The 57,671-nt window shown below is 58.2% G+C and carries 43 protein-coding genes and 3 tRNA genes (1 of these 46 running past the window's edge); 23 read left to right on the forward strand and 23 right to left on the reverse strand.

Annotated elements, in window-relative coordinates; genetic code table 11:
- Positions 1-296 precede the first annotated feature (296 nt).
- From dnaA to G7Y41_RS00045, 10 genes are all read left to right on the forward strand, one after another.
- Positions 297-1,847 (forward strand): chromosomal replication initiator protein DnaA, encoded by a 1,551-nt coding sequence (dnaA, locus tag G7Y41_RS00005; RefSeq protein ID WP_442984272.1) that lies wholly within the window; start codon positions 297-299, stop codon positions 1,845-1,847.
- Positions 1,848-2,367: 520 nt separating this feature from the next.
- Positions 2,368-3,504 (forward strand): DNA polymerase III subunit beta, encoded by a 1,137-nt coding sequence (dnaN, locus tag G7Y41_RS00010; protein ID WP_165315508.1) that lies wholly within the window; start codon positions 2,368-2,370, stop codon positions 3,502-3,504.
- A 6-nt stretch (positions 3,505-3,510) separates the two neighbouring features.
- Positions 3,511-4,719, forward strand: a complete 1,209-nt coding sequence (gene recF, locus G7Y41_RS00015) for a DNA replication/repair protein RecF (protein ID WP_165315507.1) — start codon at positions 3,511-3,513, stop codon at positions 4,717-4,719.
- A 2-nt stretch (positions 4,720-4,721) separates the two neighbouring features.
- Positions 4,722-5,492: a DciA family protein gene (locus G7Y41_RS00020; RefSeq protein WP_231367301.1), complete on the forward strand. Its 771-nt coding sequence runs from the start codon at positions 4,722-4,724 to the stop codon at positions 5,490-5,492.
- Between the two features lie 164 nt (positions 5,493-5,656).
- The gene (gene gyrB / locus G7Y41_RS00025) at positions 5,657-7,696 is read left to right on the forward strand and encodes a DNA topoisomerase (ATP-hydrolyzing) subunit B (protein WP_196819518.1); all 2,040 of its coding nucleotides are present in this window, start codon (positions 5,657-5,659) and stop codon (positions 7,694-7,696) included.
- A gap of 59 nt (positions 7,697-7,755) precedes the next feature.
- Entirely contained in the window at positions 7,756-10,323 is a 2,568-nt protein-coding gene (gene gyrA / locus G7Y41_RS00030; protein ID WP_165216937.1) for a DNA gyrase subunit A, read from the forward strand.
- Positions 10,320-10,709: a DUF3566 domain-containing protein gene (locus G7Y41_RS00035; RefSeq protein WP_165216939.1), complete on the forward strand. Its 390-nt coding sequence runs from the start codon at positions 10,320-10,322 to the stop codon at positions 10,707-10,709. The genes gyrA and G7Y41_RS00035 overlap by 4 nt, the downstream gene beginning before the upstream one ends.
- A 129-nt stretch (positions 10,710-10,838) precedes the next feature.
- Positions 10,839-10,915, forward strand: a tRNA-Ile gene (locus G7Y41_RS00040).
- A 31-nt stretch (positions 10,916-10,946) separates the two neighbouring features.
- The gene (locus G7Y41_RS09985; protein WP_231367302.1) at positions 10,947-11,078 is read left to right on the forward strand and encodes a DLW-39 family protein; all 132 of its coding nucleotides are present in this window, start codon (positions 10,947-10,949) and stop codon (positions 11,076-11,078) included.
- 19 nt (positions 11,079-11,097) lie between these two features.
- A tRNA-Ala gene (locus G7Y41_RS00045) sits at positions 11,098-11,170 on the forward strand.
- A gap of 105 nt (positions 11,171-11,275) precedes the next feature.
- Here G7Y41_RS00045 and G7Y41_RS00050 read toward each other — a convergent pair.
- Entirely contained in the window at positions 11,276-11,848 is a 573-nt protein-coding gene (locus G7Y41_RS00050) for a hypothetical protein (protein ID WP_165315506.1), read from the reverse strand.
- Positions 11,849-11,994: 146 nt separating this feature from the next.
- Here G7Y41_RS00050 and G7Y41_RS00055 point away from each other — a divergent pair, with 146 nt between their 5' ends.
- The 3 genes from G7Y41_RS00055 to G7Y41_RS00065 all read left to right on the forward strand — a co-directional run bounded on the left by G7Y41_RS00055 (position 11,995) and on the right by G7Y41_RS00065 (position 15,467).
- Complete coding sequence (locus tag G7Y41_RS00055; protein ID WP_165315505.1) at positions 11,995-12,132, forward strand: hypothetical protein; 138 nt, start codon at positions 11,995-11,997, stop codon at positions 12,130-12,132.
- Positions 12,133-12,364: 232 nt separating this feature from the next.
- Positions 12,365-13,909: a Re/Si-specific NAD(P)(+) transhydrogenase subunit alpha gene (locus tag G7Y41_RS00060; RefSeq protein ID WP_165315504.1), complete on the forward strand. Its 1,545-nt coding sequence runs from the start codon at positions 12,365-12,367 to the stop codon at positions 13,907-13,909.
- 13 nt (positions 13,910-13,922) lie between these two features.
- A complete protein-coding gene (locus G7Y41_RS00065; RefSeq protein WP_165315503.1) occupies positions 13,923-15,467 on the forward strand; it encodes an NAD(P)(+) transhydrogenase (Re/Si-specific) subunit beta in 1,545 nt (514 codons plus the stop codon).
- A 56-nt stretch (positions 15,468-15,523) separates the two neighbouring features.
- On the opposite strand, the gene G7Y41_RS00070 is transcribed toward G7Y41_RS00065, so the two are convergent.
- The 5 genes from G7Y41_RS00070 to G7Y41_RS00090 form a co-directional block, all read right to left on the reverse strand.
- Complete coding sequence (locus tag G7Y41_RS00070) at positions 15,524-16,747, reverse strand: ADP-dependent glucokinase/phosphofructokinase (protein ID WP_165315502.1); 1,224 nt, start codon at positions 16,745-16,747, stop codon at positions 15,524-15,526.
- Positions 16,748-16,759: 12 nt separating this feature from the next.
- Positions 16,760-17,620 carry a ketose-bisphosphate aldolase gene (locus tag G7Y41_RS00075; protein WP_165315501.1) on the reverse strand — a complete coding sequence of 287 codons (861 nt, stop codon included), beginning with the start codon at positions 17,618-17,620 and terminating at the stop codon, positions 16,760-16,762.
- 33 nt (positions 17,621-17,653) lie between these two features.
- Positions 17,654-18,496 carry a carbohydrate ABC transporter permease gene (locus G7Y41_RS00080; protein ID WP_165315500.1) on the reverse strand — a complete coding sequence of 281 codons (843 nt, stop codon included), beginning with the start codon at positions 18,494-18,496 and terminating at the stop codon, positions 17,654-17,656.
- 1 nt (position 18,497) lies between these two features.
- Entirely contained in the window at positions 18,498-19,439 is a 942-nt protein-coding gene (locus G7Y41_RS00085; protein ID WP_165315499.1) for a carbohydrate ABC transporter permease, read from the reverse strand.
- Between the two features lie 66 nt (positions 19,440-19,505).
- Entirely contained in the window at positions 19,506-20,798 is a 1,293-nt protein-coding gene (locus G7Y41_RS00090) for an ABC transporter substrate-binding protein (protein ID WP_231367303.1), read from the reverse strand.
- A gap of 165 nt (positions 20,799-20,963) precedes the next feature.
- On the opposite strand from G7Y41_RS00090, the gene G7Y41_RS00095 reads away from it, so the two are divergent.
- Positions 20,964-21,797: a DeoR/GlpR family DNA-binding transcription regulator gene (locus tag G7Y41_RS00095; RefSeq protein ID WP_165315498.1), complete on the forward strand. Its 834-nt coding sequence runs from the start codon at positions 20,964-20,966 to the stop codon at positions 21,795-21,797.
- Positions 21,798-21,894: 97 nt separating this feature from the next.
- Here G7Y41_RS00095 and trxB read toward each other — a convergent pair whose 3' ends face one another.
- From trxB to G7Y41_RS00115, 4 genes are read right to left on the reverse strand one after another with little or no spacing between them, the layout of a single operon-like run.
- The gene (gene trxB, locus G7Y41_RS00100; RefSeq protein WP_165315497.1) at positions 21,895-22,968 is read right to left on the reverse strand and encodes a thioredoxin-disulfide reductase; all 1,074 of its coding nucleotides are present in this window, start codon (positions 22,966-22,968) and stop codon (positions 21,895-21,897) included.
- 49 nt (positions 22,969-23,017) lie between these two features.
- On the reverse strand, positions 23,018-26,212 hold the full coding sequence (locus tag G7Y41_RS00105; RefSeq protein ID WP_165315496.1) for a lipid II flippase MurJ: 3,195 nt from the start codon (positions 26,210-26,212) through the stop codon (positions 23,018-23,020).
- Positions 26,209-28,590 carry a DUF6049 family protein gene (locus G7Y41_RS00110; RefSeq protein ID WP_165315495.1) on the reverse strand — a complete coding sequence of 794 codons (2,382 nt, stop codon included), beginning with the start codon at positions 28,588-28,590 and terminating at the stop codon, positions 26,209-26,211. Before G7Y41_RS00110 ends, G7Y41_RS00105 begins: the two co-directional genes overlap by 4 nt.
- Complete coding sequence (locus G7Y41_RS00115) at positions 28,590-29,126, reverse strand: NUDIX hydrolase (protein WP_165216955.1); 537 nt, start codon at positions 29,124-29,126, stop codon at positions 28,590-28,592. The genes G7Y41_RS00110 and G7Y41_RS00115 overlap by 1 nt, the downstream gene beginning before the upstream one ends.
- 144 nt (positions 29,127-29,270) lie before the next feature.
- Between G7Y41_RS00115 and G7Y41_RS00120 the strand changes: the two genes are divergently transcribed.
- Both G7Y41_RS00120 and G7Y41_RS00125 read left to right on the forward strand, forming a co-directional pair.
- On the forward strand, positions 29,271-30,851 hold the full coding sequence (locus G7Y41_RS00120; protein ID WP_165315494.1) for a CCA tRNA nucleotidyltransferase: 1,581 nt from the start codon (positions 29,271-29,273) through the stop codon (positions 30,849-30,851).
- 176 nt (positions 30,852-31,027) lie between these two features.
- Entirely contained in the window at positions 31,028-33,367 is a 2,340-nt protein-coding gene (locus G7Y41_RS00125; RefSeq protein ID WP_231367304.1) for a transglycosylase domain-containing protein, read from the forward strand.
- Between the two features lie 55 nt (positions 33,368-33,422).
- On the opposite strand, the gene G7Y41_RS00130 is transcribed toward G7Y41_RS00125, so the two are convergent.
- Positions 33,423-34,505, reverse strand: coding sequence for a DUF5692 family protein (locus G7Y41_RS00130; RefSeq protein ID WP_165315493.1), 1,083 nt, complete (start codon positions 34,503-34,505; stop codon positions 33,423-33,425).
- Complete coding sequence (locus G7Y41_RS00135) at positions 34,505-35,560, reverse strand: hypothetical protein (RefSeq protein WP_165216962.1); 1,056 nt, start codon at positions 35,558-35,560, stop codon at positions 34,505-34,507. The genes G7Y41_RS00130 and G7Y41_RS00135 overlap by 1 nt, the downstream gene beginning before the upstream one ends.
- Before the next feature lie 165 nt (positions 35,561-35,725).
- Between G7Y41_RS00135 and G7Y41_RS00140 the strand changes: the two genes are divergently transcribed.
- Complete coding sequence (locus G7Y41_RS00140) at positions 35,726-37,027, forward strand: DUF5692 family protein (protein ID WP_165315492.1); 1,302 nt, start codon at positions 35,726-35,728, stop codon at positions 37,025-37,027.
- A 280-nt stretch (positions 37,028-37,307) separates the two neighbouring features.
- Here G7Y41_RS00140 and rplI read toward each other — a convergent pair whose 3' ends face one another.
- From rplI to G7Y41_RS00165, 5 genes are all read right to left on the reverse strand, one after another.
- A complete protein-coding gene (gene rplI, locus G7Y41_RS00145) occupies positions 37,308-37,769 on the reverse strand; it encodes a 50S ribosomal protein L9 (RefSeq protein ID WP_165216967.1) in 462 nt (153 codons plus the stop codon).
- A 20-nt stretch (positions 37,770-37,789) separates the two neighbouring features.
- The gene (gene rpsR, locus G7Y41_RS00150) at positions 37,790-38,032 is read right to left on the reverse strand and encodes a 30S ribosomal protein S18 (RefSeq protein WP_165216969.1); all 243 of its coding nucleotides are present in this window, start codon (positions 38,030-38,032) and stop codon (positions 37,790-37,792) included.
- A 71-nt stretch (positions 38,033-38,103) separates the two neighbouring features.
- Positions 38,104-38,667 (reverse strand): single-stranded DNA-binding protein, encoded by a 564-nt coding sequence (locus G7Y41_RS00155; RefSeq protein ID WP_165315491.1) that lies wholly within the window; start codon positions 38,665-38,667, stop codon positions 38,104-38,106.
- A gap of 44 nt (positions 38,668-38,711) precedes the next feature.
- Positions 38,712-39,002, reverse strand: coding sequence for a 30S ribosomal protein S6 (rpsF, locus tag G7Y41_RS00160; RefSeq protein ID WP_165216974.1), 291 nt, complete (start codon positions 39,000-39,002; stop codon positions 38,712-38,714).
- A 217-nt stretch (positions 39,003-39,219) separates the two neighbouring features.
- The gene (locus G7Y41_RS00165; protein ID WP_165315490.1) at positions 39,220-40,635 is read right to left on the reverse strand and encodes an MATE family efflux transporter; all 1,416 of its coding nucleotides are present in this window, start codon (positions 40,633-40,635) and stop codon (positions 39,220-39,222) included.
- Between the two features lie 441 nt (positions 40,636-41,076).
- On the opposite strand from G7Y41_RS00165, the gene dnaB reads away from it, so the two are divergent.
- A complete protein-coding gene (gene dnaB / locus G7Y41_RS00170; RefSeq protein WP_165216979.1) occupies positions 41,077-42,423 on the forward strand; it encodes a replicative DNA helicase in 1,347 nt (448 codons plus the stop codon).
- A gap of 35 nt (positions 42,424-42,458) precedes the next feature.
- Here the strand turns inward: dnaB and rarD are convergent, their stop codons facing one another.
- On the reverse strand, positions 42,459-43,505 hold the full coding sequence (gene rarD / locus G7Y41_RS00175) for an EamA family transporter RarD (RefSeq protein WP_442984249.1): 1,047 nt from the start codon (positions 43,503-43,505) through the stop codon (positions 42,459-42,461).
- Positions 43,506-43,888: 383 nt separating this feature from the next.
- On the opposite strand from rarD, the gene G7Y41_RS00180 reads away from it, so the two are divergent.
- The 3 genes from G7Y41_RS00180 (at position 43,889) to G7Y41_RS00190 (ending at position 49,781) form a co-directional block, all read left to right on the forward strand.
- Entirely contained in the window at positions 43,889-45,622 is a 1,734-nt protein-coding gene (locus G7Y41_RS00180; protein WP_196819554.1) for an ABC transporter ATP-binding protein, read from the forward strand.
- Positions 45,619-47,607, forward strand: coding sequence for an ABC transporter ATP-binding protein (locus G7Y41_RS00185; protein WP_165315489.1), 1,989 nt, complete (start codon positions 45,619-45,621; stop codon positions 47,605-47,607). The genes G7Y41_RS00180 and G7Y41_RS00185 overlap by 4 nt, the downstream gene beginning before the upstream one ends.
- Before the next feature lie 305 nt (positions 47,608-47,912).
- Positions 47,913-49,781 (forward strand): hypothetical protein, encoded by a 1,869-nt coding sequence (locus G7Y41_RS00190; RefSeq protein WP_165315488.1) that lies wholly within the window; start codon positions 47,913-47,915, stop codon positions 49,779-49,781.
- A 310-nt stretch (positions 49,782-50,091) separates the two neighbouring features.
- Here G7Y41_RS00190 and G7Y41_RS00195 read toward each other — a convergent pair whose 3' ends face one another.
- From G7Y41_RS00195 to G7Y41_RS00215, 5 genes are all read right to left on the reverse strand, one after another.
- Entirely contained in the window at positions 50,092-50,313 is a 222-nt protein-coding gene (locus G7Y41_RS00195; protein ID WP_165216985.1) for a hypothetical protein, read from the reverse strand.
- Positions 50,314-50,616: 303 nt separating this feature from the next.
- The gene (locus G7Y41_RS00200) at positions 50,617-50,826 is read right to left on the reverse strand and encodes a cold-shock protein (RefSeq protein ID WP_165216987.1); all 210 of its coding nucleotides are present in this window, start codon (positions 50,824-50,826) and stop codon (positions 50,617-50,619) included.
- Positions 50,827-51,101: 275 nt separating this feature from the next.
- A tRNA-Leu gene (locus tag G7Y41_RS00205) sits at positions 51,102-51,188 on the reverse strand.
- A gap of 119 nt (positions 51,189-51,307) precedes the next feature.
- Positions 51,308-52,183 carry an energy-coupling factor transporter transmembrane component T gene (locus tag G7Y41_RS00210; RefSeq protein WP_231367305.1) on the reverse strand — a complete coding sequence of 292 codons (876 nt, stop codon included), beginning with the start codon at positions 52,181-52,183 and terminating at the stop codon, positions 51,308-51,310.
- Positions 52,180-54,555: an ABC transporter ATP-binding protein gene (locus G7Y41_RS00215; RefSeq protein WP_231367306.1), complete on the reverse strand. Its 2,376-nt coding sequence runs from the start codon at positions 54,553-54,555 to the stop codon at positions 52,180-52,182. The genes G7Y41_RS00210 and G7Y41_RS00215 overlap by 4 nt, the downstream gene beginning before the upstream one ends.
- A gap of 137 nt (positions 54,556-54,692) precedes the next feature.
- Between G7Y41_RS00215 and G7Y41_RS00220 the strand changes: the two genes are divergently transcribed.
- Together G7Y41_RS00220 and G7Y41_RS00225 are read left to right on the forward strand one after the other, a co-directional pair.
- The gene (locus G7Y41_RS00220; RefSeq protein WP_165217807.1) at positions 54,693-56,144 is read left to right on the forward strand and encodes an SLC13 family permease; all 1,452 of its coding nucleotides are present in this window, start codon (positions 54,693-54,695) and stop codon (positions 56,142-56,144) included.
- Positions 56,145-56,160: 16 nt separating this feature from the next.
- A protein-coding gene (locus G7Y41_RS00225) for a sensor histidine kinase (RefSeq protein WP_165315487.1) crosses the window boundary here: on the forward strand, positions 56,161-57,671 show its 5' portion. 682 nt of this gene lie beyond the right edge of the window; the window shows 1,511 of its 2,193 coding nt (coding positions 1-1,511); the start codon lies at positions 56,161-56,163; its stop codon lies off the right edge, out of view.

Consider the following 57,671-nt stretch of genomic DNA (forward strand, 5'->3'; position numbering starts at 1 on the left):
ACCCCGTGAATGAACAAAGTTGTCCACAACTATGAACGATTGACTCTTTCCGCGCAACGGCGGATCTCCACAGATGTAACTACACAGATGTAGTTTCGTGGGTTTTATCCACATCCCTTTCCCCAGCCTGTGGATTCGCTTGTTGATGGATAGAATCGGTACTTGTTAGTCGAAGCCGGACCGACGTCGGGAACCGCACATCGACTCCACAGCCACTTCGACAAAACGACATCCGGAGGACATCGGTGGAAACCGACTTCTTATCTCTCGCATGGAACAACGCCCTTGAATCTCCGCTGACTCAGAACCTCGGACGAGCCGCTCAAAGCTACCTGCGCGCCACCGTGCCACTGGGCGATATCGAAGGGACGATTCTCCTATCTGTTCCGAGCGAGTTCATTAAGTCGTGGATCGAAACGCGTGCTTTCACTGAAATCACCGCAGCACTGTCTCAAACCCTTGGACGCACCATCCGCATCGCGATTACCGTCGATCCTGATCAAGAGATCAACTCAACTTTCCCCAACGATCAATACATCGACGCTGACCCTGACTCTCACATGTCCTCGCTCCCCGATGACCCCACATCGGATCCCCTGGCGAATCTCACAGCAGATCAGATATCCGACAGTGAAAGCGACGTTTTTACGAACACACCTCGGAGCATCGTCGGCGCAGCAGGCGATATTGCCGAAACACCGATAAGCCCAGCGGCAAGCGCTGGTGACGACACAGGGGAAGGTGCGGCCTCGTCCTCGTCCCTTTATCTTCCCAGCGGAAAAACCCTGGATCTGCGCGGAACCCATCTCAACGCGAAGTACACCTTCGACACCTACGTCATGGGACCGAGCAACCGATTCGCGCACGCCGCCGCATTCAACGTGTCAGAGTCTCCGGGAACCCAGTGGAACCCTCTCTTTATCTACGGAGGCTCCGGGCTGGGTAAAACCCACCTCCTTCACGCGATCGGGCACTACGCGCTCTCGCTCTATCCTCACCTGAAGGTTCGCTACGTCAACTCCGAAGAGTTCACCAACGAATTCATTAACGCAATCCGCCTGAACAAGACGGATAACTCGCAGGTCGAAGCGTTTCACAGGCGCTACCGCGAACTCGACATCCTCCTCATTGATGACATCCAGTTCATCGGTGACAAAGAGCAGACAGTCGAAGGCTTTTTTCACACGTTCAACGCGCTATACGAGGCCGACAAGCAGATCGTCCTGACATCCGACGTCGCCCCGAAGAACCTCAACGGCTTCGAAGAGAGGATGAGAACCCGATTTTCCTCCGGTCTCCTTGTTGACGTTCAGCCACCAGACCTGGAGACGCGCATCGCGATTCTCCAGAAGAAAGCAACAGCCGATTCTCTTCAAGTACCACCCGAAGTTCTTGAGTACATCGCGTCGCGGATCTCGGCAAATATCCGCGAACTCGAGGGTGCTCTCCTGCGCGTGATCGCGTTTGCGAATCTGTCGAAAGAACCCATTGATCTGCAGTTAGCTGAGATGATGCTCAAGGACTTCATCTCAGATCCCGACGACAACGAGATCACGGTTCCGCTGATCATGGGACAGTGCGCGCACTACTTCGGAGTGACGATTGAGCAGATGAGTTCAGCGGATCGTTCTCACGACGTTGTTCAGGCTCGCCAGATCGCGATGTATCTGTGCCGTGAACTCACTGATCTCTCTTTGCCAAAGATCGGCGATGCGTTCAACCGTGACCACACCACCGTCATGCATGCGAACCGGAAAATTGTCGCCGTGATGAAAGAGAAGAGAGAAACCTTCAACGATGTCACCGAGCTGACGAACCGGATTAAGCAGAAATCGCGCAATTCCTAAGACACATCTGCCGGCGTCTTCCTGATCGCAGCACCGCCGTCAGCTGAGGAACACTCGTCTTCACAGTCACCTGTGAATAGGCCGTGGACAACCAACACGAATCTGTGAGTTGGACACGTGGATCTGTGGATACCTGTTCGTACGCTGTGGGCTGTCCACAGGTCCATAGCGCGTATCCACCGTCGTGTGCCCAGCAGTATCCACGGCCGTATCCCGCAGGAAATGACAGAAAACCTCGAGAATCCACAGAATCCACAACCCTGATGATGACGATGATGTGTCATCATGAGAAATGAAAAGATGTTATTCACCCACAGACGTGTCCGCTGAGTTGTTCGTGCCGAGCGTTCTGCACGCATCCGAAGCTCGCACGCACAACATCAGCGTCCACTGTGCTTGCTTGGGAAAAACCTAAGAAAAGCACAAATGCCATACATCCCTCAGTCCGACTATGCGACAGCGGTCGCTTGGAGTAGGTAGAGTGGACCAGAAGAATTTTTGTGATCTAACGGAGGCCGGCATGAAGTTCACCGTCGCTCGCGACGTCCTCGCAGAGGCTGTGTCTTGGACGGCTAGGGCTCTACCTCATCGCCCTGCAAGCCCCATTCTTGCTGGTGTTCGCATCAGTGCACGCGATGAGGAACTCACGCTGTCCTCCTTTGACTACGAGGTTTCAGCTAATTCCCGGATTCCCGCGAGCGTCGAGGAGCCCGGTGATGTTTTGGTTTCTGGCCGAATGCTTGCCGACATCGCCAAGTCCTTGCCGAATAAACCGGTGACCATCGAGCTCGACGGCCAGAAAGTCAACCTGCTGTGCGGCTCTTTCCATTTCACGCTCACCGTGATGCCCTTGGATGAGTATCCCTTGCTTCCCGCCCAGCCCGAGGTCGCAGGAACAGTTGACTCCACCGTTTTGTCTCAGGCTATTGCCCAGGTGTCGATCGCTGCCTCGCGCGACGACACGCTTCCGCTGCTCACAGGTGTACGCCTTGAGATTGACGGTGGTCGCATCACGCTGCTGGCAACTGATCGTTATCGCCTCGCCATGCGTGAACTTCAATGGGAGCCAACAAATCCCTCAATCGACAGTATCGCTTTGGTCAAAGCCCGCATTCTTCAGGATGTTGCAAAGTCAATGACCTCGGGGGCGAAGGTTGAGCTTGGCCTATCAGCCGATTCACAGCCGGGAATGTCCTCTCTCATTGGTTTCACCGCTCAGGGACGCCGCACAACATCGACGCTGATGGACGGGGATTACCCGCCGGTGCGTCGTCTTTTCCCCGAGCAGACATCAATTCATGCCGTCTGTGATCGTCATGAACTTCTCGAGGCCGTCAAACGTATGTCGCTAGTTGCCGAACGTAAGACCTCGGTTCGTCTGGCGTTCTCTCAGGGACAGGTTGTCCTTGAAGCCGGCCAGGGTGACAACGCGCAGGCCTCCGAGGCTTTGGCTGCCACCGTTAACGGCGAAGATATTTCCACAGCCTTCAACCCGCAGTTCCTCATTGATGGTCTTTCGGTCATTGACGCCGATTTCGTCCGCTTCAGCTTCACGCACGGGACAAAGCCGGCAGTTCTGACGGGACAGAAGAAAATTGACGAGGGCGAGCTGACGGACTTCCGTTACCTCCTCATGCCGATTCGCTTCGGGATCTGAGGTTTCGTGTGGGTTTCGCACGTCGCTGTTGACGATTTCCGGTCGTGGAAACACGGCGTCGTCACTTTCGATCGGGGATCCACGGTTCTCCTGGGTCCAAACGGTCAGGGGAAAACGAATCTCGTTGAAGCAATCGCTTACCTGTCGACGTTCTCTTCGCATCGGGTCTCTGCCGACGGCGCCCTCGTTAGGGTACCGATGTCAGGGGACGAGGCCGTACCCGGCGGGGCGGTTATTCGCGTCAAACTTGTTGCCGGTAACGGACGCGAACAGGTCATTGAACTTGAGATCGTTCGCGGCCAAGCGAATCGGGCGAAAATCAATCGAACTCAGGTGCGTCCGCGAGATGTCCTTGGTCTCGTCAAGACCGTGGTGTTTGCACCTGAGGATCTGTCGATTGTTCGAGGTGATCCCGCGGTGCGCCGCAAGTTCCTCGACGACTTGGCAACGCAGCTTCATCCTCTTTTCGCCTCGACGCGTTCGGACTTTGATCGAGTGGCGCGTCAGCGAGCAGCATTGATGAAGGCCGCTCAGGTTCAGGTGCGTCGGGGAGGGACTCCTGACCTTTCAACGATTGATGTTTTCGACGAGTCTTTTGCTCGACTTTCAGCTCAGGTAACGGCGGCCCGCTGCGCTGCGGTGCGTGCCTTAGCTGAGCCGGCGCGACGAGCGTATGAGATGATCGCGCAGTCTGAGCGTTCGTTGTCGATTGCATTAGATGCGTCGGTTGATCGCATGATCGGTGTGGATCCCGATCGCCTCGACAGCGGTGATCTTGAGTCGGTTGATGGTCAGATTGATCGCCTGATGGCGGCGTTGGTGTCGGTGCGGGACAAGGAAATTGACAGGGGAATTAACCTCGTCGGTGCCCATCGTGACGATCTTGCGGTGTTTTTAGGTCAGATGCCGGTTAAAGGGTTTGCCAGTCACGGAGAGTCGTGGTCGGCAGTTCTTTCCCTCCGACTTGGTTCTTTCGAGGTGTTATCTACCGACGAGGACACGCCGATTCTTATTCTCGACGATGTGTTTGCTGAGCTTGATGCGGCTCGTCGTCAGGGTTTAGCGGACATGGCAATGGGTGCTGACCAGGTGATCGTCACCGCTGCCGTTGACGAGGACGTCCCAGCTAATGTGGAATCCCGCGTCAAGCACGTGCGCTATGACGGCATTCGGGGAACGTTTATTGACGAATTAACAGATCCGGATGGTCAGTGACAATGGGGGAGTGGCCAGAAGCAGACGACGGTGATGTTCGTGAGCCCTACGGTTTCGGTATGAACGAGGACGAGGAGCGTACCCAGCAGGAAGAGTACGTTCTTCGGGCTCTTGAGCGTGCCCAGAATGTTGCGAGGGGGCGCGGCCTCATGCGTCGGTCACTACCCACGTGGGGGCTTGAGGAGGGCAATCGGCGCTCGGCGGGTAGGTCATCGAGGTCCGACGAGGTCCGCGTCGTTGACGGACACTCCGGAGGGGATGAATCAACCGATGCTCAGTTGGACGGCGGCCTCGTTGATATTTCAGCGCTGAGAGATGTTGATCCCGAGGGCGACTTGACGTCTGTGCGTTCGGCAGCTCAATCGGCTCGCAGTCACTGGACGCGATCAACGGGGATGGCACCGATGCGGACGCGTTACCGTTCCGTTGGCAAGCTGGGGTCAATTCTGGGAAGAATTGTCCGGGCACAGCAGTGGGATACCCCAACGAAGATGGGGTCGATCATGGTCAAGTGGCCCGACATCGTTGGACAGACCGTTGCTCAACACTGCCGGATCGAAACCTTTGACAACCACAAGCTCATTGTCCGCTGTTCGTCGACGGCGTGGGCGAAGCAACTTCAGCTTCTCCTGCCGACGATTGAGCGCCGAATTGCTGAGGAAGTGGGCCCCGGTGTGGTTCATCAGGTTGTCGTTCGCGGGCCCGTTGCTCCCGACTGGAAGAAGGGCCCGTGGTCAGTTCGTGGTCGGGGTCCACGTGATACCTACGGGTAGGTGAAGACGTGCTGGGAAGCGTTGCTAGGTGGTAATCGTCACACCGATAATTCCGCAGGTCACAGCGTGTTTCTATAGCACAGTTCACGGGGGAGATCGCCGGTATTTTTCACTTACTTGGTAGAATTGATCAGGTTAAGTATCGGGCGAAAATCGTCCGATTCATGCGAGGGGATCTAGTGGCTGATAACGAGAAGACCACCGACGGCGAACACAGCTACGGAGCGTCGGATATTACCGTGCTCGAAGGCCTGGAAGCCGTTCGTAAACGCCCGGGTATGTACATCGGTTCAACGGGAGAACGAGGCCTGCACCACCTGGTCTACGAGGTTGTTGACAACTCCGTTGACGAGGCCCTGGCCGGATACGCCGACCACATCGAGGTGACAATCCTCGCCGATGGCGGCCTGCGGGTCGTCGACAATGGTCGAGGAATCCCCGTTGATGAACACCCCACGGAACACAAGCCGACAGTTGAAGTCGTCATGACAATCCTCCACGCCGGAGGAAAGTTCGGCGGCGGCGGATACGCCGTTTCCGGCGGTCTCCACGGCGTGGGTATTTCCGTTGTCAACGCGCTCTCAACCCGCGTCGATACCGAAGTGCGTCGACAGGGATATGTCTGGCGGATGTCCTTTGCCAATGGCGGGCACCCGATCACGCAGCTCGAACGCGGGGAAGAAACCGAGCTCACGGGAACAACGCAAACCTTCTACCCCGATCCGGCGATCTTCGAGACCGTCGACTTTGACTTCGAGACGCTACGGAAACGCTTCCAGCAGATGGCGTTCCTCAACAAGGGACTGCGCATCTCCTTGACGGATGAGCGGCCCAACCACAGCGACGACGGCGACGAAATCACCGGGGAACAGGCAGCAGAAACTGATGAAGCAGATTCCCAGTTTCGTCGCGTGACATACATGTACGCCCGCGGGCTGCGCGACTATGTCGAATACCTTGACTCCGCGAAGAAGATGGAAGCGATCTCCGACATCATCGACTTTGAGGCGGAGAACGCCGAGGGAACGATGTCCCTTGAAATCGCGATGCAGTGGACAACGTCGTACTCGTCATCGGTGCACACATTCGCCAACACAATCAACACAACTGAAGGCGGGATGCACGACGAAGGCTTCCGCGCGGCGTTGACATCAATTGTTAACCGCTACGGACGCGACCGCGGGATCATTAAGGAAAAGGATGACAACCTTTCCGGTGATGACATCCGCGAAGGCCTCACCGCGGTGATCTCGATTAAGCTCACGGAGCCGCAGTTCGAGGGCCAGACAAAGACGAAGCTGGGGAACACCGAGGCGCGAACCTTTGTGCAGCAGCAGGTGTATTCGCAGCTCAACGACTGGTTTGATGCGCATCCGCAAGACGCAAAGGCGATTATCAACAAGGGTCAGCAGGCCCAGGTCGCGCGAATTGCCGCGCGTAAGGCACGAGAGGCCACGCGGCGCAAGGGCGTCCTCGAATCCGCTTCCATGCCCGGAAAACTCCGCGACTGCTCCTCGCGTAAAGCTGAAGAATGTGAAATTTTCATCGTCGAGGGCGACTCCGCGGGCGGCTCTGCCGTTGGTGGCCGTAATCCTGAGACTCAGGCGATTATGCCGATCCGAGGGAAGATCCTCAATGTTGAAAAAGCACGTCTTGACCGGGCTCTGTCATCCGACACGATCCGTTCGCTCATCACGGCGTTTGGAACCGGCATCGGTGAAGAATTCGACATTACGAAACTTCGCTACGGCAAGATCGTCATTATGGCCGACGCCGACGTTGACGGCCAGCACATCGCCACTTTGCTGCTCACCCTGCTCTTTAGGTACATGCGGCCACTCATCGAAGATGGACACACCTACATCGCGATGCCGCCGCTCTACCGCATCAAGTGGACGAATGCCGACCACGAATTTGCTTACTCCGATGCGGAACGCGACAAACTCCTTGAATCGGGGAAAGCTGCGAACCGTCGTCTCCCGAAGGAAGGCGGGATCCAGCGATACAAGGGTCTGGGTGAGATGAATGACCACGAACTGTGGGACACCACAATGGACCCGGCACACCGGATCCTCAAGCAGGTGACCCTCGACGAGGCAGCCGACGCTGACGAAACATTTTCCATTCTCATGGGTGACGACGTCGAACGACGCCGCACATTCATTCAGCGCAACGCCTCTGACGTGCGTTTCCTCGACATCTGAACCACTGGGGGACCCCGGGCCGCGAAGCGGCCCCGTCCTCGTCAATACAAAGGACAAATGTGAGCGACGAGCAAAACACCGGTACCGAGCAGGTCGTTGACTACGACCGCATCCACCAGGTTGACCTGCAAAAAGAGATGCAGCGGTCCTACCTGGACTACGCGATGAGCGTGATTGTTGGGCGCGCACTCCCCGACGTCCGCGACGGACTTAAGCCCGTTCACCGGCGCGTACTCTACGGAATGTACGACGGCGGTTACCGGCCGACCTCGTCATTCTCCAAGTCCTCCCGCATCGTCGGTGAAGTCATGGGTAACTACCACCCGCACGGCGACTCCGCCATCTACGATGCTCTTGCGCGGCTCGTCCAGTGGTGGTCGCTGCGGTACCCCCTCGTTGCAGGTCAGGGGAACTTTGGAACCCCAGGTAACCTCGGGCCCGCCGCACCGCGATACACCGAATGTAAGATGGCGCCGCTCGCTCTCGAAATGGTTCGCGATATCGACGAAGAATCCGTTGATTTCCAAGACAACTACGACGGGCGCAACCAGGAGCCAACGATCCTGCCCGCGCGTTTCCCCAATCTGCTTGTCAACGGGTCCGAAGGCATCGCCGTGGGCATGGCAACGCGCATCCCGCCGCACAATCTCCGCGAGGTCGCGCGCGGTGTCCAATGGTCGCTTGATCACCCCGAGGCCTCTCGTGAGGAACTGCTCGAAGCACTGCTCAAGCTGATCCCCGGACCCGACTTCCCCACGGGTGCAACAATCCTTGGCCGCAAGGGAATCGAGGACGCGTACCGCACAGGACGCGGTTCCATCACCCAGCGCGCCGTTGTGTCTGTTGAAGAAATTCACGGGCGCCAATGCCTCGTTGTCACTGAGCTGCCCTACCAGGTCAACCCCGATAACCTCGCCGACAAGATCGCCCAGCTGGTGCGTGACGGCCAGATCCAAGGTATCGCTGACATTCGCGACGAAACCTCCGGTCGAACCGGACAACGCCTCGTTATCGTCCTCAAGCGTGACGCTGTGGCCAAGGTCGTTCTCAACAACCTGTACAAGCGCACCTCGTTGCAGGAAAACTTCTCGGCAAACATGCTTGCGCTGGTTGACGGAGTGCCTCGTACCCTGAGCATTGACGGATTTATCCGTCACTGGATCAACCACCAGATTGACGTTATCGTTCGGCGCACCCAGTTCCGCCTGCGTAAAGCACGCGAACGCCTCCACATCCTCGACGGGTACCTTAAAGCACTCGACATGCTTGACGAGGTTATCGCTCTGATCCGGCGTTCACCCACCGTGGATGAGGCACGCAGCGGATTGATGAACCTGCTGAGCGTTGACGAGATCCAAGCCGACGCGATCCTCGCTCTCCAGCTGCGTCGCCTGGCCGCTCTGGAACGCCAGAAGATCGTTGACGAACACAATGAACTCATGCGGAAGGTTGAGGACTTCGAAGACATCCTTGCTCGGCCTGAACGCCAGCGAGCGATTGTTTCCGAGGAACTCGGTGAAATCGTTGAAAAATACGGTGACGAACGTCGGACAACGATCGTTCCTTTCGACGGTGAAATGTCGATGGAGGACCTGATTCCCGAGGAAGACGTCGTTGTCACTATCACACGCGATGGTTTCACCAAGCGGACTCGGACCGATAACTATCGTTCCCAAAAGCGCGGCGGTAAAGGCGTGCGCGGAACGCAGTTGCGTGGGGATGACATTGTTGAACATTTCTTTGTGACGACAACGCACCACTGGCTGCTGTTCTTCACGAACCTCGGTCGGGTCTACCGCGCGAAGGCATATGAGATTCCCGAGGGCGGACGTGACGCCAAGGGGCAGCATGTGGCCAACCTCCTGGCGTTCCAGCCCGGCGAACACATTGCTCAAGTGCTCGCTTTGCGTAACTACGAGGATGCGGACTACCTCGTCCTCGCCACGAAGTCCGGTCTGGTGAAGAAAACACCGCTGGCTCTGTATCAGTCGGCGCGAACCGGTGGAATCATCGCGATTAACCTGCGTGAAGACGAGGACGGTCGGCCGGATGAACTCGTTGCTGCCCAGGTGATTTGTGCAGATCAGGACCTGCTGCTGGTGTCCCGTGATGGCCAGGCCGTGCGATTTAGGGCCACCGATGATCAGTTGCGCCCGATGGGACGTTCGACATCGGGTGTCAGAGGCATGAAGTTCCGCGGCGATGATGAGCTGCTGAACATGGTTGTGCCGCGAGAAGGAGCCGACCTCCTGATCGTCACCGAATCCGGATACGCCAAACGTACCCCCGTTGAGGAATATCCCACGAAGGGGCGCGGAACTATGGGAGTGCGCGTGGGCAAACTTGTTGACGAACGCGGCGGCCTCGTTGGGGCCCTCGTCGTCAACCCTGACGAGGACGTCATGGTGATTACCGAGTCCGGTAAGCTCGTGCAGGTTAATGCCTCTGACGTACGTCCGACATCGCGCAACACGATGGGCGTGATCTTTGCGCGGCCAGACGATGACGATCGAATTATCGCGATCACCCCCAATCCCGAACGCGACATCGACGAAAATGGTGATGAAGCGGCCGAAGAACCGGTAGCGTCTAACCAGGACAACGCAACGAAGGGTGAAGACGAATGACCATCACGACGACTCCGAATAACGACGCGCCCCGAAAAATTGAGCTGGCGATCGCACGGGTTGACGCGTGGACCGTCATGAAAGTCAGTTTCTTGCTGTCCGTTGCCCTCGGCATCGCAATGGTCATTGCAACAGCGATTCTCTGGTTCATGGTGGATGGCATGCACCTGTTCGCAACGATCGAGGACTTCCTCAAGCTCATCGGAGCTGAAAAGTTCACGAAACTCCTTGACTACGTCCGACTGCCCCGAGTGATGTCCTATGCGACGATCGTTGCCGTGATTAACGTTGTCTTGATAACGGCGCTGTCCACCCTGGGTTCCCTCCTCTACAACGTCATTGCGTCGCTGGTTGGCGGTATCAAAGTATCGCTGATGGATGAGTGAGTGACCGGTCGCGTTGGCCCGGTTGTTGACCGTGGCTGACGTCACTTGGCTGCATTTTGCTTGTCTGGCGCCGACTTGTGTACCATTGTGCGTGCCCTGAAAAGGGTATTTCTTCCACAATAGAAGAGCGGGCCTATAGCTCAGTAGGTTAGAGCGCAGTCCTGATAAGACTGAGGTCGGTGGTTCGAGCCCACCTAGGCCCACCATCCGCGACGGATCCGAAGGCGGAGGTTGACAATGAAGAAGTTTCTTACGACAACAGTTGCTTTGTCATTCAGCGTCGTCCTCGGCCTCGTTATCCGGCAGGTCGTCCTCGATCTTTCAGATCGTGCCGATCTGTGGAACTCCGTTACGGATGCGGTGGACTAGTTCCACCCGCTCACCCCTAGGGGCTATGGCGCAATTGGTAGCGCACCTGCTTTGCAAGCAGGGGGTTACGGGTTCGAGTCCCGTTAGCTCCACCGGCACCTGCTGGCGTTGATAGAGTTTCACGCCCAGCAGGTTTTTGTTCGCTTGCGGCCGCCAAATCGAGTGACGCGAAATCGTTGTGCTGAGCAGAGGTTTTATCAGCATTTATGCTCTGGAGGCCAGGGTGCGAAATCGGGTTCTAGCTGTAGGAACTCATCCACTCGATCCGGGTAGACCCACGCAATAGTTGGGCCTTGACCGTCAACTTCAGCTAGACACACTCGGTCAGGCAGGGTGGCGAGGTCTTTGATGATGGCTAGGGCTACGTCAGCTGGTATCCAGTCGGTGCCTTGCGCAAAAGTCAGTTCTCGCGGCATACCACGAAAGGTGTATCTCACGGTGATATTGACCCCCGTGGCATCGAAGCGTGAGGATACATCCGAAAGCTGATCTGCCACCTCGACGGCTTCAGCGATTTCATAAATAAAGTCGGGATAATCCTGTTCGGTGTAGATGCACTCGTAATCGAGGGCAACGAAGTGGCTAAAGGCTGGTTTCATATCCGCATTTTTCGCCCAGAGGACAGATTCAGGGTCGTGGATGTCGAGAGCTTTGAGTGCTTCAGGGAAGCGTAGCTTGAGTCCGCAAGACTCCAATCGTGTTGCTGTTTCGAGTGTAATGGCGTAATCGAGGGTGCGGACATCATCCTCATCATCATCGTTGCCACTCATGCGGCCATTGTCGCACGAACACTGTTCAGAAACGCTCAATCTCATTCCGGTAGTCAATCCCCGTCGTGGTGGTGTTGTCTTTCTAGACCACGGTTGCTTGCCCGTCTGGGCTGATGTGGATGTGCTCGTACAGGGCGTGGAACGTAGTGGGCGAGACATTAGAAATCATCCTCGACCTGAGCATCTGCTTCGTCGCCGAAGAAGTTCCTGCTTTAACGGTAACCAACGGGGTCTTCTCCGGCAAGGGAATTATTCTGCCCATTTTTCTGGGCCGTAAGACTTAACCGGCACCTTCGTCACCAGAATTTGTTCGTTTGTGTCTCACCATATGGGGCCACAAGTCCCGAATGTCGGCACGATCAGGCAAATAAGGTCTTTCCGGACCCTTGAAAGGTTCAACAAATTCTTCAGTTCTGAATGTTGTTCGGCCAGAGCTCACTGCGTTTGGATGAACGCCCCAACAGCTCGGCCACACACAGTCAGCTCAAACCGTGCGAGCAACCCGAAGGAGCCACCATGCGCATCGGAGTCCCAGCCGAGGGCCCCGACCAACCACTGGTCGCAGCGACTCCCCACACCGTCGGCCTCCTGACCACACTCGGATACGAGGTCGCCGTCCAACACGGGGCAGGACACGCAGCCCAGTTCCCCGACTCCGCCTACGCAGATGCCGGAGCGACCCTCGTTGACGCCACACAAGTCTGGCAATCAGACATCGTCACGACACTGGATACGCCCGCTGACGAACTCATCGCCACCATGCACCCAGGTGCCACCCTCATCGCTCGACTCGCTCCTCGCAAGGACACCGACCTCGCCTCACGCCTGGCATCCACCGGCATCACCGCCCTCGCGATGGACGCCGTTCCACGTATCTCACGTGCCCAAGCAATGGACGTCCTCTCCTCCCAGGCCAACGTTGCCGGGTACCGCGCCGTCATCGAATCCGCCAGCCACTTCGGCCGCGTCTTCACCGGCCAAGTCACTGCCGCCGGCAAGATGCCTCCCGCAAAGGTGTACGTCATTGGAGCCGGTGTGGCTGGCCTCGCCGCCATCGGCACCGCCAACTCTATGGGTGCACAGGTATTCGCCACCGACGTGCGCCCCGAAGTTGCCGAACAAGTTGAATCGATGGGCGCCTCCTTCGTGGCCCTGCCCACCTCCCAAGAAGAATCCACCGACGGATACGCCAAAGCGATGGACGAGGACGAGGCCGCCGCAGCTATGCGCCTCTACGCCGCTCAGGCCGCCAAGTCCGACATTGTTATCACCACCGCAAATATCCCCGGACGTACCGCGCCGATCCTGCTTGACGACGCAGCCATCGCAGCTATGACACCCGGATCAGTTATCGTCGACATGGCCGCAGCTCATGGTGGAAACACCACAATGACGGTGCCCGGAGATGTCACCATCACCCCCAACGGCGTGACGATCATCGGCTATAAAGACCTCGCTGGTCGCCTGCCCGCGCAAGCCTCTCAGCTGTATGGACGCAACATCGTCAACCTGCTGACCCTCATGACACCGGGCAAAGATGGCCAGCTCGTCATTGACTTCGAAGACGAGGTCGTGCGTGGCATCGCCGTGACCGTTGATGGAAGTATTACGTGGCCACCGCCGCCCATCACAGTCTCGGCTGCCCCGGCCACACCCGCTGGCCCCACTGCTGAAGAAATTGCCCAACACGAGGCTGAAGAAGCCGCTCAGAAGAAGCGCTCACGGCGAAACCTCATGATCTTTTCGGCGGTGGCGGCGCTCGCCCTCGTTGCGTTGATTCTGGTGACTCCGGCGGCGGCAACGAGCCACTACATCGTGTTATTGCTGGCAGTTCTGCTCGGCTTTTACGTGATTTCCAACGTCACGCCTGCCCTGCATACGCCACTGATGTCCGTGACCAATGCGATCTCAGGCATCATCCTCGTTGGAGCGATCTCCCAGATCGGCAACCCCAATCCCTTCATCGCCGTGATGAGTTTCCTGTCGATCGTCCTAGCATCCATCAACATTTTCGGCGGTTTCGCGGTGACCCACCGTATGCTGTCGATGTTCAAGAAGTGAGGCGGATCCGACGATGATTCCCACCCACGTTCACCTCTTCAACGCCGTCCTCGCAGCTGGCGCACCGTCCTTTGGCGGTGCCGGCCTCAAACAAGTTGCCTCCCCGGCGGTCCTCGACCTCGCCCAGCCGGTAACTGTGGCCTACATCCTCGCTGCGGCGCTCTTCATCGCCGCCTGCGCAGGACTTTCGCGCCACGAATCAGCCGTCCTCGGCAATGTCGCTGGGGCAACCGGAATGGTATTCGCCGCCGTCGCAGCCATTGTGATCGCCCTCGTTTCTGATCCCCACTACGGCGTGATGACCACGGCGATCCTCATTGCCCTTGCGGTCGGGATTGGCGGCGTCATCGGCTTGGTTTTGGCGCGGCGCGTCGAAATGACTGGAATGCCGCAGCTCATCGCATTCTTCAACGGGCTTGTTGGCCTAGCTGCCGTCATGGTCGGCTACAACTCCTACGCTTCGCCGGATGCGTCATCCGCCGCGCTGGGAGGCTTCCATTACGGCGAGGTCTTCTTATCGACCTTCGTTGGCGCCGTGACCTTCACGGGGTCAATCGCCGCGGGCCTCAAACTTTCCGGCAAGATCCCTGGCCGCCCAATTCTGCTGCCCGCGAGGAACTGGCTCAACCTCGGAATTATCCTGGTGTCGGTGATCCTGGGCGTTGTTTTCGCTCATGTTGAGGAACACTCTGTGGCGGCCTGGGTCTGCCTCGTTGTCATGACACTGCTGGCATTGGCCCTGGGAATTCACCTGGTGCTCGCCATCGGTGGCGGAGATATGCCGGTGGTTGTTTCAATCATGAACTCTTACTCCGGTTGGGCTTCGGCGTTCACCGGATTCTTAGTGAACAACGACTTGCTCATCATCACCGGGGCGATCGTCGGATCTTCGGGTGCGTTCCTGTCTTACCTCATGTGTCAGGCGATGAACCGTTCCTTCATGAATGTGCTGCTCGGCGGCTTCGGTACGGATTCGTCAACCGCGGGTGCTGGTGGCGAGGAAGAACAGGGCGAGATTCACGAGGTCGACGCCAATACCGTCGCTGACCTGCTGTTGGACGCCAAGCGCGTGATGATTACTCCCGGCTACGGCATGGCTGTTGCGCAGGCTCAGTATCCCGTGGCCGCGCTGGTTGAAGATCTGGTGGATCGGGGCATTGAGGTGACCTTCGGTATCCACCCCGTAGCTGGGCGCCTACCCGGACACATGAATGTGTTGCTGGCCGAGGCGAAAGTGCCGTACGACGTTGTCCTGGAAATGGACGAGGTTAATGACGATTTTGAGAACATTGACGTTGTTCTGGTGATCGGTGCCAATGACACGGTGAACCCTGCCGCCGAAGAACCTGGTTCGCCGATTGCCGGTATGCCGGTGCTCAAGGTGTGGAACGCAGGCAAGGTCATTGTCTTTAAGCGGTCGATGGCAACCGGATACGCTGGCGTTCAGAATCCGTTGTTCTTCAAGGAAAATACGTCGATGCTCTTCGGTGACGCGAAAGACACCGTCGAGGCGATCGACCGGGCGGTGGAGATCAACCGGCCGCTCCACAAGGCCTAAGCGGACCCGCCGAGAGCACATGCTTTCCCGCCGATCAGCGAGTCGCTGTCGAATCACTATTCGACTCCAGGTGCAGCCTGTACTTCTTCAGAGGCTCCAAGGGCAGCCATGAGACCACCGATAAACGAATCGCCGAGTCCGATCGTTGTCGGTGACAGGACATGAGCGTTGTACGAGGGAACGATGTGGATTCCGGATCGAACGATGTCTGGATCGTCTATGAGACGCATTCCAATCGTGTCGCGAGGAGCCGTTCGCATTTTTTCAAAGTCTTCGCGCGTCATGGTGTCGCCGTGCGCATACCTCGTTGACGCCATGAGGCATCCCGTTGCCGCAGCCTTGGCGAAACGCTCTGCTCTCTCCCCGAGCACCGCCGCATAGTGACTTGTATGGAGGAGGACGTTGCTCGCCATCAGACGAGTCCGCAATTCCTCCATGACACAAGCGATCTCAGCTCCATCCTGTGGGTCAAAGGACCTCTGGACGTATGCCGTAGCCTCGTCCTCGTTAAGGGAGTGAATGTCGACGAGGTTGCAGATCTTATCGACAACGATGTCGCGCATCGCCTCATCATGGAAGCCCGCATCCTCGTAAACAATCGGAGTCTCATCGTTGGTGTTTTCGAGCATTTCCCGCAGACAGTCGAGCCGTTCCTGTAAGAGATCTGGCGACTTCATCGTGTTGAATCCCGAGATCATCACCGCGTCCGCCCGCGCAAGCGCGGGACCAAGATCAGGACTTAACCGCATGAGTTCATTTGGGAGATCGTGGACGAAAATTACCCTGTTTGGGCGTGAAGTGCGCACGACTCCGCCGATGACTCTCACATTGTTGTCCGCGGGAAACTGGAAGATGATATGCGGTTCAAGGGAGTCATGATCGGCGCTACAGATCCGGATGATTCCGGTCGGGAGAAGGCGTCGAACATCGTCGTTGATTGAAACGAGGTGGACAGTCGAACCGATACCGATCCTGTTCATCGCAATGGCTGCGCGCACACATGTGCCGCCAAGAGTCGTACGGCTGTCGAAGTGACTGGCCAGTTGCTTCAAGGAGTCGATGCTGTGGACGTGACATTCTCCTCCCCGATTCCGGTACATCATTTGCAGCAGGTAGATAAACGCAGATCGAGCATCTGCGGCAACAGAGCTCGGATCGTCCTCGATCTCGTCCATAGTGATGCCCATGTGATCCGCGAGCCACTGCACTTTCGCTAGGTCCCAGATGACTTCGTGATCGACTGTTCCTCCGAGGCCGAGGACGATCCTTTCCCTGTGCACAGTTTCCTGCTTTCAGTAAAGATCGGCTTTATTTACAGACTCGAAGAGATCGATTTTCTGTGCAGCGCATGCACGCAGCGCCTCTTCGCAGGGAGGTTCTATAACGTTGGGTTCACGAAGGTGAGTGTCTTCCAGAACCTGCCTCATTCTGCGGAAATAAGCGGCTTTAATGTCCGACGAGATGTTGATCTTGTTGATGCCTCCGTGAACTGCACCTGCGATCTCCATGTCCGAGTTGTTCGATCCGCCGTGGAGGACAAGCGGGATCCCTACGCGTTCTTTGATTGCGGCGAGTAGGTCAAGCCTGAGTTCAGGCTTAACTTCGGAGGGGTAGAGGCCGTGACGCGTACCAATAGCGACGGCGAGCGAGTCGACTTCGGTCTGCTCAAGGAATCGTTGGGCGTCATCGGGATCGGTGTAGAGGATTTCCTCCGACCCTGTTTCCCCGTACTTGTCCGACACACCGATCGTCCCAAGCTCCGCTTCAACCGACACACCGACCGCGTGTGCGGCGTGAACAACGCGGGAGGTCTGCGCGACGTTCTCCTCGAATGGGGCGAAAGATTTGTCGATCATCACCGAGGTGAAGCCAGACTGGATCGCGAGGAGCACTTGTTCGTACGAGGCCCCGTGATCGAGGTGTACTGCTGTGGGCACCGAAGATTTGTAGGCGATCTGGATAATTGAAGCGAGCATGTCGGTACCGATATGCATCAACTCATCCGGATGAATTGCGATGATGTGAGGCGACCGTTTCTCTTCGCATGTTTCAACCACCGCCCGCAGCATCGAGTAATTCGAGATGTTGAATGCGGGAACGGCGAAGCCGTGAGCATTCGCGACCGATAGGATCTCGTCACCTGTGCACAACATAATTGGACCTTTCTTTCTATGGGGGTGCCAAGATCAGTTCTTGACAGATCCAGCGGTCATACCTCCAATGAAGTAGCGCTGGAAGAAAATGAAGAGGAGGAGCACGGGAATGGAACCAAGAACGGACATCGCCATCATTTCGTTCCATTCGTAGGAATGCTGTCCCATGAGGAGCTGTATGCCGATGGGAACGGTGCGCATGTCATTCGTTCTGGTTAACGTCAGCGCGAAGAGGTATTCGTTCCACGCGATCATGAAAGTGTAGATGCCGACCGATACGATCCCGGGGACAGAGATCGGAACAAGTACTCTCCACAGGGCACCGAACGATGTTGTTCCGTCGACTTTCGCGGCCTCGTCGAGTTCTCGGGGCAGAGTGTTGAAGTAGCCGGTGAGCATGATAATCGCGTAGGGCAGCGTGAACACCATGTACGTGAGGATCAGGCCGTGGTACGTGTTGTACAGCTTGAGTGCGACCATGAGGCCGAAGAAAGGGATCAATAGTGTGATTGGGGGTACCGCTTGTACCGAGATGATCACGACGTTGAGGATCCGTTTGCCCGGGAATTCAAAACGGCTGAATGCGAAGGCCGCGAGGATGGCAACGATGAGTGTGAGCACCGAGACTGAGAGAGCAACAATGTAGCTATTGATGAAGAAGCGGATCTTCTCCGGGTCGTGGATGATCGATAGGTAGGCGCTGAACGAGCTGCCCTCTTCGATGAGTTTGGGCGGGGTCGCAAAAATCCGTGGGTTCGGCTTGAACGAGGAAGAGACCATCCACAGGACGGGAAACGCAGCGAACGAGGCACCGATAAGTAGTCCGGCCCATGTGAAGATCCGTGTGAGGACCGCGCGCTGTTTCTTAGTGAGCATGTTAATCCCTTGCACGCTGACTCTGGACATAGAAGAAGGCGAGGAGCATCGACAGGATGAGGACGATGACGGCACTGGACGACGCGGAAGAGAAGGCGTACTTAGCGAAGGCCAGCTTGTAGGTGTACGTCGACAGCATTTCCGTCTTATTTAGAGGTCCTCCACCAGTTGTCATCCAAATGAGTGCGAATTGCTGAGAGGTCCAGATGATATCCAGGAGTGCCATCGAGACGATGATTGGCTTGAGTTGGGGGAGGGTGATCGACCAGAACCTGCGGATGGGTCCGGCACCGTCGACCTCGGCTGCTTCGTAGAGATCGGCGGGGATTCCTTGCAGGCCAGCAAGGATGGAGATCATGAAGAACGGATACCCCGCCCATATGTTGATCAAGATAATCGCAGCAAGAGCGAGATGAGGATCAGCGAGCCATTCCTTGTGCGGTTCGATGAGACCCAAGCCAGACAGGAGTGCGTTAGCGACGCCGTTTGGGTTGAGGATCAGTCTCCAGAGGATCGCAATGATCGCAACGGTAAGCAACCACGGAAGGACGAAAAGGGTCCTAAAGAACGTCTTGGTGAAGGTAGACAGACACGAGGCGTTAAGCATCATGGCGAACGCAAGCCCGATGATCATGTGTGCGACAACCGAGAGCACAACGAACCACACGGTGTTTGCAAGAGCGGTGTGGAATTTTGGGTCAGTGAGGACGTCGATGTAGTTGTCGAATCCAACGAAGTGGGGGTTCTTGTCGGTGATTGCCCCGCTCTGAAACGAGTACCAGACCACCATGATGATTGGCGTTGCCATGAGCATGGTGAGGAGGGTGAGCGTTGGTGTGAGGTACGCGTACGGAACCGCCGTTCCTTTGATGCGTTGGATGATAGACGATCGACTCTTCATGAAGCCGTCGTTCCCCTTGAGCAAGTCTGTTCGTACAGTCATGTTTGAGCGCCTGCCTCCGGCTGCGGTGGACACTCTCAAAAGAGTGGGCACCGCAGCCGGTTTTGGTCAGAACTCCTCCATCCACGAGTCCTGTGCGGTTGTGAGCATTGTGTCAATGTCGATTTGCCCATTGAGGTACTGCTGGAAAGGCTCATCGAACGCGCGCATGAGGGTTTCAGCGACGGGCAATCCGGTGAACTCATTAGCAGGCTTGCCAGCGCTCCAAATGTCGAATGCCTTCTTGAAGAGTTCGTCATCATTGACGAATGCGGGCACGGCCTGCGCATTTCCAGGGAAGGCTTTGGCATCATTGGCGAGGGTGGCGTTCACCTTTTTCGACATGAGGAAATCAACGAGTTTCCACGCCTCTTTCTGGTGCTCAGAGTTCGCGGAAACGCCGATTCCCCACGAGGCGTAGGGCATTCCACGTTCTCCGGTGTAACCGTCTTGTGCAGGGATCGCAGAGATTTCGAAAGCGAGGTCAGGATTTCCTTCTCGAATGCTATTGATGTGGGCGAGGGAGTCGACCATGAAACCAACGCGTTCGTTCGTGAAATCTTCGACCTTGTCCTGCTCTTTCATCGTGAAAGCACCGGGGGAGACGACTCCTGCGTCCCACAGGCGTTTGATGTATTCCGCAGCACTCTTCACATCGTCGTTTGTGACATCCGGTTTTCCATCCTCAGTGAGCATCGAACCGCCCGATGCCCACACCCATGACATGACGTCGTTCTGGATACCGTTTGGGGTCTCAAGGGACAGGGGAAGCGCCCATCCGCTGATGTTGGAGCCAACGGCGTGAATCTTCTTGGCGGCATCCTCGAACTCGCTTCGATTTGTCGGCACGGTTGAGACCCCGGCTTGTTCGAGAAGGGTCATGTTGGTGAACATGGGATACACGAAGTTAACGACGGGAATCATGTAGGTCGCCCCATCGATTTTAATTTGGCTCGCCAGTTGGGATTCGTCGTAGCCGTTCTCGGTCATCATCGCTGAGAGATCTGCGATTGCCCCCTGTTTGGCGAAATCGGAGACCCACGCCCCGTCAAGTCCGACAACATCAGGCATCGTGCCTGATGCAGATGCAGCAACAAGTTGTTCCTTTGTTGACGCATAGGGCCCTGACAGGAGTTTGACTTTGATTCCTGGGTTCTGCTCTTCGAACTGATCTATGAGTGTGCGGAACGAGCCTTCCGGCAGCTCGGGTTCCCACCATTGGGCGAATTCAAGGGTGACAGCGTCGTCGGATTTGCCGGACGCCGATGGCTCGTTACCGGAGCCTCCTGAGCTGCACGCTGCCAGTCCCATTGAAGTCGCGGCCACAACAGATACGGTTGTCAGCCATCGAATACTGCGCATGGTCATCTCCATCGTCGTTGATGCAAGGTGCGACATCATGCATTTTTTCGCGTTTTTATGATGTCTGATGCAACGTTAGAGCAATTTTCTTCAACTTTCTAGATGGAAACACGTAACGATTACGTAACGATGCGTAATTACCCGCTGAAACGATAGGCTTCACGCATGGAGCACTCCTCAAATCGCCTCCCCGCGGGACGCAAGGCAGCCATCATCCAACAGGTCAACTCCCTGGGCCAGGTTTCGGTTGCAACTCTGGCCAAGCATTTCAACGTCTCCCTCGACACAATTCGTCGTGACCTCGATCAGCTCGACACCGACGGCGCACTGATCCGTACACACGGCGGAGCAATGTCCACTTTCGCAGTGCCCTGGCACGACACTCGTATTGACGACAGACTCCGCCTCCAGCCCCAGCAGAAGAACGTGATCGCTGAGCTTGCAGCCGACCTCGTGCCAGATGGGACCGTTCTGTTCATCAATGGAGGCAGCACGGCACTCCATCTCATTCATGAACTGGGCAGTAAGCGGGAGCTCATCATCGCAACAAACAACCTGCGCCTGGCATCCGAAATCAATCCGGACTCCTGTCGAGATCTCTACGTCTTTGGAGGACACGTCCGTATTTCCGGCCAGGTAACAATCGGCCCGATCGCATTCGCAAGCTCGATCTCTGGAACAGAGAACGACATTCGGGCAGATCTTGCCTTAATTGCAGTGGGTGCTTTCGACGAAAAAGGATTCTCGACAAGCAACCTCGACGAAGCGGCGATGCTCGCTCAAATGGCGGAACGAGCGAAGCGCGTCGCAATCCTTGCAGATTCTTCGAAAGCTGAACGACGCCTCTTTGCATCCATCGGCCCATTATCTATAGCCGACTACCTCGTTACCGACACTCTTCCCACCCCAAGACTCCTTGAAAGCCTCCACTCAGCTAACATCGAAGTCCTCACCCCGGCAGGAACAGAATCCGATCAGAGTCAAAGCTCTGACTCATGATTATGCGTCGTCATTCACAGCAGCTCCCGCCTTTTGTGCGGCGACGTCATTTCAGATTCGCAAAGAGCGAGCGTATTTTTCGATCGTGGTCGGTTGCTCAGTGCTCAGCGTCCTCAAGCGATGCGAGCCACCGTTCGGCGTCGAGTGCGGCACGGCAACCGGAGCCGGCCGCTGTGATTGCCTGCCGGTACGTGTGATCAACGGCGTCACCGCATGCAAAGACACCGGAAAGATTCGTGCGCGTTGACGGTTCGTCAACAATAATGTAGCCCGCGTCATCGAGTGCCACCTGGCCAGCGAGAAAAGCCGTGCGGGGGAGGTGCCCGATAGCAACGAAAACACCATCAACGTCGAGCTGCGAGGTTGAGTTGTCGACGGTTGAACGCAGAGTCACGCTGGTCACCGCGTCGGAACCGTTGACGGAATCAACCGTGGCGTTCCACCGGAAATCAATTTTCGGATTCGCTGTGGCCCGGTCCGCCATGACCTTCGAGGCACGAAGCTCGTCACGTCGGTGAACAACGGTGACGCGGGAGGCGAAGTTCGTCAGGAAGGTTGCTTCTTCCATCGCGGAATCACCACCACCGATGACTGCAAGGTGTTTGTCGCGGAAGAAGAAACCGTCGCAGGTGGCACAGTAGGAGACCCCACGGCCAGAAAGCTCGTCCTCGCCAGGAACATTCATGTGGCGGTATTCCGAACCCGTTGCCACGATGACAGCTTTCGCGTAGAAAAGCTCATCGTCAACGGCGACAACTTTAATGTCACCATCAAGTTTGACGGCGGTGACGTCCTCGTAGCGGATATCAGCACCGAACTTTTCCGCCTGCTCGCTCATGTTACCCATGAGGTCAGGGCCCTGAATACCTTCGGGAAAACCGGGGAAATTCTCCACCTCGGTTGTATTCATCAGCGCACCACCGGCACTGAGAGCTCCAGCGAGGACGAGCGGGTGAAGGCCAGCTCTTGCCGTGTAGATTGCCGCGGTGTATCCGGCGGGACCTGACCCAACGATGATGACGTTGTGAATCTTGGCGTCTGCGGGAACGGGAGCGGCAAGAAGCTCGGAAGAAACCGTGTCCTCGGTGGGCGGCGTCTTTACGGCGTCGGAGTCCGTTGTGGGAGCCACGCCGGGAAGGGAGGCAAGTCCGGGGACAGCGAAGTCTGTCATCTCATCATCCAATCATCGATACGGATACTCTCGGTGCTGACCTACGTGCCTACTTGACGTGGAGTTCGTTAATCCACGCCCAGATGTTGCCGTCAACGGACACCGGCAGTGTCCTAAACGACAGGGCGATCGCGTTGGTCTCAACGGGTTCGGGCAGCGGAATGGTTGTCGTAGGAGATAACGCTGACGAGGTGAGTTCTGTTCCCCCACGCGGATTATTCGTGTCGGTGACGTTGCGCACGACAACTTCTCCACCCTGGGTCGTGGGATCCATGTCGAGGCTGACTTCGGAAACCTTTGTCTTCCCCGCAAAATTGACGAGGATCGTAATGTTTGAGTCGTCAAGGAACACGTTGTAGTCATACCAGCGTGAACGCCAGGAAGTTGCCGGGTCGCCGTCGATCATGTTGACGGCCAGATCCGGGTGATCACCCCCATCGTTACGCCATGACAGGATAGATACTGAACTGATCTGCGGAGCCTTCACTTCGGGCTTCGGTTCCGGCGCTGCCTCACCGGACTGTGCCCCCGACTGCTGCGCGGACTGCATCTCGTTCAGGCGCGCATCGATGTTGAGTTTCGCCGGTGAAAGGGCGACGGAGAATGACCAGATTGCGCCAACGATCACGAGAATGAGCGCGAAGATGAGCGTTGGGGCTGTTGGATCGATGAGGCGACGTCCCTGCGAATCACGAGGCTCGTTGCCACTCCCGCCTCCACCGGGCCCCCCAGTTGCTCCGCCGCGACCCGCAGAACCTGAACCTGAGCCGCCCGAGGCTGCACGTGCCGCGGTCGATGCAACACCTGCGGTGGCTTTTGAGGCTGCTCCGAGCACGGCATCTCGAAAACGACGGGTAGATGAGCGAGGTTGATCATGAGGTGGCTCGTCATGAGGTTCAGCGGATTCCCTGTCCTCAGCATTGACCTGCGGAATCGATGTATGTGCGGCCGGAATCGCCTGAGCGTCATCTAAGATTCGCCTGTCAGACTCTGACGGATCGTCATCAGCGCCCTCGCGAGGAGTGGACGGTGAATCGCTGACAGTGGCGGCAGCATCCGCAGCAAGTGGCTGATCAACCGGAACACCGCCAACAGCTTCAGCGGCGCGGGCACCGGCGTCCTCGGCCTCGGAATTGGTGGATTTCTTCACGGCATTGCGTGCGCTGAGCATCCACCCTGAGATCACGGAACCGGTGCTGGTAAGGAAGGCCTGAGCCCTATCCTGAAGCGACGGGCCTGCCTGGGGCTCGGGTACCTCAACGGGTGCGTCTTCCTCAACTCCCTCATCGGGACCGGAAACAACCGCATCGAAATCCGGAACGGACGAATGGTCATGAGATTCCAAAGCGGCGGTGAAACCCGAAGGTGTGGACTCGTCGGTCGAGGGAGCGTCCGTGGGGATTAACTCATCATCGCGGTCCATGTGTTCCTCCGTTTGCGTGGAATACTCAGACGCCATTATGGCGGTATCCGCATGCAATTGCGGTGATGAAACCGCGAGGAAGTGACGAATAGGAGCGGGGACACGCAAGCGTGCAAGGAGCGGTGCGATGGTTGCTGCCGAATCCTTTGGGCTCAAGACACGGACCGCCAGCATATAAACGATCGATGTGATGACCGCAACGAGGACCATTTTGGCGAACGCAACGAGGAAACGAATGACCGTTGACTTAATTGGTGTTTCCACTCCAACCAAGACAAGGACACCGAAAGCAACGGTGCCAGCAACTGCCGCACTCACAGCAAGTTTCCCGTAGGAGGTCAACAGTTCTCGCGCGTTGACCAGGGGATTGCGACGTGACACCCACACAACGGCGATAATTCCGTGGACAAGCCGGCATACCGTTTCACCTAACGCCGCTCCAACGACCCACCAGTGCGCTCCCGTGAGGAAATACATTCCCCAACCAACAATGACCTGAAGAATCGTTGGAACAATTCCCATGAGGAACACAGGGCGCACGTCCTCGTAAGCAAAGAACACACGCTGTGACATGAGAACCAAGCCGGTTGAGGCAACACCCGGCATGAGGGCCACAAGGATCCACGCGTAGGAAATAACAACGTCCTGATGGCGCGTTGAATACAGGACCATCTGCATCATGGGAACGGATGCGGCCATGAAAATTGCCGCCGCCAGGAGCGTGAGCGACGTGATTGTCTGAACACCCAGATGGTAGTGGGAGGCAACGGACCGATCGTCCTTCTCACTGACAGCTTCGGCGAGGCGAGTGAAAATCGCCGTTGTTAACGACACGGTGACCAGGGACTGAGGCACCATGAACATCATGAATGCCGTGGCATAGGCATTGATTCCCGCGATGACCGTTCCCGATATCAAGACTCCGTGAGCATCGAACACGGGTTTCACGGTCTTCGCATAGGCATCGGCGAAAGCAGCGATGTTATTCGTTGACAAAACACCGATCTGTGAGACAGCGAGGGTGGCGAAAGTCCATCCGGCAACCTTGGGCACAGCCCCGAAGGACGTGTGACGGAAGTGGAAATCCAAGGACAGGCGTATCCCGGCACGCTTGATGGGGACCAGGAGGATCAGAGCCTGCGCGATCACACCGAGCGTCGCTGATCCTGCGAGCACCCAGAACTGAGCAGAAGTGAAGTCCGCAACCTCGATACGTGAATCGGTCTTCCCCCACAGCCCAAGAAACGCAACTAGCCCAGCGATTCCGATGATGTTATTGACAACCGGAGCCCACATATACGGCCCGAAGATTCCGCGGGCGTTGAGAAGTTCACCGAGAAGGTTGTACAGGCCGTAGAAAAAGAGCTGGGGAAGGCACAGCAGAGCAAAGAGAATGGCGAGTGTGCGGATTTCCGTGTCGTAGGCCGCAGCCGTGACGATCACGAGGAGGGGAGCGGCGATGAGCGACACGATCGTCACGAGGAACAGAATTGTCCCAGCGAGAGTCAGGAGCCGATTGACATACACCTGCCCGTCGTGGCGACGTTTGATGGCGTTGACGATTTGGGGGACCAGCACGGCATCGAGAACTCCCGATGCCAGAAGATTGAACACCGTGTTCGGAAGAGCGTTTGCCGTCTGAAAAGCCGCGGAAACACCGCCGCCCGCACTCCCGATTGCCGCCAGAAGCAACGCTGAACGAACAAAACCGAGGATGCGTGACGCCATCGTTCCCGACGCCATGAGAGCGCTTGCCCGAAGAACGGAGCGACGCTGAGTCCCCGACGCGGTGAGGGCCTTTTCGGGCTCCTGATCACTCATTCGCTCTCCTTTGGTGGTGCTGATAACGAGGGCCGTACGGCCTCCAACGCGTGATGGGCCGCCACGCGGTGTCGTCGTTGGCGGACTGTGCGAACCAGGCCGAACAGGAAGAGTACTCCAAGAAGGGCCGCCATTGTGATGGTGAACGCGTCTTCCCAGCCTGCGTGCAAGCGAACAAGAACGGACTGGGATCGCTCAATGACAGACCCATCGGGAGTTGAAATGACGTAGGTCACCTCAAGGTCGCCCGAACCGATCGCTTCGACAGGGACATCAACCGTCGTGACCGAACCGGCAGGAATGGTTTTCTGCGTTGCCCGGGGCACTCGCATTCGCGGGTCTGCAGGATCAAGAGTCACAGCAACCGTCACGTCCCAGGCAGATGCGTTGCTGACTCGCACGGGGAAGTCCGCGGACTTATTGATCAGGTTGATTGACGAGGACGGTTGAACGGAGATCGTGGACCGGAGGCCAACGACGTGTCGAGACAGTGCCGATGCCCGGCTCACCTGTGTTTTTGGTGGGATCCCAGCACCAATTGCCCCAAGAGCCCGCGTGGAAACCTCCGCGAGGACGGAGGTGGGATCGTTCGTTGCCGCGGCGAAAGGCTGAATGGACGTGAGCGCTAAATCCACGGTCTTGAGCGCCTTGTGAGTATCTTGCGGAAGGTCGGGAGTGGGGACTCTGTCGCGTTCAATGTCGGTCGCTTCGGACTGGGCAAGGTCGCCGAGGGTCATGCCTGAGACCCAGCGTGATCCCAGCAGCGTCGACACGCGATCCGTGAGATTCTCAGTCAACGGGGTTCCGCGGGGAGTCAGAGCAAGAACTGCCCGCGAATAGTTTGGGAGTTCCCGGGTGATAATTGCTGAGATCGCCTGGACCGCCTGGGAAGCGTCGAGTTGGTCGCCGGCCTGGGAACTCTGCCAGCCGAGGATGTCACTCAGTGCTTTATTCGAGGCAAGAACCGTTGCTGTTTGCTCAGTTTCGCCCGTCGGTGATGTTGATCCATCTGACGTCGATACTTCCACTCGCGAGGTGGGGGTGTAACTCACGGTGTAATCAGCGGGTGTGAGCGCTCCGGGTGGGGCAAGGGTAACGGCCGTGGAAAATGTTGAGATGTGGCGCTGACTGAAGGATGAGGACGCTGGCCACACGACATCGTCAAGTACCGTGGGTCCCACAGTTGTTTGTGGATCAACAACGGGATCGGAGCCATCTGACTGCTGACTCTCGCCTGCGTTGTCCTGCGGGTGCGCGATCCATCCTGCCGCCGCCGGGGTCAGAGGGAATGCCTCAACGGATGCTTTCGCTTGGGAAATCAGCGCGGACTGATCGGCGAGGGCGAGCGCTCCGACATCGGGGTCTCCCGCCGGGAGTGCAACGACTTCCTTCATTGTGGAATACAACCCGATGATGAAATTCCAGTCGCGCAGAGCCGCGGCATTCGCGGCCTCGTCCTCGTCCCCCTTTGGTGTTTGCGAAGAATCAGCTGGCCGGTTTGGGGTGTGCGCTGAACCGCTCATCGAGGAGGTGTCCGCTGTGCGTCCCGACGAGGATTCCGACGATGACGGCTTGGGTGATGTGGGCACCGAATCCGTGGGAGCCGACGGTCCTTTGGGCACAACGGTTGGGTCGATGGCCAAGGTTGAGCCGGTGAGGCCACCAAGGTGAAGAAGGGCCTCACGTTCGCGTTCACTCTCCGGCGTCACGAACTGGGTCGAGGACGAGGACGAAGCTACCGCGTTATCCACAGTCCACGGAGTAACGACCGTGACCCGCGTCGGTTGAACCTCAACCCCTGAATCCCACAGGAGAATGGTCCGATCCTCACCTTGATCATTTCCGCTCCTTGCGGTGACAGCAACAACGCGTGGCCCCCATTCGGAGGCATCACCAAAGGGCAGAGTGGATGTGGGGATGGTCAGTGAAAATGGAACGCTCGCACCCGGGGCGATATCGCTGCCAAGCTGAGACTGCAAGACGGGGGCTGCGAAAGGAATCCCAGATGTCAGGGTCTGTGTCAGCTCCTGAACGGATATCGGTGTTTGCCAGTCAACGGCAACGGACAACAGCGGTGCACTCACGGTCTGCTCGGTGGTGTTTTTCACCGTCCCTGAAAGAGTGACCTCCGTTTGTGTCGTGATGACGGCGGGTTGCAGGGAGTCAATACTCACGGCCAATCCCTGTGAGACCGTCGTATCACCGAGCACCGCCGGGCGTTCCGATTGAGTTTTCACGGTTGCCTCGGTCGCTGCCGTGGGGTTCATTGACGAGGACGACGCCGCGGGCACCGCCGCGACGGATGCGAGGGAGGGAGTCAGTGTGAATGATGCCGCGATGACGGCGGTCACTGCGTGAAGGAACCGACGCCTGCGCATCACAAATCCCGATACAACAGGTCAAGGGCGATTGACACGATGCGGCGTTCGTTGGGGTAAGCGAGCCTTTGACTCACGGATTTCAGGGGAATCCATGCGGCGTCCTCGGCCTCGTGATCGGGGTCGCCCTCAACGGAGATCTCTCCGGAAACAAAACCCATGAGGTAGTGGTGAACAACTTTGTGGACGCGGCGGTCAGAGCCTGAGAACCAGTAGTCGATGGATGCGAGGTGGCGAATGATGCGTCCGTTAATTCCCGTTTCTTCGGCAACCTCACGAAGAGCCGCTTCTTCGGGTGTTTCCTTTCCCTCAAGGTGTCCCTTGGGAAGGCACCATTCGATTCGGCCCGCACGATTACGTCGAGCAATGAGTGCGGCATAGGGGATGCCGTCGCGAATATCGACAACAATTCCGCCGGCGGAGGTTTCAGAGGAGATCGGAAGATGCGGCGAATGGCTGTGCACTGTCTGCACGGAGGTACGACGACGAGGGGGTCTGGGAACCCCTGGTCGCTGGTCCTTCGAACGTACAGGCATAGGTCCACTCTAATTGCTTGACGGCGGAATATGATCCCTGGCGGCCGGGTTCACATGATGAGCGAGGTGCAACATTGACAACACCACAGGAAAAGGTGACGCGGCGACTGGTCGCACACGGTGGATCGTGGCACGCTTGAGGGGATGAGCGCCGAGACCACACTAACCCCGCACGATATCCCGACTCTTCTTGCCAACGGGCACAGGACTTTTGCTGCCCTCCCGCCAGAAATCCTTGAGCTTGGGCAAGTTTTCCAGGCAGCCGGTGAGGAAATCGCCCTCGTGGGTGGGCCGGTGCGCGACGCCTTCCTTGGCGTCACCCCCCACGACTTCGACATGACGACCTCTGCGCGACCCGAACGCACCGAAGAACTTTTAGGCCAGTGGGGGCAAGCGGTCTGGGACGTCGGCAAAGAATTCGGAACGATCGGCGGGCGTTGCGGCGACGTCGTTGTTGAGGTAACGACGTATCGGACGGATTCCTACGAGGTGGGGTCGCGTAAACCCGATGTCGTTTTCGGTGACACCCTCGAGGGTGACCTCACGCGCCGTGACTTCACCGTCAATGCGATGGCGATGCGTCTGCCGGCAATGGTGCTCGTGGACCCGCATGACGGATTGAAAGACCTGGCTGATGGGCGTTTACGGACTCCAGTGACGGCAACCCAGTCTTTCGACGATGATCCGTTGCGGATCATGCGTGCCGCCCGCTTTAGCGCCCAGCTGGGGCTAGATGTTGACCTTGACGTGATGGATGCGATGGAGGAAATGGCGGGGCGACTCGACATTGTCTCCGCCGAACGGATTCGCGCTGAACTGGAGCGCCTGATCGTGTCGCGGTGGCCGAGGCGCGGCATCGAACTCATGGTGCACACCGGGGTTGCGCGCATCGTTCTCCCGGAGGTCGCGAACCTCGTGTCCACTGTTGATGAACACAAACGCCATAAGGATGTTTACGAACACACGCTGACAGTGGTCGAACAGGCGATGGATCTGGAAACCGGGCCGGATGGTGCCGTTCCTGCCCCTGATTTTGTTTTACGTTTTGCCGCGCTCATGCACGACGTGGGTAAGCCTGCGACTCGCAGGTTCGAGCCGAATGGCACCGTGTCTTTCCATCACCACGAGATCGTTGGGGCAAAACTCACGCGTACTCGGATGAAAGCGCTGCGTTTCGACAAGGCAACAACCGAGGCCGTGTCCACCCTCGTTGCCCTTCATCTCCGTTTCCACGGGTACGGTGAGGTCGCATGGACGGACTCGGCGGTTCGGCGCTACGTTGCCGATGCCGGTGACCTCCTTGAACGTCTCCACCGCTTGACGCGCGCGGATTGCACGACGCGGAATAGGCGCAAAGCTGAGCGTCTGAGCGCTGCCTACGACGATCTTGAGGAGCGGATTGCGAAGCTGCGCGAGCAGGAGGAACTTGATGCGATCCGCCCCGATCTTGACGGCGACGAGATCATGAGCATTCTGGGTTTGCGTCCGTCGCGTGCCGTGAAGATGGCGCGTGACTATCTGCTGAATCTGAGGATGGAGCGCGGTCCTCTGGGTAAGGATGCGGCGAAGGATGCCCTGCTTGACTGGTGGCAGTCCGATGAGGTGCGTGAAATCGCGAATGAGTACCAGGCTCAGCAAGCCAAATGGGAGGCACTTGTCGCCGAGAAACGGGCGCGCAAAGCTGCGGCGAAGGCACAGGCGCAGCGCTCCGCTGAGCAGCAGTGACGTTGAGAGAACAGTCAGGTAGGGGACAACGGATCGACGTCTGACCCACCGGCATATCGACTCTATGCGCGGAATGTGACTTTCTTCTAGGAGCGTCAAACTGGTCACGAATTCGGGTGATTTTCAGCTTCAGTGCGTAGTCTGAACGCACTGAAGTCTGTTGAGAGGCTGAATTCGTGGCACATACCGACGGAAAAATGGAGTGGGATGACATTGTGGGAGGGTCGCGCTCAACGCATCGTCCACCCACACGCGCTGACGTAGCGCGAGCTCAGAAGCGTTCACGTTCCGGCTCTGGGTCCACTCGCGCACAGACCAAGAAAAAGACGCGCGGAGCGCGTCCGTCCTCGTCCCCGCGCAAGACCGCACCGACGGGCTCCAAGCGCAAGGCGAAGGGCGAGGGGCGTCAGCGGTCACTTGGCCGAAAGATCGGGCTGGGTATCGTCTTGACGATCCTCGGGATCACAGTCGTTGGGATCGGGGCGTTCTTGTACCTGTATGCAACGCTGAAAGTGCCGGCCGTTGACGACATGGCGCTCGCTCAGACGACAACCGTCTACTACGCAGACGGCACAACCGAGATGGGGAAATTCCAAACCGTTGACCGCCAGGTCATCGACTCATCGACCCTGCCTGATTACGTTGCACACGCCGTTGTTGCTTCGGAGGATCGGTCTTTCTACACGAACTCCGGCATTGACTTTAAGGGAATTTTCCGCGCTCTCATTAACAATGTGACAACCGGTACCCGTCAAGGTGGCTCCACGCTGACCCAGCAGTACGTTGAACGTTACTACATGGGCGAAACAACGTCGTACAAGGGGAAAGTGAAGGAAGCAGTGCTGGCGGTGAAAATCAACCGTGAGCAGACCAAAGACGAGATCATCGGCAACTACCTCAATACGATCTACTTTGGGCGCGGAGCCTACGGCATTGAGGCAGCTGCGCAAGCCTATTTCGCGCATCCGGCGGCCGAATTGACGCTTTCTGAGGCCGCTCTCCTGGCTGGAATCATCCCCGCGCCCTCTTCGTGGGATCCCGCAGTTGATTCCGATCAGGCAAAATCCCGGTGGAAGCGCGTCCTCAAGCTCATGGTCGAGGACGGATGGATCTCCCAATCCGAGGCCGACAAGGCAACTTTCCCTGAGACTGTTGAGCCGAACACGCAGACGGAAGAAACGATGAGTGGTCCCAACGGCTACCTCATGGAGCAGGTGCGTCAGGAACTCATTGCCACCGGCGGATTTACCGAGGAAGAAGTTCTTTCCGGTGGTCTGAAGATTACCTCGACGATCGACAAGGCCCGTCAGGATGCGGCGGTTGCCGCGGCTACGTCGATGACCGAGGTTGAGGGATGGGATCCCGTGCATATGCACACGGCGCTGTCGTCGGTTGATCCGAGCAACGGTGAGATTGTTGCCGAATATGCCGGCGCTGACTATCTCAAACGTCAGCAAAACGCTGTTACTCAGGACATCGCGATGGCGGGATCCTCATTTAAACCCTTCTCTTTGTTGGCGCATGTCCGAAAGGGCGGCAGCATCCGCGAGACCTTTAACGGAAACTCTCCGGAGACTTTCGATGGGTTGACTGACCCCGTGCAGAACAACGATGGGATTTCGTGGGGAACCGTGGACTTGAAAGCAGCGACCCAGAATTCTATTAACACAGCCTTTGTTGAACTCAATGAGAAGATCGGCCCGGCCAGTACCCGTCAGGCTGCCGTCGATGCGGGTATTCCCGAAGACACGGTTGGCCTTGACGACACGTTGCTCAACGTCCTGGGATTCGCCGCTGTACACAACATCGACCTGGCTACCGCGTATGCGACATTCGCTAACGGTGGTAACCGGGTGACACCGCACATCGTTCGAGCAGTGTCGGACTACCAGGGAAACAAGGTGTACGACGCACCGACCTCCGTCAAACAGGTGTTTACGGCTGAAGAGGTCAGTTCGGTTCTTCCCGCGCTTGAAGCCGTCACGACCACAGGAGGCTCTGCCCAGGCAGTGTCAGTGGCACTGCCAGACATTGCATCCGGCGGAAAGACGGGAACGTCCTCGCAGCAGCTTTCCGCGCAGTTCGCGGGCTTCGTCCCCGGCCTCGTCACCGCCGTGTCGATGTATCAGTCGGATGACAACGGCAACTCTGTTCCCCTGAAGAACATTGGTGGACTCTCGGCTTTCTACGGGGCGGACTGGCCCGTCGATGTGTGGGTGAAATACATGAAGGTAGCGACCTCGAGTCTGCCCGACAAGGACTTCACGTGGCGCGTGAAAATCGTTGACAAGTATCAGCCTCAGTATCAGGCTCCCGTGCAAGAGGAGCCACAACCGGAGGAGGAAGCTCCCGAGCCAGCTCCCGAGCAACCACAGCAGGAGACGCCGACCCTTCCCGAAGAGAACGAGGACAACAACAACCCCAATCAGGGTGACAATCATGCCCCAGGAACGGGTGGCTATGCGCCGCCCGGAGAGGGTTCAGGCGGAAACGGAGGCACGGGCGCAAACGGTTAGAGAATCCGAATTCTTTGCAGGAAAACGGTAGACGCCACTCATTGTTGGCACCTGTCTAACGCGCGCTCGTCCTCGTCCCCTGATCGGTTCCGAAGGATGCCTCAGAGGTCGTGGTATAGCCGAGCTCCACGGGAGTGAGACCCAGGCGTGCCGCGATCCGCTGCTTGTCGTCGTCGCTTGCCAGGTCACGAATCCACTCGACGTAGCGAGGAGTATCTGAGTAGACCTCCTGCGTCAACGGGTTTCGTCGGAACTTGACGATGCGGTACATGTGAACGCCGAACACCCAGATGTTGGCAACAAGAGCTGCCGCCGAAAGCAGGAACATGGCCGTTGGGTTATGCGCGGAACGGTGAGCGAAAAGTGAATCCTCTGTGAAATGTGGGAACGTCAAAACAACCGCGGACCACAGCGTGAGAGTGTAAGCCCGGTACTGGATCCACGCGCCGCGACCCAAGCGCATGAACGCGGGAATCGTGCATGCTGCCAGTAGCGCAACGCCCGAATACCAGGCCCGGTCAGCGAGGCAGTTATACACGTACGCGAGGTTCCATAGGTCGTAGGCGATGATCCACCCGAGAGTGAGGTCACCCCAAATGAGCGCCCGATCTTTCTTCTTCGAGACGAAAATTCCGATCCACCCTGAGATCGCTAGGAGATTGAGGATCCCGGCGATGCCGTTCATGATGTTCCACGGCCCACCCCAGGTGACCATTCCCTGTGTGGGATCGTGGCCGTGGATACCGAAGCACTGGAAGTCGCGGATCACGGCCTCGGCGATGTTGACCGCAAGAATGACCGGTGGAATCAGCAGGTACCAGCGGTTGTGGCGGAGTTTGGGGAAAACCTGAAGAGCAACTAAGCTCAGCGACCCAAGGAGTGCCGAATACTGCTTGACGATGGGGAACCAGCCTGCCGAGGCCGTGCCCGGAGTGGATGTCGGCCACCAGAAGATCGACAGCGCAACCGGGATCACGATGAAGACGGCGAGGACTACCCAGCGTGAACGTTGCGCCAACCACGCGACAACGGCGAGCGCGGCGATGACGACGACGAGCATCGCATAGTCCCACCATTGGCCGACCTCGAAGAAAAAGAGCGTCGGATAGTCGGGAGGGGTGATTGTTGGCAGTGGCATCACCGTGCCTCTCTTTCCGAATGTTCTTCCTTGCCCCAGTTGGGAAGGTAGGAACGTTCAAGTTTCTGACGGATCTGTTCATCCCAGGAGAACGTGGGTTCGCTCCATCCCTCGAAGTACTGAGAATCGATGTCATCGGACCAGGGGGTGTTGGGACCGAGAGGTGGCCATGACGGGTCATCTGTGACGGGCGGGCGGATTTCGGCGACCGCTGGATCTTGGCGTCCGTAGCGGAACCACTGGGTGTAGGTGTCTTCGAAAAGTGGGGTGCCGTCGTGGCGTCCCGCCGGGGTTGTGGAGTGGAAGAAACGTCCGCCGAGCATTCCGCGCATAAAACGTCCCGTGAGGTGCTGTTTCTTGCGGAATTCAAGGACGCGCTTGACGTAGATGTTCTGCATATGTGTCATGCAGCCGCCGACGAATTCGATGTTCACCCAGTTCAGGGCTTTCTGGAAGGTTGAAGCAGGTTCGTATCCGATGCGCCAGTGGTTAATGAGGCGGGTGCGGCCGCCCTTGAGAGGAATCATGTAGAAGCACCAGGCTGCTGCGAAGTGCGTCATTCCGGGGAAACGGAAAGCGTAGGAACCCGGGGCTTTAGGTGGGTTCTTCGTGTCGACCCACTGGACCATGTACTTTCCTGGGACGATGTCGGCCCATTCCATCGACATTCCGTGGAAGTCGAAAGCGGCGATGTCGCCGGGCATCATCGAGTCGGGCTGCTGGAATTCCTCTTGAATTTCGTAGGAGTTGAAGAAGGGGAGTCGAGCGAAGGTGCGTTCGAGGAACTCGGAGGAGAATGATCCGGTTTTTTCGGCACCGATCTGCTTGAAAAGACGCCACACCGCGTAAGCGGGAGCGTCAATTGTCGTGGCGTAGGTTGAAGAGTAGCCGTTGTCGTAGTTCGCGTCGATGAGGTCGTCCCCGGGGTAGCGCCACGATCGTTCTTCCGGGGTGGCTTTGCCTGAGAGCTGGCTAAAGGCAAACATTCCGCCGAGCAGGGCAGCTGTACCACCGAGAGCGCAGGTAGCGAATGTGCGAGTGCGAGGTGTCGTCATTGTTTCTCCTGTGTTTGTGCCCGACGTGTGTGGGGCGTTCTTTTCTTCGGTCCACCATGTATTTCAGTGTTTGTAAAAAGAGACCGAAGTCACCCATCCGAAGTATTGACAGACTAGAGTAGTCGCTTAAACCCAATCCCACTGTCAGTTCGAGGAGGACGTTTCATGGAGAGTCTGTTCCTATGGGAACTGGGAACACCCAAGGTCTATATCCTGTGGCTGCTCGTCCTTGCCGCACAGATACTCGTCGCTGAAATCAATCGCCGGTGGAATTGGACGATCTTCGCGGTGTGGACGGTTGGTGGCATCGCGTTGATGCCGTACGCCTGGATTCATGGAACCCCGATGGTTGGATGGTTCCCCTTTGGTAAATACGCGATCATGATCCTCACGGCAACAATGACGGGCGTCGTCCTCGTCTATGCCAAACGCAATCCCCACAAGGCGCACAAGTACGCGATCTGGTTGGGTGTTGCCCTGTGGATCGGCCTTGCCGTCAACATCATGGAAGCCAACATCCGCGATCTGACAATTTTCTTTAATGCTGAAACGTACTATCAGTGCGGTGCCGACTGGCAGTGCCTCAAGAACGTCAACGACACGCACACCATTGACATGATTGCCGGTCTCCCTGAGGCCAGAGGGGTCACCGAGCAGCTCCACAGCCCTCAGTGGTACCAGGCGGTCGCAGCGAACTTTGCAGCGAACCACGTTGGCGTTGATCCCGCAACGGGTTTTCGCACCATCGCAGGAGTCTGGAACCTCATATCGGCTGCCGCCGGCCTGTTGAATATCATCACGATCACCGGTCTAGGCAAAATTATCGCGACATCGAAAGGAAAACAGAAGGTCCGCGGGCTGATCTGGGTCGACATGGTGTGGCCGTGGGTGATCGCCTATGACCTGTGGAACCACGCATTCCTTTACAATTCCTTGGCCGACTACACGTGGTACTGCACATTCGCTCTGCTGCTTGCCTGTACGATCCCGGCGTTCACGTGGGCAAAGGGACAGTGGATCTGGTTTAGGTGTTTCACACTGGTGTTCTGGATTTCAATGAACACGCTCCTACCGGAGATCCTGGTGCCGCCCTCAGATATCCAGAACTTCGCAACGATGAATCCGACGGCAAATATGGTCTGTGCCGTCCTTGCCCTCGTTGCCAACGTCGCGCTATTTGCCTACTGGCTGTACAAGATCATTGTCTTCAAGCGCAACCCGATTACCGGTGTTCTCTACTGCGAACTTGCGGAGTTCCGGACGATTGTTCGCGAGCACTGCGACGACAAGGACAAGTACTTTATTGTCGACCGAATTCCCGAAACCCCTGCTGAACTTGGGTTTGAGCCGGATTCGCCGGTACCGCCGGCCGATGGATACGTCTCGTGGATGCCGTGGTGGCCAAAGGATGACCAGGGACGGACCATCGTCAAAGCGAAACCGCAGCACAAGGTGCCCAGGACGTAGCTTCGGTGGCTTCGGGGCTTCTTTGGTGGCGTCGCACCGCGCCGATGCTCACCACCCCCGGTTGCCGGTGGCCGTCAGGAACAGCGGACTTCTCATGCCCTTTACCGCCTCCCCCGGCGCTCACTCTGTGCTGGGAACGAGGACGACGTCGCACAATACAGCCGAAGAGCCCCAACCGCGAATGGTTGGGGCCCTTCGGCTATGTCTCATCAGACGTGTATGAGGGTCGCGCCGACGGGACTACGCCTGACAACGCTGACGCCTCATAACGCCGACAGGGTCACTTCGTTGCGACGACGCGGACCTTCAGCTTTGCCGACACCTCGGAGTGGAGGTTGACGGTCACCGTGTAGTCACCGACGGTCTTGATCGGAGCGTCAATGATCACGCGGCGGCGGTCGATGGTCTGACCGAGGTCGTTCTTGACGGCGTCAGCGATCTGAGCGGCTGAAACACCACCGAAGAGGCGGCCGGTGGCACCAACCTTGCCTGACACGGTGACGAAGGGAGCGCCTTGCAGGGTGTCGCGCACAGCGCGAGCGTCGTCGATCGACGCGATCTCGTGGCGGCGACGAGCAGCCTGGATCTGGTCGATCTGCTTCTGAGCACCCTTGGTCCACTTTGTGGCGAACCCGCGGGGGATCAGGTAGTTGCGTCCGTAGCCGGAGCGAACCTCGACGACTTCACCGGCGTTGCCAAGGTTGGCAACGTCCTGGGTGAGGATGAGTTTCGTGGTAGCCATGAGTTTCCTCTCCTTCCCGATCAGCGGCCGGTCGACGAGTAGGGCAGCAGAGCCATTTCGCGCGCATTCTTCACGGCGCGGGCGATACGACGCTGTTCCTGGGTGGACACGCCGGTCACGCGACGGGCGCGGATCTTGCCGCGGTCCGAAATGAACTTACGCAGCAGCGCGGTGTCCTTGTAGTCGATGGATTCGATCTTGGCCGACTTCAGCGGGTTGGCCTTCTTCTTAATGGGCTTGTTGCGAAGTTGAGGCTTCGCCATGATGGTCTCCTTATGATCCGGGCGGCGCGGTGGCCACCCCAAGCATGTCGATGTGTGTCGTCAGTTGACGTTTAGAACGGGGGTTCATCCATGAAGGACGTGGAGCCACCCTGATCTGGGGTGCGCCACGGGTCCTCTGCGGAACCACCCGCGGGTGCTCCGTAGTTCGCTTGCGAACCGCCCTGGTATCCACCGTTGTCGCGGGGCTGATAGCCCTCGCCCCCGCCGACTCCCTGACCCTGGTAGCCGCCGCGTGAGCCGCCTCCCGGGGTGGAGACGCGCTGAACCTGAGCGGTTGCATAGCGCAGGCTCGGGCCGATCTCATCGACCTGAAGCTGGATCGACGAACGACGTTCACCCTGACGGGTCTCGAAGTTACGCTGAACGAGCCGGCCCTGAACGATGACGCGCATGCCCTTCTTCAGGGACTGCGAAACATTCTCAGCTGCGTTGCGCCACAGGGAGCACTGCATGAAGAGCGTTTCGCCGTCGCGGTATTCGCCGGCTTCGCGATCGTAGGTTCGCGGCGTGGAAGCCACCGAGAAGCTCACGAAGGGAACGCCTGAGGTGGTGTACTTCAGCTCAGGATCGCTCGTGAGGTTTCCGATGATGGTAATGACGGTTTCTCCGGCCATTGTGACTCCTCGGTTTGCGCGGTGACGGACGGTTCGGTTGCGACTCAGTGAGCGTCGGGGCGCAGGAGCTTCGTCCGCAGGATGGTCTCATCAAGACCCATGCGGCGGTTGATTTCCAGCGCGTGCTCGGGAGTCGTGGTCATGTTAATGACGACGTAGATGCCCTCGGAACGCTTGAGAATGTCGTAGGCAAGACGACGCTTACCCCAGACGTCAATGTTCTCAACGGAGCCACCGTCGGCCTTTGCGGCCTCAAGGTACTTCTCCATCGTGGGGGCGACGGTGCGCTCGTCGATCGAAGGATCGAGGATCACCATCAGTTCGTATTTACGCACGTTAATACCCACCTCCTATGGTCTTTGCGGTCACGGACGGTCCGTGACAGGAGGGTGATGCGTTGGAGATCCACGTGGATCCCCGTGGAATTCTTTGCCGGGTGGCGAAGAATATCCGACTATCTACTGTAGCGATTTCGGCGAGCTGGCGCTAGGGGCTGCACCGAGGTGTGAACCACGTTGCCCTCGTGTCCGGCGGCTTGTTCTCCCCGTGGTTTTATTGGCGAGGACGAGCGCGCGGAACGACCGCGCGCGGTGACCACCATGTGAGGTAGGCGTAGGTCAGGGCACGCAACCCCATGTAGCCGCCGGAATAGGTCAACCACAGAACGCTAAGGGCAATGGCATCGGTCGATGAGTCAGCGGAGAACGCGCCGTATTGGGCCCAGAGCATCGGGGCGTAGAGGGCCAGGGAGATGATGCACGCGACGGCGAGAGATCCGCCTTTGTCGGCTCCGAAAAGGGCACCTTCGATGACGTAGGTCAGGGCGGCAATCGGCATGAAGGCTCCGGCAATGAGGAGGATCCGCGTCGTGAGTTCGTGCAGGCGAGGGTCGGTTCCGAAGGCGTAGGGGAGGATGGGGGAGAGGACGAGGAATACGGCTCCGAGGACGAGTCCCGCACCGAGAGCCCACGTGAGGAGGTTTCGCATGAGCGGACGGATTCCCTCGGTGTCGTGGGCGCCGATGGCGTAGCCGATGAGTGATTGGGCAGCAACGGCGATGGCGTCGAGGACGAATGCGGCGAAAGTCCATACGGTCCACACGACCTGATGGCTGGCCAGGGCGGTCACGGAGATGTGGGCGGCAACTGTGAGGTTCGCCAGAAGCGCGAGGCGCAGCGCGATGGTCCGCAAGAAGAGGGGTGTGCCTTGACGCGCGGTGCCCCACACCCCTGAGAGGGAGGGAGCCCAGCTCACCGAGTGTTTGTGAGCGCCGGAAATGACGATGAAGCCTAACCACAGCGCCATGAGTGTCTGCGTCAGGGCCGTTCCTGCTCCCGAGCCTGCGACTCCCATCCGTAGGCCGTAAATGAAGAAGGCGTTTGCGCCGACGTTGAAGAGAGCCCCGAGGCTGGCAACGATGAGCGGCGTCATGGTGTTCTGGAGGCCGCGCAGCGTCCCTGTGGCAGCGTAGACGATGAGCATCCCGATGAGTCCGGGTGCGCTCCATCGCAGGTATGCCGTTGCGTGAGGGAGGGTCTGTTCGCTTGCCCCGAGGACCGAAAGGATCGGTTCAGCCCCCAGTGTGAGGACCAGCATCAACGCAATACCGAGGCTTCCGGCGAGCCAGAGCGCGTGAACTCCGGACTGGAAGGCACGGTCGACTTTTCCCGCTCCGAGGGCCTGACTGGCCATTGTTGTTGTGGAGAAGAGGAGGAAGACGAAGAGTCCGACGATGGTTTGGAGGACTGTGGAGGCCAGGCCGAGGCCGGCTAATTCGACGGTTCCGAGATGTCCAACCATCGCCGAGTCGATGACGGTGAAGAGAGGTTCTGCAACGAGGGCTCCCAGGGATGGGAGGGCGAGGGCGAGGATCTGGCGGTTCACTGAGCGGCGAGGCTCTAATGCTTCCTCGGGTGAAGATTGGAGGACAGGTTGAGGGTCTTGTGGTGACTGGTCTGTGTTGTCCATTCAACTCCCTCGAAAAAGTTATCCACAATCTGTGCACAGATCTGTGGACAACTTCCGTTCGCCTGGGAAAGCCGTATCGTGGAATTTTGAGTACGCGTCGCGACGGTGGGTTAATCCACAGGACATGCATTCTATCCACAAAGCATGTGGACGACGCGCCGAGATTTCCACAGCCTATCCACAGCTTATCCACTTCGAGTTCACATTGAAGGTTCGGGATCTGTGTATATCTCGCGATACCCTCTGCTATATACGTACGATCGTGTCACGGCATTCGACTGACTCAGTCAAGGTCTCAATGCCGAGGCGATAGGCGTAAAAACACCCGATCCAGCACAGAGCGGACGATGAGTCCGCGGCGGTGAAGAAATACATGAGAGGGCGGCCTCGTCCTCGTCACTGTGGATTGGAACCTGACGGACAGCGCAAGCGGAGGAATACATGGCGGATGACTTTGACCGCACTCCACCCCAGGACGTGGAAGCGGAAATGTCCGTCCTGGGATCGATGATGCTCACCGCAGGTGCGATCTCCGCCGTTACCGAAATTCTCCGCGGCTCTGACTTTTACCTGCCCAATCACGAACTGATCTTCGATGCGATTATTGCGCTCAACGATCGGGCTGAACCGGCTGATGCCATCACCGTTGCGTCCGAACTCAAAAAGGACGGAGCCCTCTCCCGGGTGGGTGGCGCCGCCTATCTCCACACACTGATCTCGTCGGTCCCCACCGCAGCGAACGCCGGATATCATGCGAAAATCGTGCGCGAACGCGCGATTATGCGCCGGCTTGTGACCGCGGGAACCCGCGTCGTTCAGCTGGGATACGCCGAAAGCGGCAGCGATGTCGACGAAATCGTTGACCAGGCGCAGGCCGAGATCTACGCGGTGTCCGACGGCCGCAAATCCGAGGACTACGTCGCGATGAAGACCATGTCCGAGGACGTGTTGGTTGCCCTCGAAGACATTGAAAAGAACCAGGGGAAACTTCAGGGCGTCCCCACGGGTTTCACCGACCTCGACCAGCTCACCCAGGGACTTCACGGCGGTCAGATGATCATCGTTGCCGCCCGTCCCGCGATGGGCAAATCAACGCTTGCCCTGGACTTCTGCCGCTCAGCGTCAATCAAACATGGCATCACGTCGCTGATCTTCTCGCTGGAAATGAGTCAGCAGGAAATCGCCATGCGTATGCTGTCGGCCGAATCTGGGGTGCGGCTGTCGAAGATGCAAGCCGGCAAAATGACGGACATGGATTGGCGAAAGGTTGCGGAAACAACCTCGCGAATCTCCGAGGCGCCGCTGTACGTTGACGACTCGGCGAATATGACGATCTCGGAGATCCGCGCGAAGTGCCGCCGACTCAAACAGGAAGAAAACCTCGGGCTCATTGTTATTGACTACCTTCAGCTGATGACCTCAGGACACCAGGTCGAATCGCGTCAGCAGGAGGTGTCTGCAATGTCGCGTAACCTCAAGCTCCTGGCCAAAGACATTGACGTTCCCGTTGTCGCGGTTGCTCAGCTCAACCGAAATTCGGAGTCTCGAAACGACAGAAAACCGATGATGTCCGATCTGCGTGAATCCGGCTCCCTTGAACAGGACGCCGACATCATCATGCTGCTGCACCGCCCCGACTACTACAACAAGGAAGATCGCCCCGGTGAGGCCGACATTATTGTGGCGAAGCACCGTAATGGCGCAACCGCAACAATCACCGCGCTCTTCCAAGGCGATATGGCACGCTTCGTCAATTTCGCTGGTAGCCGTGAACCCGACATGGAGTAGGGGAGCGTCCCGGGCAACAGACCACCGATGGCGGCCTACGCGGCGTGTCGCCGCAGGTGCTTTTGACGTGTCGCGGTGATGACCATATCCGTTGTGAGGAATGCCAGAGCCACCCAGACAACACCTGTTGCGATCCAGCGTGTGAGTTCCATGTGTTCATGAAAAAGCAGGACACCGATGAGTAACTGCACCACGGGTGACAGGTATTGAATAAAACCGATCATCCCCAGCGAAATCCCGCGGGCAGCGGAGGCGAACATGATCAGCGGGATCATCGTGATGCAGCCAGCTCCCACGAGCAACGCGAGGTGAGCGACCGGATGGATCTGCGCTTGCCCGGAGGCCGACTGCGCAGCAAGAACATGGAACGACGTCGACCTCGTTGATGCGAGATACCCGTAATAGGCTAAAAGAAACGGCGTGACCGCAGCGGTTTCCACGGCCATCCCCGCGAGCGGGTCAACCCTGGGTGCAACGTCCTTCTTCACCAGCGAGTAGAAGCCGAACGACAGCGCGAGCGTCAGCGACAGCCACGGCAGCCGACCCTGACCGACAATGAGGATCACCACGGCAACTGCCCCGAATCCCAACGCAACTTTTTGCAGGCGCGAAATCCGCTCACGCAGAACAATGAGAGACAAAGCAACCGTGATCAGCGGGTTAATAAAGTACCCGATCGCTGCGTCAACGGTGTGTCCGGTAAGAACCGCATACACGTAGGTCGACCAGTTGACCACAATGAGCCCGCCCGCCAACGACAGTCGCCACAGGACGTGGTGATCCGTCAGCAACGCGCGAAGCACACGCAACCGCCGCGTGACAACCAGGGCGAATAAGCAAAAGACCAGCCCCCACAGCGCCCGGTGGACAATGACTTCGACGGCCCCGGCGGGTTCGAGCAGGGCAAAATACAGGGGGAAGAATCCCCAGATGACGTAGGTAGCGATTCCCAGTGCCAGCGCTCGCGGGTTATTTTCGGTATGCGGTGTGCCAGTTGTTGCGCGGGTGGTACCGGTGGACACTTGCGTATTCTGCGGGGTTTCGGGGGACGAGGACGACCCGGGGATATTCACATCTGACACATGGTCGAGGATATTCCAGGACCTGCGTTTCGCATGTCGATCCTTGGGGAATGAGACGAAAGGCGGCCTCGTCCTCGTTAATGAAAACCCAATGAAAAAGTGCGGTGTGCTGCGAGGGGAGGTACCGAATAACTTTGGGCTGAGGGGAGTTCCGTGATGAAGCTCGCGTAGGGAGGCAAGCGTATGAGGTGCTTTCTGACTAAACTGTCATATTGCTTGTTACGTTGAAAATACGCGGCACAGCGTGCGATGCCGCGATACTTCTCGCTCGCGATCATGCCGTCGGCTAGGACGACGCACACTGCCGGCTACTCAGCGGTGATCGCGAGCCCTCCCGAGAAGAATCCGTGCTATTGACGCTCAACACATTGATGGAGACCCCCGTGCTTATTCGCGTCCTGAGGACCTACGTGCGCCCCTATTGGGGGTTCATCGTGGCCGTCCTCGTTCTGCAATTTATTGCCACGATGACGTCGCTGTACCTGCCGACGCTCAACGCGGACATCATCGACAACGGCGTGGCCAAGGGAGATACCGCATACATCTGGCGTGTCGGCGGATTCATGCTCGCGGTGTCCGTTCTTCAAGGGGTTTCCTCGATTGCCGCAACATGGTGCGCAGCTCGCGCAGCTATGGGAACCGGGCGTGACCTCAGAGCTGCGATCTTCCGCACGGTCAGTTCATTCTCGGAAAAGGAAGTGTCAACTTTCGGGTCCGGATCCCTCATCACCCGGTCAACGAATGACGTGCAGCAGGTTCAGATGCTCGTCATGATGGGGTGCACCATGCTCGTCTCCGCGCCGATGATGGCGATCGGTGGCATCATCATGGCCCTGACGAAAGCCCCCAGCCTGTCGTGGCTTATCGGTGTGTCCGTGCCGTTCCTGCTTGTCGCTGTCGCGATTATTGTCTGGCGAATGGTCCCGCTGTTTCGTAGCTACCAGGACACGCTCGACGGAATTAACCGTGTTCTGCGTGAACAACTCACCGGCATCCGGGTGATCCGCGCTTTTGTTCGCGAAGATGCCGAACGGGAACGGTTCGGGCATGCAAATGACGCGATCACGCGGATCGGTGAACGGGTGGGGCAGCTCTTCGTTCTTCTGTTCCCCCTGGTCATGCTTGTTCTTGACGTGACGATCGTCGGTGTCATCTGGTTTGGAGGGCACGCGGTCAACGAAGGAAACACCGAGGTTGGAACGCTCATCGCGTTCATGTCCTACCTTATGCAGATCCTCATGGGGATCGTCATGGCGTCGTTCATGACGATCATGATTCCTCGTGCCGCCGTCTCAGCCGAACGTATCAACGAGGTTCTTGCAACTGAACCGTCCCTGGTGGCAAGCGATCATCCGGTCAGCGAATTTCCGCGTCCGGGAATGATCGAGTTCGACGGCGTCTCCTTCTCTTACCCGGGTGCGCAGGCCGACGTACTGTCCGAGATCAGCTTGAAGATCGCCCCGGGCACAACCACGGCGATTGTTGGGTCCACGGGATCGGGAAAGACAACGATGATTTCGCTGATTGCACGCCTGATTGACTCAACAAAGGGTCGGGTTGTTGTCTCCGGTGTTGATGTCCGAGACGCCGAACCCGAGAGGCTGTGGGCACAGCTGGGATTTGTCCCGCAAAAACCCTTCCTCTTTGCGGGAACAGTTGCCTCTAATCTCCGCATCGGAAAGGAAGATGCAACGGATGATGAACTCTGGGAGGCCTTGCGTATCGCGCAGGCTGAGGAGTTCGTGCGTGACATGGATGGAGGGCTCGATGCTCCCATCGCCCAGGGAGGCACGAATGTCTCGGGTGGTCAGCGCCAGCGCCTATCCATTGCGCGAGCTCTCGTGCGCCGCCCACCCATTCTCCTCTTTGACGATTCCTTCTCAGCCTTGGATGTTGCGACCGACGCGCGTCTGCGTCAGGCTCTTGGCCCAGCCACTGAGGGAATCACCAAGGTGATTGTTGCTCAGCGTGTGTCCTCGGTGACCGATGCTGATCAGATTCTTGTACTGGATTCAGGGCGTCTAGCGGGTTGCGGAACCCACGAGGAGCTGGTGGGCTCCAACTCGGTGTATCGCGAAATTGTGACGTCCCAGCTGGGAGCCCAGGAGATTCAATGAGCGAGAAGAAACGTCGTCAAAACCAGCACGCGGTGACTGACGAGGACATTGCCCAGGCGTACGAGGCTCAGACGTCCTCGGGCAATAGTGGGTACCATGCACCGCCGCCTGGAAAACCGACCGAGTTCTGGCCCTCATTCCGTCGAATGGTTCGCCTCATCACCCGCTACAGAGTTGAGCTGTGCGTTGTCATTGTGTCCTCAATCGCCGGGGTTGTTCTCTCGGTTGCCGCTCCGAAAGTTCTTGGCCGCGCAACGAACCTCGTCTTCGAAGGGTATATTTCCTCGAAGATGCAGGGCGGAATAACAAAAGAGCATCTGATCGAAGGCCTCACGGCCTCGGGACAAACGGATATGGCGCGCGCCCTGTCCGCGATGGATATCGTCCCGGGTCAGGGCATTGATTTCCAGGCGCTCGCGGTTGTCCTCGGTATCGTCCTCGCTCTCTACGTTGGGTCGGGGATTCTCAACTGGCTTCAGGGATTCCTCCTCAATCGGGTCACGGTGAAAGCCATGCGTGGGCTGCGCAGGGATGTTGAGGAGAAAATCCATCGTCTCCCCCTGTCATACTTCGACAAAATGCAGCGCGGTGAGTTGCTGTCTCGCGTAACAAATGATGTCGACAACATGACGAACACTCTTCAGCAGTCCCTGTCGGGTGCGATCACGTCGATCCTGACAATCTTTGGTGTGTTGGGAATGATGTTCTCGATTTCATGGAAGCTGGCGCTCATTGCGTTGGTGATGATCCCGCTGATGGGCGGGGTTATGGCTGTGGTGGGGTCACGCTCACAGAAAGCCTTTGTCCATCAGTGGGCGCGAACTGGGCGTCTGAATGTTCAGGTCGAAGAGTCTTTCTCAGGTCACGCCGTGGTTCGGACTTTCGGGCGCACGGAAGCAGTCATGGAGAAGTTCGCTCAGCAGAACGAGGAGCTGTACGAATCCAGTCTTCGGGCCCAATTCCTTTCGGGAATCATGATGCCGATCATGCGAGTCATCTCGAACCTCTCCTATGTTGCGATCGCTGTTGTCGGTGGCTACATGGTTGCTACCGGTTCGATGCGCCTAGGTGATGTTCAGGCGTTCATCCAGTACTCACAGCAGTTCTCGCAACCCATTGGCCAGCTCGGTGGCATGGTGACATCCGTTCAGTCGGGCACAGCCAGTGCTGAGCGTGTTTTTGAGTTGCTTGATGCCCAGGAGGAATCCTCTGACGAGGACGCGACCACGGTGCCTGACCCTTGCGGTCAGGGAGTCATTGAGATGCGCAACGTGCGGTTCTCGTATTCACCGGAGCGTGCGCTCATTAACGACCTTTCGTTAACGGTTCGTCCGGGTGAGACGGTGGCAATCGTTGGTCCGACGGGTGCTGGCAAGACCACCTTGGTTAACCTCCTCATGCGCTTCTACGAGATCAACGGGGGAGCAATCCTTCTGGACGGTCGTGATACTGCGCAGATGACGCGTCGCGCGGTTCGTGAGCGCACGGGAATGGTGCTTCAAGATCCGTGGCTCTTTGGTGGGACGATCCGCGAGAACATTCGCTATGGTCGCCCGGGTGCTTCGGATGAGCAGGTGGAGGCTGCGGCAAAGGCTTGCTACGTTGACCACATTATTCGTTCGCTGCCCGATGGCTACGACACGATTCTTGACGAGGACGCAGCGAACGTTTCCGCAGGTGAACGTCAGCTTCTGACGATTGCTCGTGCATTTGTCGCCGACCCCGCTGTCCTGATCCTTGACGAGGCAACATCCTCGGTGGATACGCGCACAGAGTTGCTCGTCCAAAGAGCGATGAACGTCTTGCGTCAGGGACGCACGTCGTTTGTCATCGCCCACCGTTTGTCGACAATTCGAGACGCCGACATGATCCTCGTCATGGAGCATGGGGACATTGTCGAGCAGGGGAGCCATGATGAGCTTCTTGCCGCAGGTGGGGCCTATGCCCGACTCCACGCGGCGCAATTCGCGGGCGTGCAGGAGTAGGATAAGGTTCTTCCTTGTCTTTGGCTGATCGGGGAGTTATTCCTGTGGGGAGCCTCCCGGCTCTGTCATCTCAAACTGCTGTGTGAATGTGGGGAGTGTCTTCGGATCGGTGAATCTGTTGTTCCGATCGTGTGGGGGATATCTCTGATACTGTGGTCAGTTTTCCCTGCGACGCTTGTTAAACGGTCGGTTAAGATTTAACTGAAACATCACAGTGTGAATGGTGAAGCATATTCACCAGATGCGATTAAAGATGTCCACCCTATCCAATCAGACCGCCACGTAAGTGGAGAAAGGCCTGCCTGATGGCGCCTAGCATCGAGACTAAACGTACCGCGCGTCGTCGCTCGCGAGCGACGATCTTGACGATCGCCCTGACGAGCGCGCTTTTGGGAAGTCAACTGGCTCCCGCTTTTGCCGGCGACGAACCCGCTGCTGAAACCTCGGCACCGGCCTCGGCAACCGAAAATCCCGCATCTGCGCCGGATACTGAATCTGCGTCGGATACTCAACCCACGTCGGACGCGCAACCCACGACGAATACTGCACCTGAGGCAGGAACGGAACGCGAGGCGGCCTCGCCCTCGGCAATGACGAGTCCTGCCAATGCAGCCGCCGAAGCACCGGCTGGAAACCTCATCACCGACCAGCACATCACCCAGGGCGACACAGAGGTCACAGAAACCAGCCTCAAAATCGCGATCACGGCGAAGTCGGGCGGCATTTACCGGGTGGAATACTACGGGCAATCCTATCCGCTGACTGAAACACCTCGCGGAAACGGAACCTCTCAGTACAGCGTGAGCGCGGATGGTCTGCCGTCGCGCACCGTTGCCCCGGTGACCCTCTACTTCAAGGCGACCCAGGATGGCGCCGAAAGCTCCAGCGTGATCGACTCTTACATCACGGTGCTGAATAAACTCATCAACAAGCGAGGATCGCTGCCGGTCCTGCCCACGGTGTACAGCGGTCAGGTATCTGACGCAGACCGTACACAGATCATCAATAACGTCATCACCTGGTATCGGGCGGCAGGCTACGAGGTGGCTGAAGGTAATATCACGACCGATGAGCGGGGCGTCACCGTTCGTGTTGACACCGTCCCCGTGCCTCAGGGCTGGGATCGTCACCAATCGGTGCTTCTTTTCCGCTGGCCCATTTTCTACTCGGTCCGCCCAACAACACTGACGGTAACGAACCGAGGAATCGGAAGTGACGTGACAGCTCCAGGACAGGGCTCGGTGGCAGTAAGCTACGATGGTCGCACTTTCGTTAAGGATCGCAAGTCCCCGGTTTATTCGGCGTCGAAGAACGCGCGCTACATCATGTCTGTGACGAGCGACGATCTCAAGCCGTGGGCAGAACCCTTCTCAGGAGATAATGCTGACCGTACAGTCACCATTGCCTACACCGGGGAGAATGGACAAACTGAGACGCGGGCGATCAACCTGACGTCTTCGCAGCTGTGGTTCCAAGCCGTTGGCGCGGCGCTTGCGAAGAATCCTCTGCCCAAGGTGAAAGTTGACTGCTCAACCAACGATGACGGTGAGATGGTCTGCCCTAAACCCGAATTGACCACCGAGAAGCTCGAGGAATACAAGACGCTCATTGCTCAGCGGTTGAATGACGCGGGAATCCCCTACACGGACATTCGGTCCTACGGCAACAATTACCCGTTGTTCATCAACCTGCCGACGGAAACCATTGATGGAACGACGGTGTATCACCGCTACTACTTAGATGATCTCGTTGAGATGAACAAGCCAGCCCCGACGGACACGCCATCAACTGACACTGAAGATCAGGAAGAGCCGTCTGCTGGGACCGACTCTGAGGATGAGGAAGAACCGCCTGCTGGGACCGATTCTGAGGATCAGGAAGAGCCGTCTGCTGGGACCGACTCTGAGGATCAGGAAGAGCCGTCTGCTGGGACTGACACTGAGGACCAGGAAGCCCCCTCTGTCGAGGATGAAGCAAAGGATCAGTCTGCTGCAGGAGAGAAGCCCGCTTCAGACAAGAAGCCTGTGTCGGACAAGAAGCCTGCTGCGGGAAAGAAAGCCGCTCAGACTCTTGCGATGACGGGTTCCCCCGCGTCCGGTCATATGACGATTGTGGCGGGTGCGCTGATTGTTGGCGCTGCGCTGATGCTCACTCGTCGGCGAGCCGTGCGCTAGCATGATTGAGAGGTCATAGCGCCTCACTGAGCTCCCCTAAGTGGGGTCTTGCTGGAGAGTTCAGGGGTCGGGTGTTCAATTACACCCGGCCCCTGATCATGTGTTACCTATGAGCCGTTATGCCATCATTCGGCTATTTCCCTCAGGTGTCTTCATTGACGAGGACGAGGCTGAACGACGCTGAGGGTAAGGGTTAAGGGTGGGTTAATGCCTGGGAGCACGCCCGAAGATACAGAAAGAGCGTGACGCCGTGTGCGTCACGCTCGGGTGGTCGAAGGGGGCGCGCTTCCTTGCGCGCCCCAGCATGATCTCAGTGCTGCGGGCGGTTCATCAGCGCGTAAATCGCGGGAACAAAGAGCAGCGCGGAAAGGCCAACGAGGGCAGCAATGACGACGGAGATCGTTGAACCAACGGAAACCGCGGCGAAGATACCGAGAGCGGCGAGGAGGACGATCACCGAGATGATGGCTGTGGCATCGGCGGCAACCTGCCAGCGAGCCTGGGTGAGTTCGGACTTGACGATGTGCTCCATGAATGGGGCTCCTTTTCTTGTCAGTGCCAGCGGTGGCACTGACATGCCCCCGCACGGCAGCGTGTCAGTTGATGCTGTGATGTCTCCGATGGACCATCGGATCTATTCCAGCGCTCTCTAAGCTAGCAAGGTCAGATGCACCGAGTCCATTTGTGTGCGTGAAAACACAGGCAATCGGGGGTTCGTGGTCGCAAGAACGTGCGCGGATGTGGCCGATGGCTGTCGAACACAGCGGTGCCGCCGCACCCGTGGGATGCGACGGCACCGGAAAAGGAACGACTGAATAATTCAGTCGAAAGACGTTCAGCCGAGACGCTGAATGTTCTCAGCCTGGAGGCCCTTAGGGCCCTGTGTCACCTCGAACTCGACCTTCTCTTCCTCGAAGAGGGTGCGGCGTCCGGCATCCTGGACGATGTTAGAGAAGTGAGCGAAGACGTCGGCGGAACCGTCGTCAGGAGTGATGAAGCCGTAGCCCTTTTCGTCGTTGAACCATTTGACAACGCCAGTGGTCATGGGGTGTTTCCAATCTTGTCTGCCCCGGCGGGGCGTGGGACCGATCCTCGATCAAGGATCGGCATAGTCACGCAACCTCCTGCAACCACCAGGCAAAGCAAGTCCTGCAATGAAACTGTGAAACTACCCTGCTAACGCTACCCCATCCGGGCACAACAGATGCCGTATTGCTTCACATCCCACAAAAACGAGACGAGAACGTCACATCGAATGGAGAAAGCCCGCAGAATCTGCGGGCTTTAAGCCAAAGAAATGCGCGAACACACCATTTCCTGTGGTGCGCGAGGGGGGAGTTGAACCCCCACCCCATCACTGGGACACGGACCTGAACCGTGCGCGTCTGCCTATTCCGCCACTCGCGCGTACCGGAAAAGAGTACGGGGATTCGGTGGACTGAGTCAAACCCGAATGTGGGTTTTACGTCATGATTTCTGCCTCACTTCGGCCCCGCGTGAGTCACCCCCCCGCACGAGAGCCTAAGTCATCCCCACACGAGAGCCACTGCCGCAGCGACGCAGCTGGCAATGGCGACCAGCCCGTCACGCCACGACACGCTCAGCCGTTCGGCACGAACTTCGGGGAGTCCACCGCGCAGCGACATGGCACGCCCCGTGTCGGCTGCCCCGCGCGATGCCGCTGACAGCGTTGCTGTTGAGATATCAACAAGGAGCCTCAATGTTCCCCGGATATTGAGAGTAGCGATTGACCGCCCCATGCGGATTTTCACCGTGTCGATCACCGAGGTTGTCTGGTCTTGGAGGATCGGGAGTGCTCGTAGGGCGAGCTGCATGATGCGAGTCCACTCGTCAACGGGCACATGCAGCCACTTCAGCGGCCTCAACAGCGTGGCCATCGCCTGCACAAGCCGATCCGTTGTGTAGGTCCACAGGAGAATTCCCGTGCCCCACAAGACGACGATCGTTACCGCCATCGCCCGAAGAAAGATGAAGAATCCCCCACCCAGGGTCGCGCCGACGAATCCCCCGATGAGCCCGGACCAGAACCAGATCGGGGGACGAGGGAGTGCGCTTGCGGGAACACGAATGATCAGTGTTGCAATCGCGAGCAATGACGCCAGCGCTCCGACGGTGATCCACGTGGGTTTCACGAGAAGAATGGTTGTCAGGACAGTCCAACTGAGGATCAGGGTGCCCGGCCAGGTGCGCGTCAGTCCGCTATCCCACGGCAGCGTGCGTGGCGGGGCAAATGATGCGGGTTTACGTGGTTTCGATTGACGAGGACGAGGCGTCACCTCAGGTGCGAGATCGCTGGGTGCCTCTGCGTGGCGCATTGCCGGAGCCGAGGCCGCTGCCTCGTCCTCGTTATTGCCGTGCTGCATGGACATCTGCTGGGTCATCGGAGGATCCCTTCGGTCAGCTCCATGCGGTCGGTGCATAGGGCGTCCAGCCCGTCGGTGTCATGCGAGATCACGAGGACGGCGAGGCCCTGGCGTCGCCGCTCGGCAAGAACGTCAATGAGGAGTGACCGCGATTGGGTGTCAAGGCCCGCCATCGGTTCATCAAGGACGAGAACCTGAGGGTCGGAGGCGAGCAGCCCGGCAAGGGCCACGCGGCGCATCTGACCACCGGAAAGTTCGTCGATGCTCCGAGTCGCAAGATCTGGATCGAGACCAACTGAACGCATCGCTCGGTCAATGAGGTCCTGCTGTTCGCGTGGGAGCACTGCCGCATCACGGGTGCTTTGCCTGCCTCGGCGCCGGTGGGCAGCTCCTCGGCGCCTGAAGCGTCGAGGCTGCGTGGCGGCGTCATCATGACCCACGACGGCATCTTTTTCGGAGCCGTTCCCAATGGCGGGGCCGTGACCTGCGGCGGCAAGGATGTCGGAGCGCACGGATGGGCGCTGGAGTTGAAGCCGGGCAAATTGCATCGACAGCGCGACATCTCCGATTCTTGAGGTCATCGGGTCTGAGCCGAGCGTGCACTTGCCCCACGTCGGCTCGATGAGTCCGGTGAGGATTCGTGACAGCGTCGTCTTTCCCGACCCATTTCCTCCGGTGATGAGAAGCCCCTGCCCGGGAGAGAGAATGAACGTGACATCGCGCAGGACCGGGTTCTCCCACGGGGTTCCCACGTCGTAGGTATGGGCAACGCCGTTGGCCCACAGGTGTTCACCGGGTGGACGATAGGTCGGCGCGTCCGGCATTGGCGCAGGAATATCTGGGGTGTCCCTTTCCGTGGCCTGTGGATTGGAGGGGTCAGGTACCGGTGTCGCCGGATCGGGAGCGTTCTCGGATTCATTGGCGAGGACGAGCGCGGTTTCCCCAGACACAATGCGACCCTCGCGCACATGAATAACCCGGTCGGCACGCTGAGTCTCGGTCACGTCATGGGTGATGTGGACAACGCTTGTTCCCGACTGGGGAAGTGAAGCGAGGATGTCGAGAAGTTCCCGGCGGCCCTGCTGATCAATCATCGCCGTTGATTCATCGCTGATCAGTAGGCTGGGACGCCTCACGAGAGCACCGGCCAACGACAGACGTTGAAGCTGTCCACCCGACAGGTGCCGCGTCAACGCGTCTTCTTGTCCTCCAAGTCCCACCGTGGCCAAAACAGCGGGAAGATCAACGCGGGCTCGCTCGTGGGCAGACAGCCCCCACAGGACATCGTCGGCAACTGTCTCACCGAGCATCTGCAACTCCGAGCGCTGTGACACGAAGGCCACTCCACGGTATTGCCCCAGGCGCGCCTCGCCCTCGCCATATTCGATGGTTCCCGCCGTTGGTTGCGCCCCGGCGAGAAGTAGCGCGAGCGTTGACTTCCCCGAACCATTCGGCCCCTCGACAACAACGAACTCGCCCGCATTGATTGTGACGCTGACATCGGATAATGCGGGCTGCTGCGATCCTGGATAACTGAAGGACGCGTGACTGACGCGGACGGGAAGAGGTGAGGCGGCCTCGTCCTCGTCAATGATGAACGAGGACGAATCCCCTGGTGAGCGTGACGGAAGCGAGGAATCCTGTGGTGCGGTGCGAGTGGTCGAGGACGTCGCCGCAATGAGCGGGTCCCACCCGGAGGCCAGATCAATGCGTCGCAGGATCGCGCCGAGAAGCCAATATGCAATGACGACGAGCAGTGCCATTGAGATCAGTGACATGAGGGGAACCCATATCCACCAGGTATCCACAAGCACTGAGATTGCGTGTGACAGGGATGTTGAGGCGCCCTGAAGACCGGGGATTTTACCCAGGAGCGTGACGTAGCCATTGAGACTGGTGCGGAAGGATTCAAGAAATAGGGTGCGCAGATCGTCGAGAATCCACAGGACACCCGTGACGGCTGCACCAACGATTCCCCCGAGGACAATTCCGGTGACAATGATCCCCGGCCAGCGCATCCCGCGGCGCATGAGGGAGCCAACGATCACTCCAACGATTGCCGACTGGGCAACCGTCCACACGCAGGACAATCCACCAACTGCCATCGTCATCAGGAGTGTTGTGACAACGGCGGCAACGGTGGCTCGGGGGCGCAAACGCACGGCAATCATCGCCAGAGGAACCGCCGAACCGACCTGGAGGAATAGTGCGAATGGGGTGATCACGGTGGCAAGGATCCCCAGTGTCACCGCGAGGGATGCCAACGCCCCGCAGGTTGCGATGTCTGTTGGGCTCAGCGCCGCGGCGGTCTTTCGGACGGGGGTGGGCGTCACGGCGGATGTGGCGTGGTTGCGGCTGCGGAGGTGAGGACGGGAGGGTCTGGCTGGCACGTCCGCTAGTCTGCCAGGAACTCCTGGGAAAATGCTCGGTGCGTTCTTATTGAGGAAGGGATCTCGAGAAAAAATGTGAGCGTTGACATAGACTGGTCATGCTATTTTTTAACCGAGACAACGAGGTCTTGATTTTTATGGCTACCCGATCGCGGGCGTCGCTGACGCTCAATCCCCGTGGAACCACGAAAAGAAAACCAGTAACAAAAGAATCCGGAATCAGTCCGGCGAAAATTATCGGCCAAGTTGGTGCCGCTATCGCTGTTGTCACGTTCCTCTTCGTTGAGCTTCCCGGCCTCGACCCAGCAGGATCACGAATGTTCGGGATTTTCCTTGCCGCGATCCTCCTGTGGGTCACCGAAGCCATCCCGCTGTTCGCCACGGCGGCGCTGGTGATGCTCCTGGAAGTCCTCTTCGTTTCCGACAAAGCAATCCTGGCTGTGGCCGAGGACGCGCCCGCCTATACAACTTTCTTCGGGGCCCTGGCGAATCCCGTGATTATTCTGTTCCTCGGCGGATTCATGCTTGCCGACGGTGCCGCAAAGTACAAGGTTGACCGAGCGCTCTCAGCTGTCTTGCTTAAACCCTTCCTCGGCAATCCGCGTCTGACCGTCATGGGGATCATGCTGATCACCGCGCTCATGTCGATGTTCATGTCGAACACGGCGACAACGGCAACGATGTTCGCCGTGATGATGCCGGTGATCCTGGGGCTACCCGAAGGGAAAGCACGCACCGGGATCGCCCTGTCGATCCCGGTTGCTGCAAATGTTGGAGGCATGGGAACCCCCGTTGGGACACCTCCTAACGCCATCGCCCTGGGAGCACTCGACACCATCGGCATGTCGATCTCCTTCCTTGATTGGATGCTTGCCGCCGTCCCCCTGATGCTCGTCGTCCTTGCCGTCTCGTGGGTCTTCATTTCGTGGCGCTACATCCCCGGAGATGTCCCGTTCGTCGTTGACACTTCAGCGAAGTTCGACACCTCACGCAACGCCACAATCTTCTACGTCACCGCCGTGATCACCGTCATCTTGTGGATGACCGAAGCCATCCACGGACTCTCCTCAAACGTCGTCGGATTCATCCCCGTTGTTGTCCTCCTCGTCCTCAAAGTCATGACCGGCGACGACCTGAAAACCCTTGACTGGCCGGTGCTGTGGCTCGTTGCCGGCGGCATCGCCCTCGGCAGTGGAGTTGGCTCCACCGGGCTGGACACCTGGCTCCTGGGATCAATCGAATGGGAAGCAATTCCCGCGGTGCTCCTCCTGCTGGTCCTTGCCCTCGTTGGATGGGTAACCTCGAATGTCATCTCGCACTCGGCCTCGGCAAATCTCCTGATCCCGATGGGAATTGGCTTGGCAACAACCGTTGACTCCTCAACCGCAGAAATCGCCATCGTCCTCGCCCTTGGCTGCTCCCTGGGAATGTGCCTGCCGATCTCCACCCCGCCGAACGCCATCGCCTACTCAACGGGGACAACACCGACGAAAGAAATGACGATCGTCGGCCTCGTTGTCGGTGTTGTCGGCGTGATCCTCCTCGCCCTCGTTGCACCCCTGACATGGGGCGCACTCGGAATCATCTAAATCGGGGAGAGAAACGATGACTTCGACGCACGGGGATGTTGACGTTGGCCACCTCGGATGGACACAGGTCCTTGGGGAACACGACGAGCGCCTGTGGGAACGCACCGACGCCATTCACACGGGACATCGACCAGGATTCGACGTCCATGTTCTCGTCATCGGCGACAACTCATCGCTGATCGCGCATGCACTCACACTGGACATGGCGCGGGCGTTCCCTCGCCTCTGCCTCGACCACATTGATGGGCCAGCTGACCTTCCGCGCTACAACGCGAGCCTGGGTCCGTCCGATCACGTGGCCCTCGGTATCATCACATCAGAGGTGCAGGATATTGATTCTGCGCTCGCGGACACGGAGAGCATGCCGATCCTCGCAATGACCCGATGGATGGTTGTTACCGACCGTGACACCCATTCTGACCTGACGCGTGCCACCACGAAAGACCTCATTACGTCGATCGTTACCGTGCCCTGGACGGTGCCGCTTCTCATTGGACAGTCCTACTCAACGATGGTGCGTCATATGCAGGGCGAGGGGCGCACCCGAGATCAGATCATTTCGCTCATCGGTCATCCTCCCGCCGAAGCCGTGCAAGGGCCACTTCTTGAAGGCCTGGGCATTTCCGAACGCCGCGTCGTCCTCGACCTCCTCGCAGGGGTTGAACGCGTCCTCGGCCATCGTCCTCGTCTCACGGTGCCGCCCGGAACCCAGCTGGTGACTCAGGGGGAGCGGGTGAGCGCGGTGCACCTCGTACTCGATGGAGACGTTTCCCTTCATCGCGATTCCGCTCGGGGGGAGGTCCTCGCTCATCACGCGTCGTCAGGACCCCTGATCGGACTGGTTTCCCTGGCACGCGGTGAATCTGCGTTCTTTACCGGTGTGACGACCTCGCCGACGACCCTCGTGCGACTGACAACCGAACAGCTTCAGATTGTTCTGGCGAATAACCCGTCGATCGGGTCGACTCTGACCGCGCTGGCGATTCGCTCACTCACGCGCCGGCTCATGCGCGCCGAAGACCTCCACCTGCAAAACGCCATGCTGGCTGAGGATCTTGAGGCACAGAAAACACATCTCGCCGAAGCGCTTGAAGACCTGCGAAACACTCGCGCTCAGTTGGTTGAACGTGCAAAGTTCGCGATGCTCGGTGAACTGTCCGCCGGGATTGCTCACGAACTGAACAACCCCGTGACAGCTCTTGTTCGAGCCGCCGAGCATGTTGGCGAGGACGCGGACCGCCTCCTCAAAGGCTCACCCGAGCTTGCGTCTGCGAGGGTCGCTATGGAACAGGCTCTCACCCAGGCACCTCGGTCAACTGCGCGGGATCGCGAACTGGTTCGCACCATTCTGCCCGAGGTCGGAGAGGATCGGAACCTCGCTCGGCGGCTCGTTCGTCTTGGGGTTGAAACGCCAGAGGAAGCACGTGCTGTGCTGGCGGGATCCGGACGTGACCTCGAATCCATCGAGGCTGGCGCGCGTCTGGGTGCGTCCCTGCGTTCCGTGATTGCTGCGTCGCAGCGGGTCAT

Source organism: Schaalia sp. ZJ405 (genome assembly GCF_011038885.2).
Taxonomy (GTDB): Bacteria; Actinomycetota; Actinomycetes; order Actinomycetales; family Actinomycetaceae; genus Pauljensenia.

Bases quoted from the DNA above. Each gene is read 5' to 3' on its own strand.
- dnaN (WP_165315508.1), top strand. From the start codon at position 2,368: ATGAAGTTCACCGTCGCTCGCGACGTCCTCGCAGAGGCTGTGTCTTGG.
- G7Y41_RS00020 (WP_231367301.1), top strand. From the start codon at position 4,722: ATGGGGGAGTGGCCAGAAGCAGACGACGGTGATGTTCGTGAGCCCTAC.
- gyrB (WP_196819518.1), top strand. From the start codon at position 5,657: ATGCGAGGGGATCTAGTGGCTGATAACGAGAAGACCACCGACGGCGAA.
- G7Y41_RS00035 (WP_165216939.1), top strand. From the start codon at position 10,320: ATGACCATCACGACGACTCCGAATAACGACGCGCCCCGAAAAATTGAG.
- G7Y41_RS09985 (WP_231367302.1), top strand. From the start codon at position 10,947: ATGAAGAAGTTTCTTACGACAACAGTTGCTTTGTCATTCAGCGTCGTC.
- G7Y41_RS00050 (WP_165315506.1), bottom strand. From the start codon at position 11,848: ATGAGTGGCAACGATGATGATGAGGATGATGTCCGCACCCTCGATTAC.
- G7Y41_RS00060 (WP_165315504.1), top strand. From the start codon at position 12,365: ATGCGCATCGGAGTCCCAGCCGAGGGCCCCGACCAACCACTGGTCGCA.
- G7Y41_RS00065 (WP_165315503.1), top strand. From the start codon at position 13,923: ATGATTCCCACCCACGTTCACCTCTTCAACGCCGTCCTCGCAGCTGGC.
- G7Y41_RS00075 (WP_165315501.1), bottom strand. From the start codon at position 17,620: ATGTTGTGCACAGGTGACGAGATCCTATCGGTCGCGAATGCTCACGGC.
- G7Y41_RS00080 (WP_165315500.1), bottom strand. From the start codon at position 18,496: ATGCTCACTAAGAAACAGCGCGCGGTCCTCACACGGATCTTCACATGG.
- G7Y41_RS00085 (WP_165315499.1), bottom strand. From the start codon at position 19,439: ATGACTGTACGAACAGACTTGCTCAAGGGGAACGACGGCTTCATGAAG.
- G7Y41_RS00090 (WP_231367303.1), bottom strand. From the start codon at position 20,798: ATGCGCAGTATTCGATGGCTGACAACCGTATCTGTTGTGGCCGCGACT.
- G7Y41_RS00095 (WP_165315498.1), top strand. From the start codon at position 20,964: ATGGAGCACTCCTCAAATCGCCTCCCCGCGGGACGCAAGGCAGCCATC.
- trxB (WP_165315497.1), bottom strand. From the start codon at position 22,968: ATGACAGACTTCGCTGTCCCCGGACTTGCCTCCCTTCCCGGCGTGGCT.
- G7Y41_RS00105 (WP_165315496.1), bottom strand. From the start codon at position 26,212: ATGAGTGATCAGGAGCCCGAAAAGGCCCTCACCGCGTCGGGGACTCAG.
- G7Y41_RS00110 (WP_165315495.1), bottom strand. From the start codon at position 28,590: ATGCGCAGGCGTCGGTTCCTTCACGCAGTGACCGCCGTCATCGCGGCA.
- G7Y41_RS00115 (WP_165216955.1), bottom strand. From the start codon at position 29,126: ATGCCTGTACGTTCGAAGGACCAGCGACCAGGGGTTCCCAGACCCCCT.
- G7Y41_RS00120 (WP_165315494.1), top strand. From the start codon at position 29,271: ATGAGCGCCGAGACCACACTAACCCCGCACGATATCCCGACTCTTCTT.
- G7Y41_RS00130 (WP_165315493.1), bottom strand. From the start codon at position 34,505: ATGCCACTGCCAACAATCACCCCTCCCGACTATCCGACGCTCTTTTTC.
- G7Y41_RS00135 (WP_165216962.1), bottom strand. From the start codon at position 35,560: ATGACGACACCTCGCACTCGCACATTCGCTACCTGCGCTCTCGGTGGT.
- G7Y41_RS00140 (WP_165315492.1), top strand. From the start codon at position 35,726: ATGGAGAGTCTGTTCCTATGGGAACTGGGAACACCCAAGGTCTATATC.
- rplI (WP_165216967.1), bottom strand. From the start codon at position 37,769: ATGGCTACCACGAAACTCATCCTCACCCAGGACGTTGCCAACCTTGGC.
- rpsR (WP_165216969.1), bottom strand. From the start codon at position 38,032: ATGGCGAAGCCTCAACTTCGCAACAAGCCCATTAAGAAGAAGGCCAAC.
- G7Y41_RS00155 (WP_165315491.1), bottom strand. From the start codon at position 38,667: ATGGCCGGAGAAACCGTCATTACCATCATCGGAAACCTCACGAGCGAT.
- G7Y41_RS00165 (WP_165315490.1), bottom strand. From the start codon at position 40,635: ATGGACAACACAGACCAGTCACCACAAGACCCTCAACCTGTCCTCCAA.
- dnaB (WP_165216979.1), top strand. From the start codon at position 41,077: ATGGCGGATGACTTTGACCGCACTCCACCCCAGGACGTGGAAGCGGAA.
- G7Y41_RS00185 (WP_165315489.1), top strand. From the start codon at position 45,619: ATGAGCGAGAAGAAACGTCGTCAAAACCAGCACGCGGTGACTGACGAG.
- G7Y41_RS00190 (WP_165315488.1), top strand. From the start codon at position 47,913: ATGGCGCCTAGCATCGAGACTAAACGTACCGCGCGTCGTCGCTCGCGA.
- G7Y41_RS00195 (WP_165216985.1), bottom strand. From the start codon at position 50,313: ATGGAGCACATCGTCAAGTCCGAACTCACCCAGGCTCGCTGGCAGGTT.
- G7Y41_RS00200 (WP_165216987.1), bottom strand. From the start codon at position 50,826: ATGACCACTGGCGTTGTCAAATGGTTCAACGACGAAAAGGGCTACGGC.
- G7Y41_RS00210 (WP_231367305.1), bottom strand. From the start codon at position 52,183: ATGACCCAGCAGATGTCCATGCAGCACGGCAATAACGAGGACGAGGCA.
- G7Y41_RS00220 (WP_165217807.1), top strand. From the start codon at position 54,693: ATGGCTACCCGATCGCGGGCGTCGCTGACGCTCAATCCCCGTGGAACC.